Source organism: Moorella naiadis (nom. illeg.) (genome assembly GCF_051020825.1).
GTDB classification, from domain to species: Bacteria; Bacillota; DSM-521; order Neomoorellales; family Neomoorellaceae; genus Neomoorella; species Neomoorella naiadis.
On the sequence record NZ_JAXGFQ010000013.1, the window covers coordinates 57,672 to 102,506 of the forward strand.

Consider the following 44,835-nt stretch of genomic DNA (forward strand, 5'->3'; position numbering starts at 1 on the left):
TCCAGGGCAGCGAGTTCCATGTTCTGACACCTCAATACCCCTGCCGACCAGGAGTAGGGGGCCAGGAGTTCTTTCAAGATTATACCCTCAGCCAGGGCCTCCTGGAGTTCTTCCTGGCTGGCCGGCATATACGCCCGGGTGCGGCGGTAGATAATATAGACTTCCTCGACGCCGGGGACCCGCCGGGCCGCCCGGGCGGCGTCTATGGCGGTGTTGCCGCCGCCGATGACGGCCACCTTTTTACCCAGGTGCACCGCCTGCGGGTCGACTTTAAAACGCGACAGGAATTCCACGGCGCCGGTGACCCGTTCCCCGCCACCCTTTAGTTGCAAGGTTTGGGTTTTCCCGGCCCCCGGGGCCAGGAAGACGTATTTAAAGCCTTTTTCCCAGAGCTGGGCCACGGTCAGGTTGGGGCTGGCACCCAGCTGGAATTTGACACCCGTAGCCTGTACCAGTTCCAGGTCCCTGGCGATGGCCTCACCGGAAATGCGGAAATCCGGGATCACATAAGCCACCGTACCGCCCGGTTTTTCCCTTTCATCAAAGATGGTAACCCCCAGGCCGGCCCGGGCCAAGAAGTAACCGGCCGCCAGGCCCGCCGGTCCCGCCCCGATCACGGCCACGCGAACAGTGGTTCGTTGCGTTTCCGGCCCAGCCTCGACCTTAACCGGGTAACCCTCTTCATCCGCCACCTTCTTCATCGACCGGATAAGCACCGGTTCATCGTAATCCAGGCGGGTGCATTTGGCGGCGCAGTGCTGGGTGCAGATGCTGCCGGTGATAAAGGGCAGGGGATTCTTAGTGGTTATCAGCTCAAAGGCCTCGTGGTACCGCTTCTCCCCCACCAGCCGGATGTATTCCGGTACATCCTGGCCAATGGGACAACCGACGGTACAGGGCGCGACAAAACAGTCCGTCAGGGGCAGTTTCCGGTTTAACTTGCGGCTAGGGACGGCCCTTTTCTCCTTGCGGAAGTTAGGGTCCTGCACGGCCCCGGCCGCCAGCCCGGCCAGCCTGGTGACATCTACACCGTCAACATCCTCCAGCCGTGCGGCCAGTTCCGCGGCTATTTGCTGCAAGCGCAGGTAGCCGCCCGGCTTTAGTAGGGTTGTAGCTACGGTGATGGGCCAGATGCCCGTTGCGAAGATACCAGGGATGTTCCAGGCGTCACCCCCGCCGGCGTAGGAGATCTTCAAGCGGCCATTAAACTCCCGGGCCAGCAGAGCGGCCAGGTTGATGGTCAAGGCATAAAGGGCCCGGCCCGACATATACATCTCCTCACCGGGGAGCTCGCCCCGGGTGATTTGTGCCGGCAGGGTGTTGGAGAGTTTAACGCCAAAGCCCCGGCCTTGCTCCCGGGCGAACTCCTGCAACCTCTGCACCAGGGCCAGGCCGTCGGCGTACTGCAGGTCGTGGCTGAAGGATGCCTCTTTTAACTGGATATAGCCATAGCCCATTTTGTCCAAGGTTTCTCTGACAAAATCATAGCCCAAGAGGGTGGGATTCAGTTTGACAAAGGTATGAAGCTGCTTCTCAGCCAGGAGATAACGGCAGATGGTCTCGATCTCCGCCGGCGGGCAGCCGTGCATGGTGGAAAGGGTGACGGAACTGCAGATGTGGGGTGAGATGCCATCGATAAAAGCGGCATCCACAGCTGTGAAGCGGTCAACCTCCTCCTTAAGTACCGTCCGGCACTCCTGGAAGATGGCGGTAGACGAGGCGTCCTTAAGACCCTCGATAAAGCCGTCGACCTTGGGGGATTTAATACCCTGCAGATCGTAACCCACACTCATGTTGAACATAAAGCCGCGCCTGTCGCTGCCCCAGAGTTCCTTTTGTAAAACGTGCAGCAGGAACCAGGCCTTGACATACTCGTTAAAGGCTTCTTCGATGGCTAGCTCCGTTGACCATTCAACGTTATAACACTCATCGGTCGCATTGATGCAAGGTTTGGGGAGTTCCAGCCGATCCAGGATTTGGACCGTCTTCAGCTCAAAGAAGCGGCCGCCGGCCAGGTAGGCAGCGACGATATTCTGGGCCAGCTGGGTATGGGGACCGGCCGCCGGCCCGATAACATTCTCCAAATATTCCCCAAATAATTGCCGGTAAATACCTTTTTCCGCCTGGAAGAATTTCTCCCGGGGTATACCAAAGATGCTGTGGAACTTCCGGTTTTCTTCCAGAACCCAGTTTAATAGTTTTCTAAAGGGTAGCGGTCGCATCGCGTCACCCATGCCTCTTTCCCCCCGTAAATGAGATGTGCGGCAGCGCAACGGGCGAGATGCGGGCGGCCTTCCTGGTGACCTCGACCCGCACCTACCCATCTTGCCAAAGCCGTCCCGCTAGTATGCCTGCCAACTAACTTTTACATATATTAATTCGACCTCAATTTATTTAATCCTGCTTACCCGGGAGTAAATTTTAACGGTTTAAAGGCCTAATATGGCCTTTGCCCTGATCTCTTTACTTATGCAAGGGGCGTTACCCGACTCATAAACCAGTCCACTAAAGTCACTAGCGAAGCCCTGCCACTTCTGGCTACCTTTCCTCCCGATCGTAGGGGATGGACAGTGCCCCCGGCGCGCCCACATGCTTGACCATGGTCTGGCGGGTAGCGATGATGAGGACGATTACCGTCAGGATATAGGGCAGCATCTTTAAGAAGAAGGAAGGGATGGCGATCTTCGTCGCCGCCTGGAGGGTGTAGGAGAGGGCGTCGACGCCCCCGAAGAGGTAAGAGCCCAGCAAAGCCTTGACCGGGTCCCAGACGGCGAAGATGACCAGGGCCACGGCAATCCAGCCGCGGCCGGCGGTCATGTTCTCCAGCCAGCTGGGAGCGTAGGCCAGGGATAGGAAGGCGCCCCCGGCCCCGGCCAGCATGCCGCCGATGATCACGTAGATATAGCGCAGGGCAAAGACATTGACCCCCAGGGCATCGGCCGCCGCCGGGTTCTCCCCTACTGCCCGCAGGTTCAATCCCGGCCGGGTGCGGTAGAAATAGTACCAAAGGATGGGGATCAAGATATAGCTCAAGTATACCAGGGCGTCGTGACGGAAGAAAATCGGGCCCAAGATCGGGATCTGGGAAAGGATGGGGATAGCCACCGGCTTAAAACTCATGGGCAGGGGAATCCCCACAAAAGGTTTCCCCAGGAAACCGCTCAAGCCGGTGCCAAAGATGGTCAGGGCCAGGCCGGTGACTACCTGGTTGGCCCGCAGGGTGATGGTTAAAAAGGCGAAGATCAAAGCCGTCGCCCCGGCGGCTATCAGGGCCACCAGGAACCCCAGCCAGGGGTTAGCGGTCTTGACGGCGACCATAAAGCCCGTCACCGCCCCCACGAGCATCATCCCCTCCACCCCCAGGTTGAGGATACCGGCCCGTTCGGCGATAATCTCCCCCAGGGCGGCAAAGAGGATAGGCGTACCGGCGGTAATGGCCGCCGCCAGGGTGGCAATCCAGACCGAGTTTTCCATAATATTTATTTACCCTCCTTGCTGCCGAAATGCAGCCGGTAGTGGGTCAAGATCTCGCCCCCCAGGACGAAGAAGAGAATGGCCCCCTGGAGCATGGAGACCGTCGCCGCCGGCACCCCGGAGGTCTGAACGCTGTAACCGCCGACAATCAGACCGCCGAAGAGGATGGAGACCAGGATGATGGTCGCCGGATGGAGCTTGGCCAGCCAGGCGACGATAATGGCTGTATAGCCGTACCCCGGGGAAATGCCGTGCTGCAGGCGGTGGGTAATGCCGGCCACCTCGCTCATGCCGGCCAGCCCGGCCAGGGCGCCGCTCAGGAGCATGACCAGGATAATATTGCGCTCAATATTCATACCAGCGTAGCGGGCGGCCCGGGGGCTCTCGCCGATAACCCGGATCTCATAGCCCCACCTGGTACGCCAGAGGATAATGGCCAGGATTACGGCTGCCACCAGGGCGAAGATCAGGCCCAGGTGCACCCGGGTACCGGCAAGGGTCGGCAGCGCAGCAGCATCACTAAAGGGAGCAGTCAGGGGAAAATTGAATCCCTTGGGGTCTTTCCAGGGGCCGTAAACCAGGTAATCCACCCAAAGGATGGCCACATAGTTCAGCATCAGGGTAGTGATTACCTCATTGACACCCCATTTCGCCCGGGGCAGGGCCGGGAGCAAGGCCCACAGGGCGCCCATCAGGCATCCAGCCAGGAACATGGCCGGCAGCATGATATAGGCCGGTAAATGGGGAAAGGTCAGGGCCACCCAGCTGGCGCCAAAGGCACCCATATAAAACTGGCCCTCAGCGCCGATGTTCCAGAGGAGCATGCGGAAGGCCACGGAAACTCCTAAGCCCGCCAGCATCAAAGGGATGGCCTTGACGATGGTCTCCGAAATGCCGTACTTAGAACCAATAGCCCCGTTGAGCATGCTCTGGTAGACTTTCATTGGTTGAAAGCCGGTGGCCGCCAGGAAGATGGCGCCCACGGCCAGGGCCAGGATCACCGAGATAATGGGAACCACTAGAGCCATGAAGCGCGAGGGCTCCAGGCGCTTCTCCCAGGTAATGAAAGGCCTGGCAGTGGCCCCTGAACCCCGGCCGGTAGTATCAGGTTTGGGTGCAGGTGTAGCTGGCATCAGGCTCCGACCTCCATTCTTTTCGCCCCGGCCATCATCAGGCCCAGTTCCTCGGTACTGGCTGCACCGGTGGCCACCAGGCCCATAATCTGGCCCTCGTACATGACGGCGATCCGGTCGGCCAGGCGGAAGAGCTCTTCCAGGTCTTCAGAGACCAGAAGGATGGCTGTACCGGCAGCCCGTTGCTCCAGGAGCAGGCGGTGGACAGCCTCGGTAGCGCCCACATCCAGGCCCCGGGCCGGGTAGACGGCCACCAGCAGGCGCGGCCGCGAGGAGATCTCCCGGGCCAGGAGCAGCCGCTGCAGGTTGCCGCCGGACATCATCTTTACCGGGGCCTCCAGGCCGGCCATCTTGACTTTAAAGTGCTCCACCAGTTCGTTGGCCCACAGGCGCGCCGCCCGGCGGTTCATCAGGGTCCGGCCCCAGCGGGGATGGCGATACTCCTTCAGGAGCAGGTTATCTACGGCGCCCAGGTTGGGTATCAGCCCCGTACCCAGGCGGTCCTCAGGTATATAACCAACCCCGGCCTTGATGACCCGGCAGGGGTCGCACTGGCCGAGTTCCTGCCCGGCGACGGTGATGGTACCCCCGCGGCAGGGCCGTAAGCCGGCGATGACCTCCGCCAGCTCCCGCTGGCCGTTTCCAGCCACCCCGGCAATGCCTAGGATTTCCCCGGCGTAGACCTCCAGGTTGATACCCCGCAGGGCCGGCAGGCCCTTATCGTTTAAGGCCTTTAAATCCTTAATCTCCAGGACCTTCGCGCCCTTTGGGGCGGCGGGCTTATCTCCCTGCCAGGCGATCTCCCGGCCGACCATCATCCGTGCCAGTTCTTTTTCACTGGTTTCCGCTTTGGGCACCGTGGCCACTGTTTTACCACCCCGGAGGATGGTGATAGTGTCGGCCGCATCCATGACTTCTTGCAGTTTATGGGTAATAAAGATCACGGCGCAACCCTGGCTGGCCATCTTTTTCAAGGTCTGGTAGAGGTCCCGGGCCTCCTGGGGGGTCAAGACGGCTGTTGGTTCATCCAGGATCAAGACCCGCGCTTTCCGGTAGAGGAGCTTGATAATCTCTACCCGCTGTTGCTCCCCTACTGAGAGCTGCCAGACCCGGGCCTGGGGGTCCACCTGGAGGCCGTACTCCCTGGAAAGTTCGGCTATCTCCCCGCCCAGCCGGTTCAAGTTAAGCTTAAGGCCTCCCTTGAGCCCCAGGGCGACATTCTCCGTCACCGTAAAGGGCGCCACCAGGCGAAAGTGCTGGTGGACCATACCGATACCCGCCGCAATGGCGTCCCTGGGGGAGCGAAAGTTGACCCGCTGCCCGTCCAGGTAGATCGCGCCGCCGTCCGGCCGGTACAGACCTGTCAGGACGCTCATGAGGGTACTCTTGCCAGCCCCATTCTCCCCCAGCAGGGCGTGAATCTCCCCGGCGTGGACGGCCAGGTTAACGCCGTCATTGGCCACCACCCCTGGGAAAACCTTGGTGATCCCCCGCATCTCAACCAGCGGTACTGTCATGCCCGTATTCCTCCTTGAGAGGTAAACATAGCCATGCCGTCATATCCCCTATGAGGCTGCACGGCTAATGTTAAAATTCTCTGATCCACTTACAGCCTTCCGGGTTATCCCCACGGGGTAAGACCAGGCGCTGTCTTCTATGACATTTCATTAAGTCAATTCGCTACAGCCAGTGCAGATTCCTGCCGGTCGCAGTTATTTATCATTAAATTTTTGAGTAATTATTATTATAGTACTTAACCCGTCAGTTATGATAAGGGCCGTGGAAGTAAATCCCACGGCCCCGCTTCTAAAAGAGACCTCTATTTAGGGATTTCGCCCTCGACACCTTCAACGAACCAGTTAAAGCCGAGGATATCATCGTGGCTCATCTTTTGGCCTTCCTGGACCCGGACCTTGCCGCTCTGGTCTTTGATGGGGCCCTGGAAGACGAAGAATTTACCGTTAATAATCTCTTGCTTCTTCTTTTCTACCAGGTCACGGACATCCTGGGGCACCATCTTGTTGAAGGGCGCCAGGCCGATGATCCCGTCCTTCATGGTGCCATAGTACTGGTCGGGTTTCCAGGTGCCGTTTTTCACGGCTTCCACCGTCTTCACATAGTAGGGACCCCAGTTCCAGATGGGCGAAGTCAGGGTGGCGTTGGGGGCGAACTGGCTCATATCGCTGTCATAGCCGATACCATAGGCCCCCTTCTCTTGGGCCGCCTGCTGCGGTCCCGGGGTGTCCTGATGCTGGGCGATGACATCGCACCCGGCGTCCAACAGGCTCAGGGCCGCCTGCTTTTCCGCCGCCGGATCGTACCAGGTATTGGTCCAAACTACCTTCACCTTAACATTGGGGTTAACGGAACGCGCCCCCAGGGTAAAGGCATTGATGCCACGGATAACCTCGGGGATGGGATGGGCGGCGACAAAGCCCAGGACATTTTTCTTGGTCATCTTGCCGGCCACAATACCCGATAGGTAACGGGCCTCTTCCATGGCACCGAAGTAGGTGCCCACGTTAGCCGCCGTCTTGTACCCGGAGCAGTGCATGAAGACGACATTGGGGTATTTCTTGGCAACGTTGATTACGTAATCCATATAACCGAAGCTAGTGGCAAAGATAATCTTGTTGCCTTTTTCGGCCAGCTCGGTAAGGACGCGCTCGCAATCGGCCCCTTCAGGAACATTCTCCATGTAGCTGGTTTCCACCCAGGGCAGTTTTTGTTCCAGGTACTTGCGGCCCTGGTCATGCTCCCAGCTCCAGCCGGCGTCACCCACCGGACCCACATAAACAAAAGCCACCTTCATCTTTTGGTTCTGGTCCTGGCCGCCGCCAGCCGCCTGGCCGCCACCCTTGCTATTGTCTGTAGCCGCTTTCTGACCGCCGCCGCAACCGGCGCCAGCCACCGCTACCACCAGGGCCAGCAACAGGACTACCAGCATTCGTAAACCTTTCCTCATCTACTCCCGTAGCTTATCTGCTACGGTTTACACCTCCTTGATTTTAAATTGCTTTAATGCTAACCTTACTCTCCTCCTACCCGGCCGGCTACTATCCTCGCTTGCGCACCCATCACCTCCTTAAAAAGCTGTTGCAACTTTTATACAGCCTCCTTAACAAACGAAAAACCAGGTATACCGCCTGCTACAATAGGGAATTACCCTTCGTAGCCAAGGTGCTTCCGGTCACCTGGTAGAAACCCCCGGACCAATCTCCGGGATTATACGAAGACTCCTCGGGAAGAAGACCTCCACTTTTAATAATTAAGTTCGCCGTCGAGGCGCAAAATCCTGCTCGGTTTTCTAAAAAATGACCGGGTAAAGGAGACTATTTTAAATGTATACTGTATTAAAGTTTTCTTTTTTAAAGGAGATCACATGCCGGCGTCGAATATAAGTGATAATAAAGTTGTACTTAATTTTTGGAGGGATTCTTGATGGCCAAATGGAACGTCTATGTTACCCGCCTGGTGCCCCAGCCGGCCCTGGATCTCCTGGCCGAACACTGTGACCTGGAGATCAACCCCGAAGACCGGGTCCTGACCAAGGCTGAACTCCTGGATAAGGTCCGGGGCCGCGATGCCGTCCTCTGCCTCCTGACGGATACTTTGGATGACGAGGTGTTTACCGCCGCCAAAGGGGCCACAATCTTTGCCAACGTAGCCGTCGGCTTTAACAATGTCGATCTGAAGGCGGCTACCCGTCACGGCATCATGATCAGCAATACCCCGGGCGTCCTGACGGAAGCTACGGCTGACATGGCCTGGGCCCTGCTCTTCGCCGTCGCCCGGCGAGTAGTGGAGGGTGACAAATTCACCCGCGCCGGTAAATACAAAGGCTGGGGTCCCCTGCTGATGCTCGGCCAAGAGATCACCGGTAAAACCCTGGGGGTTATCGGCGGCGGCCGTATCGGTACTGCCTTTGCCCGTAAAGCTAAGGGCTTCGATATGCGGGTCCTTTACCATGACGTCCAGCCGAATAAGGCCTTCGAAGAGGCCACCGGCGGCACCTTCGTCGACAAGGAAACCCTACTCAAGGAAGCCGATTTCATTTCCCTGCATGTACCGTTAATGCCCTCCACCACCCATTTGATCAGCACGCCGGAATTGCAACTGATGAAGAAATCGGCCATTCTGATTAACACCTCCCGCGGTCCTGTCATTGACGAGCAGGCCCTGGTCCAGGCCCTCCAGGAAAAGGAGATCTGGGGCGCCGGCCTGGATGTCTTCGAGAACGAGCCACACCTGGCCCCGGGCCTGGCCGACCTGGATAACGTGGTCCTCTGCCCCCACATCGCCAGCGCCACCTGGGAAACCCGCACCAATATGGCCCTGATGGCCGCCCGCAACCTGCTGGCCGCCCTCCAGGGCGAACTGCCGCCCCAGTGCCTGAACCCGGAGGTTTACTATAATAGAAGTGGGAAGTGAGAAGTGCACCTCCCACTACGCCCATCTCATTTCAAGGAGGAGAAACCCGTGTTTGAAAACATTCTTGCCGATAAAATGGCCAATCTGGGGACGGAAACCGCCTTCATGGTCCTGGCCAAGGCCAAAGCCCTGGAGGCCCAGGGTAAAGAGATCATCCACCTAGAGATTGGTGAACCCGACTTCAACACGCCGCGCAACATCATTGACGCCGGCATCCGCGCCCTTAACGAGGGTTACACCCACTACACCCCGGCCCCCGGCCTGCCCGAGGTCCGGGCGACCATTGCCGAGTATGCCACCCGGCAGAAGGGGGTCCATTACGACCCGGAAGAGGTCGTCATTGTTCCCGGTGGTAAGCCCATCATGTTTTTTACCATCCTGTCCCTAGTTAACCCTGGCGATGAAGTCATTTACCCCAACCCCGGCTTCCCCATCTATGAATCGGTTATCAATTTCGTCGGCGGCAAGGCAGTTCCCATCCCCATCCGCGAAGAGAATGACTTCCGCCTGGACGTCGATGAGCTGGCGAGCCTGATTACCCCCAGGACTAAACTCCTGATTATCAACTCACCCGCCAACCCCACCGGCGGTGTCCTCACGGCTGCAGATATCAGCCGCATTGCCGACCTAGTCCGGGGTAAGAATATTATTGTCCTGGCCGATGAAATTTACGACCGCATTGTTTACGACGGCGCCCAGCCGGTATCCATCGCCGCCCAGTCGGGGATGAAAGACTGGACCATTATCCTGGACGGTTTTTCCAAGACCTACGCCATGACCGGTTGGCGGATCGGCTACGGCCTCATGCACCGGGAACTGGCCGAGCGTATCGCCCAGCTGATGGTCAACTCCAACTCCTGTACCGCCGCCTTTACCCAGAAGGCTGCCCAGGAAGCCCTGATCGGGCCCCAGGACGCCGCTGCAGCCATGGTGGCCGAGTTCAAGCAGCGGCGAGACATTATCGTCGACGGTCTGAACAACATTCCCGGCATTACCTGCAAACGGCCCCTGGGTTCCTTCTACGTTTTCCCCAACATCAAGGGTCTGGGACTTTCCAGCCAGGAGCTGGAAACCTTTTTGATGGAAAAAGCCGGCGTAGCCGCCTTGAGCGGTACGGCCTTCGGCAAGTATGGGGAAGGCTACCTGCGCCTCTCCTATGCCAACTCCGTGGAGAACATCGAAAAGGCCCTGGCGAAGATTACCGCTGCTGTTAACGAACTATAGGTTTTATGCCGGAACAGATCCCGCAGGTACAGGGTCAGGGGTTGGTACTTCCACCCCTGGCCCTTTTTTACCTTGGTCGAGCCGGAGGTAAAGTTATGGGTTCCGGTGTTTACTGGCTAGCCGACTTGGTCCTCAGCCCTGCACCCTGCTTCTCCAAGGCGGAAAAAAGCGCCTACCTCTAGGGCTCCCTTACCCCAAGGTAGACGCCTTTGCCTGCCATAAAAAGTTATTAACTGGTATTTTTCTTCACAAAGTAACTATTCGCCATAAATCGCGGTTTTCCTGCTGGTTGCCTGGAAAAAAGCTTCACTTAAGGCCCGTTTCACCAGGACCGAGGTCATCTCCTTGCGGTAGGTGCTGGAACCCCTGAGGAGGCTGTCCCGGGGCCGGGCCGCGGCACTGGCGGCTGCAGCCGCCCGGGCGATGACATCGGCATCCGGCTCCCGGCCTACCAGTACGGTCGCAGCCTCCTCGCAAAGGAGGGGCTGCTGCGCCACCGGGGCGACGCAGATGCGCGCTCGGGTGCACCGGCCGCCCTCTGCCTGGACCCGCACGGCCACATTGAGCAGGGGCAGGGACAGGGCGCGGCGGGGTGACAGGCGGGCAAAGGCCGAAGCCTCACCCTCTCCCCAGAGGTCAACGGTGAACCTGGTGATCATTTCACGGCCAGGGTTTACCCGGGAGCGACCAACTCCCGCATAGAGTTCGGCCACCGGCACCCGGCGTTCCCCCTCCGGACCCAGGATGATAGCCACTGCTCCCAGGGCCACCAGGGCGACAGCAGTGTCGGCCGCCGGCTGGGCGTTAACGACATTACCGGCCAGGGTGCCGACATTGCGCACCTGAGGGGAGCCGACGGCGGCGGCCGCGGCGGCCAGGGCCGGGAGTTTCTCCCGGATAAGGGGTGAAGTGGCGGCCATGGTGTGGGTGACCGCCGCGCCCAGGATAACCTGGCCCCCGGTCGCACTGATTGTTTTTAATTCAGGAATGCGGGTGATATCTACCAGGGTATTCACCTGGCGTTTCTCTTCCTTGAGGTCAATGACCAGGTCGGTGCCGCCGGCAATGAGGCGCGCCCCCGGGTTGGCGGCCAGCATAGCCAGGCCTTCGGCCGTTGAGGTGGCGAAAAGGTACTGCCGGGGCATGCTATCCCCCTCCTCTAAAATCTCTCCCAAACTTTTACTGCCAGTTCCCGCGCTTTAGCGGCGATGGCCCCTTCGTCCAGGTGCTGGAGCTGCCGCCCCCGCATGAGGACCCGGCCGCCGATGATGGTAGTATCCACTAGGCCGCCGTTGAAGCCGAAAAGGAGATGGCCGAACCAGTTGGCCGCCGTCAGGGGTGTCGGCGCCTGGTAGTCGACCAGGATCACGTCGGCGTAGGCCCCGGGTTCCAGGCGGCCCAGGGGCCGGCGGAAGAACCGAGAGAGGATGCGCCGGTTATTATCAAAGGCCAGGGCCGGCACCTCCGCCCAGCCGGCACCGGGGTCGCCGGAAACAAACTTGCGCAACACATTGGCTGTCTTCAGGGATTCGAACATATCGCTGGTATAGCCGTCCGTTCCCAGGCCGACGGTGACGCCGGCAGCCAGGAGGTCGCCCACCGGGGCGCAGCCCACGGCGTTACCCATATTGGATTCCGGATTGTGAACTACCAGTGCCCCTGTTTCTTTAAGGATGGCAATTTCCCTTTCGGTGACATGGACACAATGGGCGGCAATGGTGTCCGGACCCAGGATACCACTGGCAGCCAGGCGTTCAACTACCCGTTTGCCGGCTTTGGCCAGGGAGTCCTCCACGTCCTGGATGCCCTCGGCCACGTGGATATGAAAGCCGCTCCCCACCTCGCCGGCGGCCTCCCGGCAGGCGGCCAGGGTGGCGTCGGACAGGGTCAAGGAGGCATGGAGGCCGAAGGTGGCCGAAAGCAAATCATCCCGGCCGCGATACTTCTTGATGGCAGCAACGTTTTCGGCGATCCCCTGGCGCATAATCTCTTCGCCGTCGCGGTCGGAGACTTCATAGGCCAGGCAGGTCCGCACTCCTGTTTCCCGGGCGGCCCTGGCGATGGCCTCCAGGCTGCCGGTAACGGCATGGGGGCTGGCGTGGTGATCCAGGATAGTGGTGGTACCGCTCTTGATACAGTCAATCATGGGGAGCAGGGCGCTGTAATAGACGTCCTCCAAGGTCAAAGCCTTATCCAGGCGCCACCACAGGCGCTGGAGGATCTCCAGGAAGTTAGTCGGCGGTTGGTCCTTTAAGGCCATACCCCGGGCGAAGGTACTATAGAGGTGCATGTGGGTGTTGGTCATGCCGGGCATAATAACCATACCCCGGGCATCCAGCCAATCGGCCTTGGGGTAGCGTTCTTGGAGTTCAGCTGTGGTCCCGGTGGCGACAATCCGGTCGCCATCAACGGCCACCGCCCCGTCTTCCTGGTAGGGTTTTTCCGGCACCAGGGAAAGCAGGCGTCCGTTACCGATTAGCAGCACAGGGTCCCCCTCCTTCTTATTCCTTTAGGGCCTTCTCTACGGCCTTAATGATGTTCTGGTAGCCGGTGCAGCGACATAAGTGGCCGGAGAGTTCCCGTTTAATCTCTTCCCGCGTATACTTTTTACCGCTGTTGGCCATGGCCGTGGCCGTCATAATATAGCCCGGCGTGCAGAAGCCGCACTGGACGGCTCCCTCTTCAATAAAGGCCAGCTGTACCTTGGATAGCTCGCCGTTTTTAGCTATACCCTCGACGGTTATTACCTCTTTACCGTCGGCCCACACGGCCAGGTAGATGCAGGAATCAATAGGGGTGCCGTCGATGAGGACGGTACAAGCACCGCACTCACCCACGCCGCAGCCCTTTTTGACCCCGGTATAGCCCAGGCGGTTGCGTAGCACTTCCAGCAGGGATTCCCGCACGTCTACTTCCAGGGTTACCGGCGAACCGTTGACCGTCAAAGAAATCTTTTTAAGCAATCCCTTCACCCCCCGCTCTGCTAATGGCCGCCCGCAGGGCGCGCCGGGTCAGCTCCGCCACCAGGTGCTCCCGGTATTCTTTCGAGGCCCGCCAGGAAGTCCGGGCCCGGGTCGACTTAACGGCCAGCCGGCCGATGGTCTTCATGGTTTCCGGCGTGACAGCCTTGCCCCGGGCGTAAGCTTCGGCCTCCGGGCAGCGGCGAGGCGTCGGCCCGGCCACCCCCAGGCCGATCCTGACATCAGCCAAAATGTTGCCTTCCCTTAGCCGGCATAACACCGCCACGCCCAAGGTGGCGATGTCCATGGCCTTACGCATGGAGAATTTAATATAACGGCCGCCGTAACCCTGGTAATCCGCCGGAACAATGGTAATGGCCGTTAAGAGTTCACCGGGTTTTAAATCCACTTTACCCGGCCCCAGGTAAAACTCCTGGATGGGAACCACCCGTTCGCCCTGCCGGGACTGTAACTTCAGCCGGGCATTAAGGGCCAAGAGGGTCGGGGCGCTGTCGGCGGAGGTGGCGCCGTTGCAGATATTACCGCCGATAGTAGCTACATTACGGATCTGGGGCCCACCCATGGAGGCGGCGGCTTCCGCTAAGACAGGTATCTGCCCCTGGATTACCGGGTCATTGATTACCTGGGTAAAGGTCGTCAGGGGCCCGATGAGAATAGTGCCGTCCTCCAGTTGCTGGATACCCTGGAGGGATTGGATGCCCCTGATGCTCAACAAGCTGGCCTTTGCCAGTTGGCCGTGGTGCATTTTAATCAGGACGTCAGTACCGCCGGCAATGACGGTTAAGTCGGGATGATCCACCAGCAGGTCCAGGGCTTCGGCTACGGTAGCAGCCTCAAAGTATTCCTCAAAGTTATACATTAATCCTCACCGCCTTCCTGGATTAACCCGGTTTCCTTGAATTTCTCGAAGACTAATTGGGGGTTCAAGGGTAACCGGTTAAAGGCTACCCCCGTAGCGTCCAGAACAGCGTTGCGAATGGCCGGGGCGACGGGTATGGTCGGCGGCTCGCCCAGGGATTTGCAGCCGAAGGGGTGGGTGGGCTCAAAGGTCTCCACAAAATCTACTCCGATCTCTGGGACATCCATAATCGTCGGCAGTTTGTAGTCCAGGAGGTTGTTGTTGAGGGGCCGCCCCGTTTGTTCGTCAAACAGCATCTGCTCGGATAAGGCGTAGCCCAGGCCCATGCTGACACCGCCGTGGACCTGACCCGCAGCCAGCAGGGGGTTGACAATCTTGCCGGAGTCGTGGACGTTATAGATCTCCAGGACCTCGATTTTGCCGGTCTGCAGGTCCACTTCCACCTCGGCAAAAGTGACGCCGAAGACGAAGGCGTTGACCCGGGCGTTGTTGGTGGTATCGCTGGTTATCGGTTCGGCCAGGACCAAATCGTAATAACTCTGGAGGGCGACTTCGGCCAGGGGCATGACTATTTCCCCTGAATGTTTGTAAACGATGTTTTGCTCTTTGATATCTAGGGCGTGGGTGGGGATATCGGTCATCTTCTGGACGAAATCCAGGATCTTCTTTTTGACCTCGGCTGCTGCTTTGGCTACGGCCATGCCGGTGACGTAGGTCTGCCGGGAGGCGTAGGCTCCGGTATCAAAGGGGGAGATATCTGTATCCTGGGTGGAGACTACGTGCACCATGTCAACCGGCAGGCCCAAGGTTTCAGCCACCATCTGGGCGAAGATGGTGTCGGCTCCCTGGCCGATCTCCGTAGCCCCCAGCTGCAACTGCACGGAACCGTCCTGGTTCAGTACAATCCGGGCGCCACCAATCTCCAACCCCACGGGGTAAGTGCCGGAACCGTAGCTGAAGCAGGCCATGCCCAGGCCGTGGCGCTTGTCGCCGGTCTGGTTTTTATACCGCTCTTTCTTCGCATCCCATTTGATAAGCTCCTTACCTTTGGCGATGCACTCGCGGATGCCGCAGCTCCGCACCTTGTTGCCGTTCAGGGGATCGGTATAGCCCTCGGTAACCAGGTTCTTCAGGCGGAACTCAATGGGGTCCAGGTGGAGTTTACGGGCGATATCGTCAAAGTGGCTCTCCACGGCAAAGGTGATCTGGGGCGAGCCGTAGGCCCGCATGGCCCCGGCCACCGGCAGGTTGGTATACACGGTCCGGGGCTCGTATTTGAGGGCCGGCATAGGGTAAAGGATCCGGAACTTGGAACCCCCGGCCATGGCAATGGAATGGCCGTGGGAGGCATAGGCCCCGGTGTTAGAGACGGCTTGGATGTGCATGCCAATCAGCTTGCCATCTTTAGAAACACCCGTCTTCAGTTTAAATTTAAAGGCGTGGCGGGTGCGGGTATCAATCATGCATTCTTCCCGGGATAGCTCCAGCTTGACCGGCCGGCCCCCCACGGCCAGGGTCATGGCCGCAGCTAAAGGTTCTAGACAGGCATCCTGTTTGCTGCCGAAGCCGCCGCCGATATAGGGTTTAATCACCCGTACCCGGCCCCAGGGAATTCCTAAAGCCTGGCCGACGATCCGCCGCACGATATGGGGGATCTGGGTGGAGGTGATAATGACGATGCGGCCGTCGCTGTCGACGTAGGCGATGGAGATATGGTTCTCCAGCTGGCAGTGCTGGACAATACTCGTCTCCAGTTCGTCCTCAAAGATATAATCCGCTTCCTGGAAGGCCGCTTCGACATCGCCGATGGTATAACCGTTGGCGCTGAGGATATTCCGGGGAGCGTCTTCGTGGATTAAAGGCGCGCCTTCTGCCATAGCCGCTTCCGGAGTGAGAAGGGGTTCCAGTTCTTCATACTCGACCTTAATCAACTGCAGGGCTTCTGCTGCTACCAGCTCGTCCCTGGCTACCACAGCGGCTACGGCGTCCCCGACAAAACGGGCTTTATCGGTCAGTATCGTCCGGTCGGCTTTATCCCTGTGCCGCGGGTCCAGGGCATAGGGGTGCCCGGCAGTGGGAAACTTGTTACACGGCACATCGCGATAGGTTAAGACTGCTTCGACGCCGGGCAAAGCCCTGGCTTGGCCGGTGTCAATATTTTTGATGAGGGCGTGGGCGTAAGGGCTCCTCAGTATCTTGCCTACCAGTATGTCCCTGAAACTAAAGTCGCCGGTATATTTGGCCTGGCCAGTAACCTTGGCCGCTGCGTCAACCCTGCTTACGCTCTTCCCTACTACGGCTCCCATACTGTCCCCTCCATTTCTAGCCTGAAAATAGCGTTCTTGCGAATCAGTATGCTACTGTACTGGGGGTGGGGCAGGTCCCCTCCAGGCGCTGGTTGCGCCCTTATACTTGAACGAGCTCCGCAGGCCTCGGGCGCGGCCAAACTCGGCCCTTCGGGCCTCGGACAGGTGGCCGCGCTGTTTCCTCGGCCTGCTCCGCTCTTTGAACTAAGGCTGCAAATGCACCCTCCGGGAACCTGCCCCACCCCTCACCCTCACCCAATATTACAATTTTCATCCTTCTGCTGGTGCCGCCGCGGCGGAATGGGCGTCTAGCTTGGCCCTTTCTTTGCTCCTGCTATAACAGCCGCTGCTTTTTCTACAGCCGTAATAATTTTAGCATAGCCGGTACAGCGGCACAAATTGCCCGCCAGGGCAACCTTGATTGCCTCCCGGTCGGGGTGAGGATTGCTGTCCAGGAGAACCTTGGCGCTCAGGATCATCCCCGGGGTGCAGAAGCCGCACTGGACGGCCCCTTCGGTTATAAAGGCCTCCTGGATAGGGTCCAGTTTGCCGTCTGGTGCGGCCAGGCCCTCGATGGTCAGGACCTCGGCACCCTCCGCCTTAGCGGCCGGTATCAGGCAGGAATTAACTGCCTGGCCGTCCAGGAGCACGGTACAGGCGCCGCACTCTCCCTTACCGCACCCTTCTTTGGTACCGGTAAGGCCCAGATACTCACGCAGTAGTTCCAACAGGGTGATATCCGCCGGGGCTTCGACCCGGTATTCCTGGCCGTTGACCTTCAAGTTGAACAGGCGCATGATTGCTCCCCCCATATAAAGAAACCAGCTGACCGCCCTCCTCGTAGCTGGGTGATTCCGGTCACCTGGTAGAAACCCCCGATCCCATTACCGGGGATATACGAGTCTGTTTATATAATTCGCCGTTGGCTCATTTAATCCTGCTAACTATTCTACTTTTTTATTCAGTAACTTTGTAGTTTGAGCGCCGAACAGACCTGATGTAGGTAAAACTGGATTTGGATTTAACCCGGTACTAGCCGATGCCGCCCCTTTTCTGGCAGGATGCTAACATTCCCGTTCCAGGGTGACGACCACCCGGCTCTTAGCGTCGGGGCAGGCGATAGTCATCCGGCCGTTTTCTTCCCAGGGGAACTTGCCTTCATAAGCCATGGTCATGGCTGCCGGTATGATGGCGTGAATTAGTTCCAGGCAGACGCCGCTAGCCCCTTCCAGCACCAGGCAGGGGTCATTATTGACATAGAAAGTATCCCCGGCCTTAAGGCCACCCGAGCAGGGTTCGGCAACCGTAGCAACAGTAACTTTGATACGTCTCATAGGAATCCCTCTTTTTTAATTTTAAATTTTAAATCTGATGATCTCTGATGGGACCGGCCTCGTCCAGGCCGAGTGCCGCCCTTTTCGTTGCCCAGGCCTCCCGGCCCAAGGTGGTGACCATGGTAGCCTCTGCCACTGCCCGGCCCAGGCCCCGAACGGTACCCATGCCGACTTCATCCTCTGCTGCACCCTTGGCCAGGCCGTCCCGGGTCCAGACCTTGCCGCCGGAATAACAGCCGCCGGTACCGCCGCAGACCAGCATCTCGTGCATGAGGAAGAAATCGATGATGGAGATGAGGGCCGTTTCCTGGCCGCCGTGACGGGTGCCGCCCAGGGTAATGGCGCCGGCGGCCTTGTTACGCAAGGCGCCGGGGTGGACCAGGAAGATGGGTCGCAGGCGGTTAAAACAGGCTGTCAGTTGGGCGGTGATATTCATGTCATAGACCGGGGAGCCGACGATAAAGCCATCCGCCTCCAGGACCAGCTGTTCCAGCTCTTTGACGTCGTCTTCTTTGTAACACATTCTTTTCTCGCGGATACAGCGGTCGCAGTGGGTGCAAAACTGGATTTTTTTCGCCCGCACCGTCCAAAAACGTGTCGTGATACCGGGTATCTCCGCGGCGGCTTTAAGGGCCTCCTGGACGGCGTACTCCGTGGCCCCTTTACGGGGGCTGCCGCTGATACCTAAAATTACCGGCATATTATTTCCCTCCTTCAGAAATGGTGCCCCTAAGGCAGCTTCCCCAGGGCGGCCAGGATCTTTTCCGGCGTAACCGGCAGGTCGTTAAACTCCAAACCCAGGGCGTCGGCCACGGCGTTGACCACCGCCGGCGCCACGGCCACCGTGGCCGCCTCACCGATGCTCTTGGCCCCGAAGGGGCCGTATTCCTCACCCTTTTCCACCAGGATGACCTCTATCGGCGGCATATCAGCCGCCTTAAAAAGGCGGTATTTCTTTAAGGATGGGTTCACGACCCGCCCAGTTGCGGGATCAACCACCAGTTCCTCGCTCAGGCCGTAGCCCAGGCCCATCTGGATGCCGCCTTCAATCTGCCCTTCCACCAAGAGGGGATTGATGGCCCGGCCGACATCGTGGGCGGCCACAAACTTCAACACCCGCACTTTGCCCGTTTCCGTATCTACTTCCACTTCAGCGAAATCTGCCGTGTAGGAACCAGGGCCAAAGACAGAGTGGTAGCTTTCGTAGGCCTTAATCTCCCGCTGGTTCGGACCCTGCTGGGCGGCAATAACGATCTCGCCCAGGCTGACCCTCTTCGCCGGGTTGTCTTTTACATAGACGTAGCCGCCGCCTATATCCAGACCACCGGCCGGTTCCTCCAGCAGGCGCGCCCCTTCTTCCAGAAGTTGCTCCTTGACCTTCTCGGCGGCTTTCTTGGCAGCGTTGCCACCCACCCACGTCACCCGGCTGGCATACGTGCCGACATCCCAGGAAGTCAGCTCGGTATCAGCCTCGACGACTTCAATCTGGTCGAGCTCCAGGCCCAAAACCTCTGCTGCAATCATGCTTAATACCGTGCTGCTGCCCTGGCCGAGATCCTGATTGCCGGTCAGCAAGGTACAGCTGCCGTCCTCATTCATTTTTAAGGCCACCGTCGTCATGTCTACATGGACGCCGTATACGCCGGTGCCGTGAATGCCGGAGGCCACCCCAATCCCCAGGCGGTAACGAGCTGCATAATCCTTCGGCCTGCGTCTCTTCTCCTCCCAGCCGAAACGCGCCGCCCCTTCCTCCAGACAGTCCAGGGGCCGGCAATTGCCCAGGGTCTTGTTAAAGCGGGGGTTTATATCCCCCGGCCGCACCAGGTTCTGGCGGCGGAAATCTACCGGGTCGCGCCCTAATGCCCGGGCGATATGGTCGAGATGGATCTCCCTGGCCGCCATAAGCTGGGGCGAACCGTAACCGCGCATGGCCCCGCCGATAGGGTTGTTGGTGTAGACCGGCAGGGAGGTAATCCGCAGGTTCGGCACCCGGTACAGCTTGAAGGCTTTATCGTTCATCGCCGAGGGTACATTAAGAACACTGGTGGCATAGGCGCCTTTGTCCATAACGGCCTTGATTTCTTGAGCCACCATGGTGCCGTCCTTTTTTAATCCGGTCTTCAGGTAAAAGACGGCAGCATAACGGGTGCGGGTAGAGATCATAACCTCCCTGCGGCTGAGTTCCATACGCACCGGCCGGCCGGTTTTCAGGGCTAACAGGGCCACTACCGGTTCCAAAACCGCTTCCAGCTTGCCGCCGAAGGCTCCGCCTACGGGCGGTTTGATAACCCGCACTTTATTAAGGGGCAATCCCAGAACCTCAGATAAAATAAGACGGGTGGCGAAGATATTCTGGTTGGATGTCCAAACAGTTAATTTACCGTTATTATAGTCGGCCAGAGATGTGTGGGGCTCAATGGCAGCGTGGCTGACCCGGGGCGTAGTAATCCGGTCGGTAAATACCAAGTCGGCAGCGGCCATAGCCCCATCCACATCACCGGCTTCCGCCTTGACGGTAGCCGCCAGGTTGCCGCCGGCATGGATTTCCGGGGCGCCGGGTTGCAGGGCCGCTTCTGGGTCAAAGACGGCTGGCAGTTCTTCATATTCGACCTTGATAAGCTTCAAAGCCCTGGCCGCCGTTTCCTCATCGTCAGCGGCTACGGCCGCCACGCGGTCGCCGACAAAGCGGACCTTCGCGTCAAAGATATACTCATTACGCGGTATATTGTGGCCGGCATAACGCAAAGCACTGTTATAGGGTACCCGGGGAGAGTTTTTATAAGTTACCACGGCCCGCACCCCGGGCAAGGCCTCGGCAGCACCGGTGTCAATGCTTTTAATCCGGGCGTGGGGCACCGGGCTAAAGAGGATCTTGCCGTGAAGCATGTGGGGTAACTCCATGTCCCCCACATAAACCAGACGGCCGGTGGCTTTAGCGACGGCATCGATAACGGGAGTCGGCCTGCCCACCTGCCGCAGGTCGGCTCCGCCATCAGGCAACCTTAATGATCCCACCTGTTGCCATTCGCCGGCAGTACCGCCAGGCTGTACCGTCACCGTCGCGTCCTGTACCCCTTCCCTTGGTACTAACGGTGACGGCGGGTTCTCGCCCCTTAACCGGGCAGCGGCCAGCTGGATGGCCGCGACGATCTTCACATAACCGGTGCAGCGGCAGAGGTTATTATCCAGGGCGGCCCGGATTTCCGCCTCAGTAGGATCGGGGTGGCGATCCAGCAGGGCTTTGGCCGTGATAATCATCCCCGGGGTGCAAAAGCCGCACTGGATAGCACCGGCCTCAACAAAGGCTTGCTGAATGGGATGCAGCTCCCCGCCCTGGCTCAAGCCTTCGATAGTGGTAATCTTTTTACCTACAGCGTTGCGGGCCAGGACACTGCAGGAGTTTACGGCCGCACCGTCAAGGAGCACCTTGCAGGCGCCGCAGTCGCCGGTGACGCAGCCGCATTTGGTCCCCTTCAATTTTAAAACGTCCCGGATAACCCGGAGTAAAGTCCAGTTGGGTTTAACGTCAACCCTATAACTGGCTCCGTTGACATCCAAGGTAATTTCAGGCATTTTCCCACCTCCGGTGAAATCCGTGCTAATTTCAAGGTCATACAATTAAATGTCACTTAAATTTCTTATTCGCTAAAAAGGGTTAAACTCCTGCCACTAAAATTAAAGGGCAGGAAATATTCCTGCCCAAATATAAAAACTGCTGTTATCATAGGTTAACACCGGGTGCTATTTTATAGACCAGCGCGGCGGCACACTCTGGCCACGGCTTTTTTTACTTCTTTACGAACCTCCCAAGCATCAATAGTCTTCAATTCGCCCTTCTCCATGACGATTTTACCGTCAACCATGGTCAGGGTGACGTCTGAGCCTTTAGCCTGGTAGACCAGCTGGGTGTAGACGTTGACGCCATCTGCCGGCTGGGTGTGCAGGCCCTCCAGGGAGACCAGGGCCAGGTCGGCCTTCTTCCCTACCTCCAGGCTGCCGATTTCCTGCTCCAGGCCCATAGCCCGGGCGCCGCCCAGGGTGGCCAGCTCAAAGACCAGGGGCGCCGGCATGGATGTCGGCCCGTGGCGGGGTTTCTGGATCAGGGCCGCCAGGCGCATCTCCATAAAGGCGTCCAGGTTGTTGGCGTTGGGGGCGCCGTCGGCGGCCAGGGAGACTACCGTCCCCCGCTCCAGGAGCTCCGGTACCGGGCAGATGCCGGAGGCCAGCTTTAAATTGGAGGAGGGGCAATGGACGACCCTGGTACCGGTGCGGGCCAGGACCTCCTGCTCTGCTTCGTTAAGCCAGATGCAGTGGACCAGGATGAGGTCCGGCCCGGTGAGGCCGATGTCGTCCAGGTAAAGGACGTTGCGCCGGCCGTGGAGTTTCTCCACCAGTTCGCACTCCCCCCGGTTTTCCGAGGCGTGGGTATGGACCTTGACGCCGTACCGGCGGGCCAGGTCCCGGACCTCCTGCAATAACTCTTCCGTGCAGGAGACTACGAAGCGGGGTTCAAAGGCGTACTGGATGCGGCCGTGGTCATAGCCGTGCCATTTCGCCAGCAGGTCGACGCTCTCTTTTAACGAGGCTGCCGTGGTTTCCTTGAGGCTGGCCGGGACGTCGTCGCCATAGTCCATCATCACCTTGCCGGTCAGGGCGCGGATGCCGCTTTGGGCGATGGCCTCGATGGCGGCGCCGGTATGGTGGACGCTCTCCATGTCGACGATGGTGGTGGTGCCGCTAAGGAAGAGCTCGCCGATGCCCAGGAGGGCGGAGTAATAAATCGATTCGGCGTCGTGGGCGCCCTCCAGGGGCCAGATGCGCAGGCGCAGCCAGTCCAGGAGCTCCAGGTCGTCGGCGCGGCCGCGGAAGAGGGACTGGCAGAGGTGGATATGGGGCTGGATGAGGCCGGGGATCACCAGCTGGCCCCTGGCGTCGATGACCCGGTCGGCGGTGGCTGGTGCCCGGCCGATAGCGGTGATGCGGTCGTTTTCAATGTAGATGTCACCCTGAAGTACCTCCCGCTGGGGGTTCATGGTCACCAGGGTGCCGTTTTTGATGAGGATGCTCATTTTCCCGCTTCCTCCGTTTTACGGTAAGCCTTTAAATATTTGCGACAATAGGGATCACGGCCCAACAGGGCTTCACAGGCGGCAATTGTTACCATCATATATTGATCCAAAGGATCCAGGATAGCGGCATCCAACCCAGCACTAAGTGACATCGCCAGAAACGCCCTGTTAATTATTTGCCGTCCGGGAAGGCCGAAGGAGATATTACTGAGGCCGCAAATGGTGTTTATACCTGGATACTTATCCTTTATCCGGTGAATGGTTTCCAGGGCCATGGCCCCGGCATTATTAGCCGCCCCGATGGCCAGGATCAGGGGATCGATAAAAATCCTTTCCAGGGAGATGCTGTTATCTACCAGATAACAGATTAATAAGTCGGCAATCTCCAGTCGCCGGGCGGTGCTCTCCGGTATACCGGCATCATCCAGGCAAAGGGCCACAATCTTTACCGGGTAGGAGCGGAGAACCGGCAGGAGGGCCTTCCTCTTTTTCTCTTCCAACGAAATCGAATTGATTATCGCTGATCCGTCATAATCCTTCAATATATCCTCCAGAATGTCAGGATTGGCACTATCAAAACAAAGGGGGATTTGAAAATTACTAACGAGGAGATCGCGAAGCCACCTTAAAGCCGGGCCTTCTTCCTCCGCCAAGTGACCGGTGTTGAGGTCCAGGTAATCGGCCCCGGCTTCTATTTGTCGCCTGGCCAGGTTTAAAACAAAATCAACGTCCCGATTAAGAACGGCATTATAAAAGGTTTTTCCCGCAGTATTCATTCTCTCGCCAATTACTAACATCGGCCACCCTCCTGGTGAAAATAAAGGGGTAACCCCCTTGTGCTACCCCTTCCCCGTTTCCGAAAGTTTAGAGACTAAAACATAGGTAACCCCAGGATACGTAGCTCTTTCTTCGTTCCTTCATATAGTTCCACCAGCTCCGGCCGGGGCTCGACGGTAACGGGGTCATAAACCTCGGCAAAGGGCTTGCCCATATTGGGATTTTCCAGGGTTTGTTCATAAACTGGTAGGAGCTTGAGGATAATTTCATTGGCTTCTGGCCGGGACATGCCGACGGCCGCATAGGCGGCTTCGCCCATAAAGCGAGAATCCATACCACAGTAATGGTCGGTGAGGGTCCCCCCGGTACAGCCCGCTCCCTGGATATGCATACCACAGACAGTTCCAACCACAGCGCCTGCGGCCACCTCATAGAATAACTCCCTGGTTCCGGGACCGGAAACGCAGTAGATATCATTGACGGCCAGTATTTGTGCATTCCGGGCTAGAGCCTGGGCGACGACGGCCTGGATCCAGAGACCCCAGCGATCAGTATTATTGCGATAGCGGATGTGGGTGTGGCTGAAGAAGTGATAAGTAGCATCATAGCACACTACCCCTAGCAAGTGGGTGGCAATCGATAAGATGGCTGTGCCCTCCGGCCCGCCGCCGATACCGCCGATCAAGGGACACATCAGATTGACGATATAGGAACCGTAATCATGCAGGTGTTCCACCCTGGCTAACTGATCATAATTAGTTTTTAATTCATTCATCTGGGAAACCAGGCGGCCATCGGAGGGCCTTAAGCCCGTACCGGGATCGCTGGCCGCCATTTTACCGGCACAGGTTAAGGGAGTAGCGGCATCGTTGATATGCATTAGCGGCCGGCTCGCCCGGCGGGCGGCGTCCCTGGCTACGATAGCATCACGCTTGGCCGCCTGCAACTCCAGGGGTGAACCGGGAATTACTTCTTTACCGTCAACGGTAGCTACCGACCCGCCACCCAGGAAGTCGACCACCGGTTCCCGGGCATAACTTAAAAGTATGGCCGGGTAATACTTTTCGCTGCAAGGTGTACCCGTTGGCCCACTGGTAATGGTGGGTCTCTCCGTGTCTTCCACTTTTCTGGCTTGCATGATGCCGGCATCACGCCCCATTCCTAAAACTACTTTCTTGGGAGCGCAACGGACGGCCTGCTCCACCTCGGCGGGGCTAAATTTAATTACCCGGCCGGTATCCATCTGGTAGACGCCCGCCGCTAAAAAGAGTTCCAGCCCGGCTTCCCACAACCTATCCGCCAGGTGATCATCATCGGGAATAATTACTTCTTTACTAAAAACGATATTATACTTCCGGGCCAGGTCCTTGCAGGTTTGGAAGATCAGCCTGTCATAATCGCTTTCTTTCATATAAGGACCGGTCTGGGAGCGTTCCACAAGTTCCGGTAAACGGTTGCGGTTAAAGAGCATCGTTTTCACCCCTTTTTAGCTTAATAAGCGCTGCAGTAATTCCGGCGTTTGCGCAGCATCTTCAACGTAACCGTCGGCGCCGATTTGTAAAGCCCAGTCGGAATTGATACAGCCGCCGCCAACAATTACTTTATATTTGGAGCGTAAATTCATCTCCGTCAAAAGCCTTATGGTATTGCGCGTCACAGGCCGGGTGGTAGTCATAAGCGAGGACATGGCAATAACGGCAGCATTACTTTTTTCCGCTTCCTCAATAAATTTAATGGGCTTCACATCGCGGCCGAGATCAATTACTTTGTAACCAGCAGCGCTAAGAATCGTACCAACAATATTTTTACCAATATCGTGGATATCGCCTTCAACTGTACCTAAAATAACAACCTTTTGGTTATTGCTGCTTCCACCACTACTGGCAATTTTTTCGCTGAGCAAATCAGAGACAGCTTTAGCAGCATCGCCGGCAGCCACCAGTTCCGGCAGGAAGATCTCCATGGTCTGATATTGAGAGCCGACGGTATGCAAAGCCGGTACCAGGACTTCATTAATTATATTTAATGGATTATTACCCTCCGCCAGACCACTACCGGCGGCCGCGACAGCATCCTCCTTTTCACCAGCGATGATAGCTTCGGTGAGTTGTTCAACCCAACTGCCCATTTTGCTCCCTCCAAAGTACTATTTGGGTATATTGCCTGCCACATTATCAACAAACCAGTTCATATTTAGAATTTCCTCGTCGGTAGCTACTTGTCCCTCCTTGAGCTTTAATTGACCAGTGTTGTCTTTCAAAGGACCAGCAAAGATCTTCATCTGGCCATTAATAATCTGCTGGCGTTTTTCTTTAACTAAAGACTGTATCTCGGGGGGCACCAGGTCACTCATAGGACCAATATCAATTACGCCATCCTTAATGCCTCCCCAGAAGTTACTGGTCTGCCACTTATTATCATGTAAAGCCTTTACTTGTTCGACGTAGTAAGGGCCCCAGTTCCAGACTGGTGAAGTAAGATTGGCGCGGGGGGCAAACTGGCGCATATCGTTATTAAAGCCAATCCCATAAACACCATGAGCCTCTGCTGCCTGCTGGGCCGCCGGGCTGTCCTGGTGCTGGGCGATAACATCGCAGCCGACATCGATTAGCGATTCTGCGGCCTGCTTTTCCGCTGCCGGATCATACCAGGTATTCGTCCAGACGACCTTGACCGTAGCTTTAGGATTAACAGCTTTCGCCCCTAGGGCAAGGCCGTTAATGCAGTAAATCATTTCCGATATAGGGTGGGCGGCTACAAAGCCTATTTTGTTGCTCTTGGTCATTTTTCCGGCAATCAGGCCGGTGAGGTAGCTGGCTTCGTATTCGCGACCAAAATAGGTCGCTAAATTGTCCGCCTGTTTTATGCCGGAACAATGCAAAAACTTTATTTTTGGGTACTTGCTCGCCACATTTAGGGCAGCATCCATGTAACCGAAACTGGTAGCAACGATCATTTGATAACCCTTTTCCGCGTACTCCGTCATTACCCGTTCAGCGTCGGCACCCTCCGGGACATTCTCAACAAAGGCTGTTTCTACATATGGTAGTTGTTTCTCCAGATACTTTCTCCCCTGATCCTGGGCAAAATTCCACCCGGCATCACCCACCGGTCCTGTATAAAGGAAACCAACCTTAACCTTTTGTTCCGCATTTTGCTCTGTCTGCTGTTGGTTACTGGTTGCACCCTGTTTTTCCTGGGGCTTCGTCCCACAACCCGCCACAATTAGCACGAGGATTCCCATCAGCACTACCAGAAACAATTTCCGCATTATTTTTTCACCTCCATTTAATTTTTCTCACCTTCCCTTCAGGAAATATATTACCTGCAAGTTCATTCCCTGGAAATGTCTACAGTTGACAAATTAATCACCGGTATTTATCTCTTTTAGACATAGCCAAAATCGTAGTAGCTATATGGATGTTCAAACGTAGTCTGGCATTTGTTAAACAATCCGGGCCAAGAATCTCTCTTATTTTATTGATTCGGTATTTGATGGTGTTGGGGTGCAAAAAAAGGGCCGGGGCGGTTTTTTTGAGGTTACAGTTATGGTCCAGGTAAATTTTTAAAGTAGATAGTAAATCGGTATGATTCTTCCGGTCATAATCTATTAGGTCCTTTAGTAGTAGTTCAGCTACCGTCAAAAAAGAACCCTGACCATTTTCTTCAGTTAAACGGCATGTTAAGGCCACCTGGCGGTAATCATTTACAAATCCAGGTGTAAATAATCTTTCTCCGATCTCCAGGGCTGCTATTGCTTCCTGATAGCTCAGGGATATCTCTGCCAGCCTTTTATAAACCGGACCTATTCCTGCTGCAAAAATGAAGCCAGGATATTTTTGTGAAACCCTTTCTTTTAAGGAAGTGATTAGCTTTCTTGCCCGGGCAATACTTTCGGTTGTCGACCCTTCTGCTTCTTCCCTTATTATCATAACGATACGTTTTTTCAAGGTTGTAATAAAGTCTTCCCGGGGGATTATGGTTTCAATATGCCTGGCGACATACTCTAAACTGTTTGTTGTATTGCTACCACTATCGACCTTTATTACTATAACTATTCCTCTGCGTGGAACAGAAAGTTGTAATTCACCTTCCCTAACCTGCAGCTCATGTTCCGTGATACTTCCCGTTAATATGTTTTTAAAAATTTCTTGTCTGATCCTGGCACCCTTTTCATAAACGTTTTTATCTTTAAGCATATGAAACGAAATGGCTCTGGCAGCGTAGGACATGGTTATGCGATCTAAATCATCGGGTTGACAGTTATGATAAAGGGCTATTAAATAGCCGAAACACTCACCAGCCATCTTTACGGGCGATAATAAAATTGTTGCTTCTGGATGCTCCGTTACGTAAAGATGGGGGGCCGCCCGTCTTTCGCTATCTTTTAAAGGTAAAAAGACCGGCGTCGATCGGCTGATTATATCTACCAGGGATATACCATTCAGTGCCGGGAGTTGTCCCAGAGTCTCATCTTCTTTGCTTAAATATATAATTGGATGCTTGAGCATCTTTTCCAAAATCCTGATCACATTTCTGGGCTCTCCATCATGCAATACTATCCTGGTAAGCTGCTCGTTAATCTGAAGGGCCTGTTTTAATAAAGTATTCTGCCGGTTGATTATTTTCTCCAGCAATGTATAAATAATACTTGCGTACTCCAACCTCTGGGGAAAGACGAAAATGGGAAAATTCAATTCCCGGGCCACATCGATAACCTTGCTCTGCAAGGGAAAGTGAGGCCTAAAGCCGGGGTGAATACCTAAAGCGGTTACCTTCAAAGCATGAAGCTGTTTGATAAGGTTAATTTGCGCCTCGGGTTGATCATAAATAGTATTTAATGTTGACAATAATAGTTCATTGCCCTTAATCCAGATAATCGAATTTAGCAGTTCCTGAACGCAAACAGTTTCAATAACCTTGTTCCTGCCGGTTTCCGTAATGGCAACTAGCTCGACCCCCCTGGGGTGTAATAATTCATAAGCTTCCTGAATGGTAATACCCATGGTATTCCCCCTCCTGATAATGTGGAGAACCTTTAATTGATTACAATTATATACCATCCTGCAGGCTTTTTAGCTTCCTCTTATTAAGCCTCCTAACCTAAATTTTAACGCCGAAAAGAAGCCACCCACTTCTTTGTTAGTGAATGGCTTCTTTACCGGGTGAGCATCATTGCTAGACGCCCGTACTACCAGTAAGTAAGCCAGGGTGATACCCAAAACCGCAGCAATACTGCGAATAGCAGATCCGAGTTCTGAGCTCAACGCAGAGCGCAGGGTTCAGGCAAGCATGTTGTCAATTAATCCGTTCGGTGGTAAAATGTACTAAAGGGAGGAGGAGAAAGGGGTGGCTAGCGTGCCGGAAGAAATAATTCAACAGGAAATAAAAAAAGGGAAAAAAGAAGTCGCCGCCGGGGAAGATAAAGTCGTTGACTTCGGGTCATACTTACTCTTAGAAAAAATAAGCGACTTACAAAGCAACCTGCAAAAGCAGGTAATTGAAGTCAAAGAAAGCCTCCGCCAGGAAATAAAGCAAGAAATCGGCGGCCTGCGCCAGGAGATGAAGCAGGAAATCGGCGTCCTGCACCAGGAAATCGGTGGCTTGCGCCAGGAGATGAAGCAGGAAGTCGGCGGCCTGCACCAGGAAATCGGTGGCTTGCGCCAGGAGATGAAGCAGGAAGTCGGCGGCCTGCGCCAGGAAATGAAAGAAGAAATCAGGCACCTTGATGGAAAATTAAATAATACTATCCTGGCGGCGATAGGCGTGTTTTTCGCGGTGCTGCTTGGTTCAGCCAGTATAGTTTGGACTATATACCATGCAATTCACTGAAGGCCCGTCCTCGAAAACAGGACGGGCCTTACTTTTAGTCGCTTTTAAAGCGAAAGATGTTTAGCAAGAAAAGATGAGGTATTGAGGCATATTTATAACCGTGACAGTGGTACTACAGCGCGCTGTAGTAGTAGTTAACGTAGTGTAAGCCTCGCCTGAAACTGGCGCAGCAAATCCCTATCATCGCTTCTTTCTTACTTACTTACTTGTCGAGCTAGATGTAGTAGAAGTCTTCAACCCAAGGCTGCCACCGCCAAGGACGCCAACAGGCCAGCGCCGATGGGGAGGCAGTCTTCGTTGATGTTAAACTGCGGGTGGTGCCAGGGGTGGGGTTCCACATCCGGGATGGCCGCCCCCAGGTTAAAGTAGACCGCCGGGAGCTTTTCGGCGTAACGGGCGAAATCTTCGGCCCCCAGGGAAGGGTTAGCCAGCTCCAGGACCTTATCCGGCCCCAGGACCGCCCCGGCCACCCGGCGAAAGAGAGTGGTAAGTTTCTCATCGTTGATTAAGGGCGGGTAGCCCCACAGGTAATCCAGGTCGATCGCCGTCCCGCTCGCAGCCGCCACCCCGGCCAGGACCTGGCGCATACCGGCCTCCAGTTGCTTGCGGATAACATTATTCAGGGCGCGCGTGGTCCCGGTCATGGTCACCTGGCCAGCGACGATGTTTTCCTTTTCCCCGCCATGGATGGTGCCTACCGTGAGGACGGCGGGCTGCACCGGGTCCAGGCGCCGGGCGACGATGGTTTGTAAAGCCAGGATGGCCTGGGCGGCGGCGACAATGGCATCAACCCCCAGGTGGGGGGAAGCGCCATGAACGGTGCGGCCCTTGATCTTGATGGTAAAGTTATCGGCCGAAGCCATGATCGCCCCCCGGCGGACGCCTACCGTGCCCACCGGCAGGTAAGAGGTGACATGCAGGCCGAAAATGGCTTTAACCGGCGGGTTATCCAGAACCCCGGCTGCAAGCATGAGGCGGGCGCCGCCGGGGGGCATCTCCTCGCCGGGCTGAAAGATAAAGACCACCGGTCCCGGGAGTTCCTGGCGCCGGGCGGCCAGGAGGGCCGCCGCCCCCAGGACTACAGCCATATGGGCGTCGTGGCCGCAACCGTGCATCCGGCCGGGGTAGCGGGAGGCGAACTCCACCGCGGTATCCTCCTGGAGGGGCAGGGCATCCATATCGGCGCGCAGGGCGACGGCAGGTCCGTCTTTAGCCCCTGCCAGGACGCCCACCACCCCGGTGCCGCCGATACCCATGCGGACCTGTAGTCCCAGTTCAGTCAGGACACCGGCTACCAGGGCAGCCGTCTCCTTTTCCTCAAAACCTAGTTCCGGACACTGATGCAGCTGCCGCCGCCAGGCTACCAGCCGGGGCCGGAGGGCCTCAGCGGCGGCCCTGAAAGATACCGCATTCACCAATAAAGGCCACCTTAACCCTTGAAATTACCTGCCGGAATGATTAACTAACCTTCATTCTTACTAATACCTGCAGGCTGAACCCGGCAGGATCACCTTTTTGCCTATAATCTTACGCTAAAGTTACCTCCGGGACAAGATTTTCCCAGAGAAAAACCCGGGATTTAACCCGGGCGGGATCGCTAAAGCTCCAGTTGAGCCGGGATACGGATGGCAGCCGGCGTAATTCCGGATTAAGGACTTCCCCTTGCGCAGGGTGCCATCCGGCCAGACGGCGATGAAGGTGGCTGGCGACGATAAGGCTTGCGCCGAACTAATAGTTATGGGCCGAACCGGGTTTGTTTAAAGGTGCGGTCTGGCTGGTTGCCTCTTCCCGCTTTTTACCAGAGAGGAGCTGGACCCAGACCCTTACCGAGTCGGCAATAATGGCAATGACCATCAGCAACATTACGATGGAGATTACCGCCAGCAGGTAGTTATGAGTCGGCAGATAGTTAATAAAGATGTTTTCATAACCGGCGGCAATGGTTGTCACCGTTAAAAAAATCATGGGAATAAAGGTGGTCCAGGCATAACGGGCCTTACCCATCTTGATGAGCATGGTGGTGCCGATGGCCAGGGCCATACTCCCCAGCAGCTGGTTATTGACCCCGAAGAGGGGCCAGATAGTGGAGATAGAGCCGCCAAAGAGCAGGTAACCCCAGGCGACGGTGAAGATACCGCTGGTCAGGATAATGCCAGGCCACCACTCGGTATTTTTCAGGGGTTTATAAACTACGCCACCGATTTCCTGGAGCAGGTAGCGCCCGACCCTGGTCCCGGCGTCAATTAGCGTCAGGATAAACAGGGCTTCAAACATAATGGCGAAGTGGTACCAGTAGCCCATCAGGTGCTTCAGACCGTCGATACTGGAGAAGATGTGGGCCATGCCGGCCGCAAGGGAGACAGCACCGCCCGGCCTGCCGGCCAGGTCCTCACCCACCATGGCGGAGATTGCCGTCAGATCCTGGATATGCATACCCAGTTTGGCAAAGACTTCCGGGGTACTGTTAATGGCGAAGTAGTCGGCCGGCGCCAGGACGGTAGCGGCAATCAGGGCCATCAGGGCTACAAAGCCCTCCACCAGCATGGCCCCGTAACCGATGGGCAGGATATCGGCCTCACTGGTAACCATCTTGGGTGTGGTACCGCTGGAGACCATGGCGTGGAAACCGGAGAGGGCGCCACAAGCAATGGTGATAAACATATAGGGCCAGACCTTACCGGGGATTACCGGGCCGCCGCCGGCAGCGAACCTGGTAACCGCCGGCATCTGCAAGACGGGGTTGACGATAATCACCCCGGCAGCCAGCAAAAGAATGGTTCCGATCTTCATATAAGTGCTCAGGTAGTCCCGGGGTACCAGCAGAAGCCAGACCGGTAACACCGCCGCCAGGAAACCATAGGCCGCAATCATCAGGGAAAGCTGCTGCTTATTAAAGGTCAGCAGCGGTGCCAGGGCCGAGTGCTGGATGGAGGGTCCCACAACTACCCCGGCAACGATCAACGCCACGCCGATAACGGTGGCCTCACCGATACGCCCCGGGCGGAGCCATTTGAGGTAAGCACCGATGAAAATGGCGATGGGAATGGTCACACCCACGGTAAAGGTCCCCCAGGGGCTCTGGAATAGGGCATTAACTACTGAGACGCTGGCGCCGGCCAGGACGATGATTAAGAGAAAAAGGAGGGCTATCGAGGCCATCCAGTAGGAAAAGGTGTCCACTTCCCGATGGGCGATTTCCGCCAGGGACTGGCCGTCGTTCCTTACGGAAGCGAAAAGAATGACCATATCATGGACGGCACCGGCGACGACTGCACCAATCAGGATCCACAGGAAGCCAGGCAGGTAACCGAACTGGGCCGCCAGGACCGGGCCGATTAAAGGGCCGGCACCGGCGATGGCTGCAAAGTGGTGGCCGAAGACCAGCCAGCGATTGGTCGGTACATAGTCCCGGCCGTCGTTATGGGCCAGGGCCGGGGTCCGGCGTCCCGGGTCCAGGGCCAGGACTTTCGCGGCCATAAAAGCGCCGTAGTAGCGGTAAGCCAGGACAAACACCAGGGCAGTTACAATCACCAGGGGCAGTGCTTTCATAGCTCCCGTCTCTCCTTTGTCATTTAAAACCGGCCGGTTTTGCTTTTATTATAAAACCACCTTCTAAAACAAGTAACAATAATTACATGAACAGAATAAATCAGTGGCTTAACGGAAATATAGGCCATCAAAAATACCCCCTCTGATAGGGGGTATCCGTGGGGGCTAACTCTCCTGCCACGATGCCTGAAAGTGTAGGCTGGCTGGGGGGCTGGAGGTACAACTCCGGGCTCCGGTGGTTCGCGGCTAGCAAACTTGGCGCTCAGACTTCCTCGACGGCGGGGGTGGCTGGACTCGGTCCTTTTGATCAATCATAACGGGACATGCTACTTCTCGTTCCTGAAGCCACGTTGCGATCCCCATCCCGTTCACCGCCGCCTCGCCGCGGCTTCACTGAGTTTGCTGACTCCTCGAACCAAGTCGCCCTCTGTCTGTAACCTCCAGCCCCCCAGGTAACCAATATTCGGAGAAGCTGCACCAGGCAGGTTAGCTTAACCCCAAAAGACTTTTCAACTCCTTCACCTGGCCCTTGCCGACGGGGATCTGGGTTTGCCGGCGGTCGCCCATGATCAACCAGTAGGTCCCCTTAAACCATGGTAATACCCCTGCTACGCGCTTCAGGTTAACCAGGTAGCTCTTGTGCACCCGGAAAAAGCCCTCCCGGTTCAACCGTTTCTCCAGGTCGACCATGGTACCACCAAAGGTGTAATAGTCGCCGGCCGTAAAAACCTCTACCGCACCGTGCTTGGCCCGGCCGTAAACAATCTCGCCGTAGTCCAGGAGTTTGATTTCCCCGTTCTTCTCCACCGGTAGTTTTTTAACCTCCTGCCGGTGGTTACCTTCCAGTAACCGGGCCACGCTGGCCACGGCCTCCTGCCAGTCTTCTTCCCTCTCTTTGAGGTTTTTAATACGGGCGATGGTCCTGGCCAGGCGCTCCGCCTCAAAGGGTTTCAACAGGTAATCCACAGCCCCTAGTTCAAAGGCGGCAACGGCGTATTCATTGTAGGCGGTAGCGAAAACAACCAGAGGCGGCCGGGGGGAGGCGAGCATCCGCCGGGCGGCATCGTAACCGGACATACCCCGCATCTCGATATCCAGGAAGACTACATCCGGGTGCAACCGCGCCACCAGTAGCAGGGCTCCCTCGGCGTCCTCGGCTTCACCGACAACCCGGCAATCCTCGTGGGCCGCAAGCAGGTATTTCAGTTCATCCCGGGCCAGGGGTTCGTCGTCAACCACAACAGCGGTAAAGCTCATCTTTCTCCTGCACCCCCACGGGTCCAACTTTCTCGACCTGCTTTAACTCTTTGGGAAAACGCAGGATCACCTCGGTGCCCCGATCAGGCGCGCTGTTGACCTGTACCGCATATTCCGGCCCATAGAGGGCCTTCAGGCGCTCATTAACAATAGCGAGTCCCAGGCCATGGCCGTGGCCGTAACCGGGCAGGAGGATTTGAGACATCTCATCTGCAGGGATGCCCACCCCGTCATCTGCCACTGTGACCACGACTTCCCCACCCCGGTCCCTGGCGGTCAATACTAACCTGCCCCCCTGGCTGCGTGGCTGCAAGCCGTGTTTAATAGCGTTCTCCACCAGCGGCTGTAGGGTAAAGGCCGGCACCGGGCAACCCAGGGTGGCGGGCTCAACCCGGCGGATAACCTCCAGCTTGTTACCGAAGCGCGCTTCCTCGATGGCCAGGTAAGCATCCACATGGGCCAACTCTTCTTCCAGGGGAATGGGGTTATCATCCCTCTTTAAGCTATAGCGAAAGAAGCTGGCCAGCTTGATCAGGAGCTCCCGGGCCTTTTCCGGCCGGGTACGAATCAGGGAAATAATAGTATTCAGGGCATTAAAAAGAAAATGTGGTTGCACCTGGGCCTGCAGGGCTTTGAGCTCCGCCTGGGAGCGCAGCCGGGCCTGGTACTCCACCTCGGCCAGCTCCAGCTGGGTGGAAAAGAGGTGGGCCAGCCCCCGGGCCAGTTCCAGGTCCACCGGCGTAATACTATTCTCCCGGTCGCGGTAGAGTTTCAGGGCGCCGATGGTCGCCTCCCGCCGTTTCAGGGGTACCACCACCGCCGAGGCCAGACGGCAGTGCCGGTCCCGGCAGCCGATCTCCCCCCTGGTTTGGGCCAGCTGCAACTCCCCCCTGGCAATGGCCTGCAGGGTGGCGCTGGTCAAAATGGGGTTGCCCGGGTGATGGTGGTCGCTGCCCATGCCTACATGGGCCAGGATTTCCTGCCTGTCGGTAAGGGATACGGCAGCCACTTTAATGGAATTAAAGATAATCCCTGCTGCCGCCTCCGCCGATTCCCGGTTCAAACCACGGCGTAAAAAGGGCAGGGTCTGGTTGGCTATATCCAAAGCCCGCTGGGCCTGACAGGCGGCAATGTGCTCCTGCTGCTCGGCAGCCGTTTTAACAATTACCATAAAAATGGCTACACCAATGGAATTAACGATAATCATCGGCGGGCCGATAATCTTCACCAGGGCCAAGGCCTCGCTGAAGGGCCGGGCCGTCAGGAGAATGATGGCCATCTGCATGGCTTCCCCCACCAGGCCTGTAGCCAGGGCTATCGACCAGGATACGGGTGAACGCCGGTAATAACGCTGAATGAGCCCCCCCAGGGTACCCTCGGCCACCGCCGCCAGGCCACAGGAGAAGGCCGTAAAACCACCAATATAATAGCGGTGGATACCAGCAATGAGACCGGCTCCCGTCCCTACCAGGGGACCGCCCAGTAAGCCCGCCACCATAATTCCCACTACCCGGGAGTTGGCCAGGGCACCGTGGATGGGGATACCGGCGTAAGTACCCATGATACCCATGGTCCCCAGAACCAGGATTAGCAGCATCCTGTCCTTGGTAGTCAGCTGGCGGGACAAAATACGACCCAAGGTCGGTGTCCGGGATAGGATAAAAGCCGCAGTGGCTACCATACTCAGTCTTTCGGCTAGATCTAGGGCCATGGACCAGGTCATAACCGCGCCCTCCTCCTCCTTACTATACTCAAAGTATAGCACACCGGCCGCGATTAATCATTAACCGCAATCTGGTATGGCCGGTGCCAGCAGGCCCTCCTTTACCGGGCTTTATTTAATCTCCTTGATGGTCCCTCCAGCGGAAAAAGGGACCGATGTATACACAACTTGTTTACCAGTTGCAGGCAATAAAGACAGCTATTTACTTAACAAGCCAAAATATCAGGAGTATAATGGGGTCTAACAAGGGGTGACGACTCTTGTCGTATCGAGTTGGTATTCCGCGGGGACTAGCTTACTATTATCTTTTCCCCTTCATGCAAGCTTTCCTGCAGGCCCTGGGGGTGGAGGTCGTGGTATCACCACCGACGGATGCCCTAACCATGGCAGCGATGAGCTCCTGCCCCACCGACGAGCCCTGCGTCTCCGTCAAGCTCTTCTATGCCCATGCGCAAAGGCTGGTGAATAGCGGGGTCGATTGCCTTTTCGTCCCGGCCCTGTCCAGCGTCGACAGGGACAACTACTGTTGTCCCAAGCTTATCGGTGCTGCGGCCATGATCCGTAACGGCCTAGACCTGGAGGCTGAACAGGTGCTGGCCCCGGAGTGGAACGAGCGCGAAAAGCCGGGTCGCTGGCAGGACAACCTCCGGGAGGTGGCCGCCCGCCTGGATGTTGGACCGGCAGATGCCGAGCGGGCCATCCAGGCCGGTTTCGCGGCCCAGGCTGCTGCCGAAGAATTGGCCCACCGGGGGTTGACCATCCCGGAGGTCTACCACCGCCTCTGCAGCCAGGAAAAGCCCCACCGGCAGCACTTGGACCCGGCGGCCGAGTATGACCGCCAGGAGGTTATCGCTGTCCTGGGCCATCCCTACCTCCTGTACGACCGGGTCGGCCACCGGGTCGTCGAGCGCCTGGCCGAATACGCCCGGGTCATCACCCCGGAGATGATCCCGGCCGCAGACTATTGGCCCGAAGTGGCCGCCATCTATGAAGGAAACAGGCTCTGGGCCTATGAAGCCCGCATCCTGGGGGCCGGCCTCTCCCTCCTGCACCAGGGTAAAATCACGAAAATGGTGCTGGTGGAGGCCTTTGAGTGTGGCCCGGCGTCGGTAATCGAAACCTTCCTGGCGACCGAGGCCGAGCGTTATGATATCCCTTTCCTTTTATTGACGGTGGACGAGCATACCGGTGAGGCCGGCCTGGTAACCCGCCTGGAAGCCTTCGTCGATACCAGCGGCGGCCGCCAAAGGGGCCGATCCCCGGTGAAGGGCAGCACCACCCCACCACCGCGCCGGCAGGCGCTACGGGTCGGTGCCCCGGGCATGGGCCTCCTGGACGTAGCCCTGACGACAGTGCTCCGGGAATGCCGGGTGAAGATGATCCCGACACCGCCGGTAACCAAGCACACGGTGGAACTGGGCAAGGAGCTGGCGCCGGAGTTTATCTGTTACCCCCTGGTTACCACCCTGGGCCAGATCCGGGAGCTGCTAAAGCAGGGAGCCAACACCATCGTCATGGTGGGCGGCAAGGGCCGTTGCCGCCTGGGTTGGTACGCCCAGATCCAGGAGCTCTTATTAAAACGCCTGGGCCTTGATTTCCGCCTGGTGATTATCGACTCGCCCCTGCCCCTGCGGCAACGCTGGCCCGCCTTCCGCCGGGCCCTGGCGGAGATCACCGCCAATGCCCCGCTGTGGCGGATCATCCGGGGGATCTACCGCGGATACCAAAAAATGATGGTCCTCGATCAGGCCGAAGCCCTGGTCCGACGCAAACGCGCCTATGAAAGCCGGCACGGCGCCGCGGATAAACTCTGGCAGGATTTTGTCCGGCAGGTAAAAAGGGCCAACGGAGCCAGTCAGGTGCAGGGCCTCTATCAGGGATTCACCGCGGCCCTCCGGGCTATCCCCGAGGAGGACAGCCAGCCCCTACGGGTGAAAATCGTGGGGGAGATCTATACCGTCCTGGAGGAGTTCGTCAACCAGGAGATTGAGCGCTTCCTGGCCTCCCGCCCGGAACCCCGGGTGGAGGTGGTACGGGAGACCTCGGCCAGCCAGTGGTTTAATCTCAATGTCCTGCACCGGCGTCAAGAAGTAGAACGCTACCGGGCGGTGCTGGCGGCGGCGGCCCCCTACCTCAACGTCTGCGTGGGGGGCCACGGCCAGGAGAGTGTCGGCGAGACGGTCCTGGCCGCCCGGGAGGGGTATGACGGGGTCATCCAGCTATTGCCCTTCACCTGTATGCCGGAGATCGTGGCCCAGAATATCCTGGTACCCTTAAGTGAAAAGCTGGATATCCCCTTCCTTTCCCTGATTGTCAATGAGCAGAGCGGCACCGCCGGCTGGGAAACGCGCCTGGAGGCCTTCCTGGAAGTACTGGCGGAACGGCGGGAAAAAATGGCCATTTCTGGGGGTGAAGGTTATGGATTGCTTCCTGGGTATTGATGTCGGCAGCGTCAGCGCCAAGATTGTCGCCCTGGACCCGGAGAAAAGGATGCTCTTTGAAACCTACCTGCGCACCCACGGCAACCCCATCGAGGCCCTGCAGGAGGGCTTTCAGCAACTGGAGAAAGATTTGCCGGATTTACAGGTCCTGGCCGTAGGCAGCACCGGTTCGGGCCGCCACCTGGCGGCCGCCATGGTGGGGGCCGACACAGTCAAAAACGAGATTACCGCCCACGCCGTAGCCGCCCGGGAGATCCATCCCAATGTGCAGACGGTCATCGACATCGGCGGGCAGGACTCGAAAATTATCTTCCTGAAGAACGGCGTCTCCAACGGCTTTAATATGAACAGCGTCTGCGCCGCCGGTACCGGCTCCTTTCTGGACCACCAGGCCAGCCGCCTCAATGTGCCCATTGAACAATTCGGCGAACTGGCCCTGCGCTCGCAAAGCCCGGTGCGTATTGCCGGGCGCTGCGGCGTCTTTGCCGAATCCGATCTGATCAGCAAACAGCAGATGGGTTACAGTAAAGAGGATTTAATTGCCGGCCTCTGCCTGGCCCTGGCCCGCAACTACCTAACCAACGTCGCCCGGGGGAAGGAAATCCGGCCGGTAGTCCTCTTCCAGGGCGGCGTGGCGGCTAACGTGGGCCTGCGGGCCGCCTTCGAAACCCTGCTGCATCTCCCCATCATCGTGCCCCCTTACTATCGCGTTATGGGAGCCATGGGTGCGGCCCTCCTGGCCCGGGAGCGATGGCACAAAACAAAGAAACCCAGCACCTTCCGGGGAATCAAGGCCATCGCTTCTTTCCAGTGCGCGCCCCGTAGCTTCATTTGCAACGACTGCGCCAACAGCTGCGAGATCAGCGAACTCTACATCTGCGGCGAGATCGTCGGTCGCTGGGGCAGCCGCTGCGGCAAGTGGGCCAACCTGCGCCTTTCCTCGGCCGGCCGTGAGGATCAGCGGGAAAAATTAAGCCTCATCCGCCTGGGGGCCTAGGGCCGGTCCCCCTTAGATCGCCGCCGCACCCCGTTCGCCGGTACGAATCCGGACGGCGTCTTCCAGCCGGTAAATAAAAATCTTACCGTCGCCGATATTGCCGGTACGGGCCTGGCTGGTAACGATCGCCACGACATCGTCGATATACCGGTCTTCCAGGACGATTTCCACCTTGACCTTGGGCAACAGGTCAATGTTATAGGTGGCGCCACGGTAAACCTCGGTTTTACCCTTTTGCTGGCCGCAACCGACGACGTGGGTGACGGTCAGGCCGTGAATGCCGAAGCGACCCAGGGCCTCCTTGACGCTTTCAAACTTTTCTGGCCGGATGATGGCTTCAATTTTATACATAATTCCCACCCTCCATCATTGCAGGTAAGTTATATGCCTATTTTACTTTGTGTGGCCGGGACCGTCAAAGATAATATGCCACCATTCTAAAACTCCTTGACGGTTGCATGGATCCTGGGATAGAATAGTAATTACAATAAACTTGATCCGGGGTTGCGAGGATGTAACCTTTGGGTCGCCAAAGAAGGCACCGGAGATATGTATCTCCAGGTGTCTTCTTTTATTTCGACCAAAGGAGGTATGCAAGGCAATGAAGCGTAAACGGTTGGACGTTCATGTCGCCAGGTTGACACCGGAGGAGAATAAAAGGGATGTTGAACAGGCTGTGCCCTTTTCTTGCTGCCAACCCCTTACCTTACCTGGCTATACCCGGGTTGGTTTACTACTGGTATTATTCTTACTGCTGGGAGCCGTCCTGGCGCGGCCGGCGGCAGCGGCCACCCCGGCTACGGTGGATGCCGGCGACACGGCCTTCATCCTGGTGGCCAGCGCCCTGGTGATGCTCATGACCCCCGGCCTGGCCCTCTTTTATGGCGGTATGGTCCGCCAGAAGAATGTCCTGAGTATAATCGTGCAATGCCTGGTCATCGTAGCCCTGATTTCCGTCCAGTGGGTCCTGTGGGGTTACTCCCTGGCCTTTGGCCCTGATCACGGCCACCTGATCGGCGATTTAAGCTGGCTGGGTTTCCGGGGTGTGGGTCTGGAACCCAACGCCGCTTATGCCGCCACCATCCCCCACCAGGTCTTTGCCATGTTCCAGCTCATGTTTGCCATTATTACCCCGGCCCTGATTACTGGATCCTTTGCCGAGCGGATGCGTTTTCCGGCCTTTTTGTTTTTCATTGTCGCCTGGGCGACCCTGGTCTATGATCCCCTGGCCCACTGGGTCTGGGGCACGGGTGGCTGGTTGCGGGAGCTGGGTGCCTTGGATTTTGCCGGGGGTACTGTAGTGCATATCAGCGCCGGGGTGGCCGGATTGGTTTGCGCCCTGGTCCTAGGACGCCGGCGGGATTACAGGCGCCGGCCCCTGCCGCCCCATAACCTCCCCATGACTGTCCTGGGAGCGGCCCTGTTATGGTTCGGCTGGTTCGGTTTTAATGCCGGTAGTGCCTTGGGGGCCAACGGCCTGGCCGGCAACGCCTTCGTCACCACCAATACGGCCGCCGGGGCCGCCACCCTGGGATGGTTGGCGGTGGAATGGCTTCGCCATGGCAAGCCCACGGCCCTGGGGGCGGCCAGCGGTGCCGTGGCCGGCCTGGTGGCCATTACCCCGGCGGCGGGTTTTGTCACCCCCCTGGCGGCCCTGGTCATTGGCAGCATCGGTGGTGCCCTTTGCTGTCTGTCGGTCTCTGTGGCCAAGGCTAAACTGGGGTATGATGATTCCCTGGACGCCTTTGGCTGCCATGGTGTCGGCGGCACCTGGGGGGCCATCGCCACTGGTATCTTTGCTACCACGGCCGTTAACTCTGCCGGCGCCAGCGGCCTGCTTTACGGTAATCCCCGCCAGCTGGCAGTCCAGGTCCTGGGTGTCGTAGCGGCCTGGGCCTTTACTGCCGTTGTAACTTATGGCATTCTAAAGGCCATTAGCCTGCTGACACCTTTACGGGTAACAGCCGCAGAGGAAGAAGCCGGCCTCGATCTCACCCAGCACGGTGAGAGCGCCTACTCTGATACCAGCCTGGCGGCCCTGGATATTGAACCGGCCCCGGCCGGCCAGGGTATGGCAACCCGCAGGGAACTGGCAGTCAACTAGATTAAAAGCGGCCGGCCGCTACCTGACCTTAAACTGCGACCGGCCGAACTTATAAGTCTTCCTTCCTCCAGTGAAAACCCATCGCCCTTCCCCACCCTGTCCACAAGTTCAGGCTAAAATTCCAGGGGGAAAAGGGTGGCCTTTTTATTTCGCAACAGTTCGGGCATTGCCCCCAGCTCCCAACCGGCAGCCGTAGTCTCCGCATAATAGTACCGCTGGCCGTTGTAATCAAAACTAAAAAGGTTCCTGTCCGCCGGCAGCTCATCTTTGTTGAAGGCAACGGCTACAGCTTCATGCCCGATACTGTTGGCAAACTCCTCGGGCGGGAACTCCAGCAAGATTACCTGATAGCCGAGGTGGTGCAGGAGGGAAGCCAGAAGGATGGATTTACTTTTACAATCACCGCCGTTAAAAAGTGTTTCGGCAGCTAGGCGGGGCAAGGGGGTATAGACGTAGGGCAAAGATTGGACAAAGCTCAAGATAAATTCCGCCTTTTGAAAACGGTCGTAGCCCTCCGTCCTGGCCTTCCGGTCCAATTCCCCGGCCAATGCCCCCGTGTAATCCAGGTTTATTTTTTCTTCGACCCAGGGCCGAAAATCGCCCTCTGAAGCGTTAAAAACGGCATCTAAGAATTCGTTCCCTTCGGCAGGCAGACCCTGGCGGGCCATGGTCTGGCCGTAAAAATCAAGGTTATTCCAGTCGGCTAGAGTTTTTTCCAGGCGCTGGTTATAAGCAACTAGAAACGAGGGTTCACTGATCTGCCATTGATATTTTTGTTTGTCATAAACCCACTGAAAATCCTTCTTTAACCCCTGGTCGAGAGGGACCTGCGGGGCTGTATTCTGCCCCTCATCCTCGCTGGCGCTAGAAGTAATATAGACCGCCTGCTTCTGTTCATCCCAGCTGACTGTATACCCCAGGGCCTCTGCCACATAGCGGGCCGGCAGATAAACGCGCCCTTTTATTAATACAGGAGCCACATCCATGGGCACCGTTTTAGCAACCACGACCTGGACATCATGGCCCTCATCCTGGTTGATTACCGTTAAGGCCTGGTTGTTGAGGGCCAGGTTGATGTATATTGCCCTGGACCCGACTACTTTCACCAAAGTAACTGTCCCGGTAGCTTCGTTCCAGAAGATGTTGTCCGTGGCAACACCCAGGGCCCTGGCCAGGTAACGAATGGGAACATAAGCCCGGTTGTTTAAGAGCAGTGGCGCGGCGTCGGCGGGTATTTCCAGGCCATTCACCGTATAGTTATACTGATCAATGGTAAATGAAGCGTAAGTACCTCCTGCGGCATAAATAGGTGGGGCTGGTGTTAGGAAAAGGGTTATTATTAATAGTAGAGAGAGGGCCGTCTTACGCACAGCAATTACCACCCTGTTTAGTAGTACTTATAAAAGTGGACGAACTAGTAAATATATTCGTCAGGTACTAATAAAGTTTGAGGGTGATATTTGGGGCCCCCTGTTTGATCCCCCTATACTGGAGTTAAATAACCCTGGAAGATTCTTGTACTCAAGGGCGAGCGCCTACCCGTTATATCCCGGGTGTTCCACCTGCCAGTACTCACAAAATAAAAGTGTCGCTACTCTGGCCGGGCCGGAACCCCCGGTCCCGAAAGGGAAGTTCAGCGCTTACCTGGCGGCCTCCCTGGTGGTGGCAGAAATGGAGAGCCGCAAGCTGCGCCATGATCCCGCCGAACTTTTTACCCGGGCGGTCCAGCCGGCCCTGTGGCTGTTGGTATTCTGCGGGGTTACCTGCTGGTAAGGACATGCCCCGGGCGGACCACGACTGGTTAGTCCTCCTGGGGGTTACAGTGATCATTCGGGTTATCGCCGCCAGGCTGTACCCGCGGATTGTAACTTAACAAAAGAGGGGCTTAAATCTTAATTTATTTTCAGGTTTCCCTGCCGGCCAATCGCTATAATAATTGGCGGAAGGAGTTGAAGGCTGATGGGGAAACCACATATCGGCGAGGTTGATTACCTGCGGGTTTTCGGCCTGATAACCATTGTTTTCATCCACGCCTGGGGGTTCTACCTGCTGATGCCGGTGGGCAGCCTCTACAGCCGGATTATCCAGGAGCTGGGCATTAACCTGATGCGCTTCGGCCGCCAGGTCTTCATGTTTATCACCGGCCTGGTCCTCTTTTATAATTACAGCGGCCGTCAGGTAAATATCAAGCGCTTCTTCACCCGCCGCCTGCAAAATCTCGTCATACCTTATATCATCTGGACGGCTGTCTACCTGCTTATGCAACACTCGTCCCACATGATCACCTGGTCCGGTCTGGGCGGCTTTATCGTTTTATGGTGGCACAACGTCCTCAACGGCAACGGCTACAGCCATCTCTATTATATTTTGGTAGCCATCCAGTTCTACCTGTTTTTTCCCTGGCTGGTCGCCCGCTTTCAACCCCGACGGCCGGCTATAACGGCAGAAATCATTACCGGGCTGGGCCTGGTCCTCTATGCTCTCTATTACTACCTGTTCGAAGTCCGGCAGGATCTGGTTATGGCCGCCGTGACCGGTACGCCCCTGGCCGGGATTACCGGTTGGTTCTTGCTTTATAAAGACCGCCTGCTCTTTTCTTATTTTCCCTACTACCTTCTGGGGGCCCTGGCCGGCCTGCACCTGGAAGCCTGGCGGCAATGGCTGCAAAGCCACCGGGAAGCTGTCCTGGTCCTCTTAGTTTTGGCCACCAGCCTGGTAACCGGCCAGTATTTTTATCGCTACCGTTACCAGGGCCAGGCCTGGGCCCTAACCATCAGCGTGTTTAAACCCAGCATCTACCTGTACAGCCTAGCCGTCATCGCCTACGGGTTCCAATTAGCCTTTGACCTGGAACGCCATGGTTACCTGCGCTGGTTGGTTGCCCCCCTAGCGGCTAATTCCCTAGGGATTTACCTCCTTCACCCGGCGATCCTCTTTATCATCAACAGCTATTTCTGGCAGTACCTGCGCCTGCCCGGTTTCCTGCTGGTCATTCTGGAACCTGCGGCTGCCATTATCATCTCGGGGGCCATCAGCGCCCTGCTGGGGAGTAACCGTTACACCCGCTTTATCATCGGCGAGGCTGGTAACTTGAGGTACAATTTTCCCTGGCCTAAGCTGCGGGCACATAAGGAGGCTCTCCCGGATTATGGCCAGAAAACGTTATAATACAATAGTTATGGCAATTCTGGTTGATTCTTAGTAAATTTTAAGGTTTTCTATCCCCGCAGATGCTATAATAAACGTGGCTGTGTTGTAATATATATAATGATTCTGGTGCAAGAACCCCAAAATAACTAACTCATGCCAGGTACGCAATCGCTCTTTGACATCAAAAATGGCAT

34 protein-coding genes and 2 riboswitches (1 of these 36 cut by a window edge) are annotated in these 44,835 nt (G+C 57.0%); of the genes, 8 read left to right on the plus strand and 26 right to left on the minus strand.

All coding sequences use genetic code 11. The features are described from left to right. From ygfK to SDD30_RS09970, 5 genes are all read right to left on the minus strand, one after another. On the minus strand, positions 1-2,234 hold the 5' portion of the coding sequence (ygfK, locus tag SDD30_RS09950; protein ID WP_434074768.1) for a putative selenate reductase subunit YgfK. Its footprint begins 808 nt before the window's first position; only the first 2,234 of its 3,042 coding nucleotides appear in the window; the start codon lies at positions 2,232-2,234; the stop codon falls past the left edge of the window. A gap of 304 nt (positions 2,235-2,538) precedes the next feature. Continuing rightward, a complete protein-coding gene (locus SDD30_RS09955; RefSeq protein ID WP_434074769.1) occupies positions 2,539-3,474 on the minus strand; it encodes an ABC transporter permease in 936 nt (311 codons plus the stop codon). Between the two features lie 5 nt (positions 3,475-3,479). Then, a complete protein-coding gene (locus tag SDD30_RS09960) occupies positions 3,480-4,607 on the minus strand; it encodes an ABC transporter permease (protein ID WP_434074770.1) in 1,128 nt (375 codons plus the stop codon). Continuing rightward, on the minus strand, positions 4,607-6,124 hold the full coding sequence (locus tag SDD30_RS09965) for an ABC transporter ATP-binding protein (protein ID WP_434074771.1): 1,518 nt from the start codon (positions 6,122-6,124) through the stop codon (positions 4,607-4,609). Before SDD30_RS09965 ends, SDD30_RS09960 begins: the two co-directional genes overlap by 1 nt. 302 nt (positions 6,125-6,426) lie before the next feature. Further along, on the minus strand, positions 6,427-7,572 hold the full coding sequence (locus SDD30_RS09970; protein WP_434074772.1) for a BMP family ABC transporter substrate-binding protein: 1,146 nt from the start codon (positions 7,570-7,572) through the stop codon (positions 6,427-6,429). 187 nt (positions 7,573-7,759) lie between these two features. After that, a riboswitch (purine riboswitch) is annotated at positions 7,760-7,860 on the minus strand. 188 nt (positions 7,861-8,048) lie between these two features. Between SDD30_RS09970 and SDD30_RS09975 the strand changes: the two genes are divergently transcribed. Together SDD30_RS09975 and SDD30_RS09980 are read left to right on the plus strand one after the other, a co-directional pair. Then, positions 8,049-9,038 (plus strand): 2-hydroxyacid dehydrogenase, encoded by a 990-nt coding sequence (locus SDD30_RS09975; RefSeq protein WP_434074773.1) that lies wholly within the window; start codon positions 8,049-8,051, stop codon positions 9,036-9,038. Between the two features lie 75 nt (positions 9,039-9,113). Further along, positions 9,114-10,262: a pyridoxal phosphate-dependent aminotransferase gene (locus SDD30_RS09980; RefSeq protein ID WP_434074800.1), complete on the plus strand. Its 1,149-nt coding sequence runs from the start codon at positions 9,114-9,116 to the stop codon at positions 10,260-10,262. A gap of 257 nt (positions 10,263-10,519) precedes the next feature. Here SDD30_RS09980 and SDD30_RS09985 read toward each other — a convergent pair whose 3' ends face one another. The 15 genes from SDD30_RS09985 to SDD30_RS10055 all read right to left on the minus strand — a co-directional run bounded on the left by SDD30_RS09985 (position 10,520) and on the right by SDD30_RS10055 (position 28,594). Beyond that, positions 10,520-11,407: an FAD binding domain-containing protein gene (locus SDD30_RS09985; protein WP_434074774.1), complete on the minus strand. Its 888-nt coding sequence runs from the start codon at positions 11,405-11,407 to the stop codon at positions 10,520-10,522. 14 nt (positions 11,408-11,421) lie between these two features. Further along, a complete protein-coding gene (ssnA, locus tag SDD30_RS09990; RefSeq protein WP_434074775.1) occupies positions 11,422-12,747 on the minus strand; it encodes a putative aminohydrolase SsnA in 1,326 nt (441 codons plus the stop codon). A 16-nt stretch (positions 12,748-12,763) separates the two neighbouring features. Then, positions 12,764-13,225 (minus strand): xanthine dehydrogenase subunit XdhC, encoded by a 462-nt coding sequence (xdhC, locus tag SDD30_RS09995; RefSeq protein WP_434074776.1) that lies wholly within the window; start codon positions 13,223-13,225, stop codon positions 12,764-12,766. Beyond that, positions 13,218-14,102, minus strand: coding sequence for a xanthine dehydrogenase FAD-binding subunit XdhB (gene xdhB / locus SDD30_RS10000; protein ID WP_434074777.1), 885 nt, complete (start codon positions 14,100-14,102; stop codon positions 13,218-13,220). Before xdhB ends, xdhC begins: the two co-directional genes overlap by 8 nt. Beyond that, the gene (gene xdhA, locus SDD30_RS10005; protein ID WP_434074778.1) at positions 14,102-16,408 is read right to left on the minus strand and encodes a xanthine dehydrogenase molybdenum-binding subunit XdhA; all 2,307 of its coding nucleotides are present in this window, start codon (positions 16,406-16,408) and stop codon (positions 14,102-14,104) included. The genes xdhB and xdhA overlap by 1 nt, the downstream gene beginning before the upstream one ends. A gap of 308 nt (positions 16,409-16,716) precedes the next feature. Continuing rightward, the gene (locus SDD30_RS10010) at positions 16,717-17,205 is read right to left on the minus strand and encodes a (2Fe-2S)-binding protein (protein WP_434074779.1); all 489 of its coding nucleotides are present in this window, start codon (positions 17,203-17,205) and stop codon (positions 16,717-16,719) included. 24 nt (positions 17,206-17,229) lie between these two features. Further along, positions 17,230-17,329, minus strand: a riboswitch (purine riboswitch). Between the two features lie 143 nt (positions 17,330-17,472). Further along, positions 17,473-17,742 (minus strand): TIGR04076 family protein, encoded by a 270-nt coding sequence (locus tag SDD30_RS10015; protein ID WP_434074780.1) that lies wholly within the window; start codon positions 17,740-17,742, stop codon positions 17,473-17,475. Between the two features lie 28 nt (positions 17,743-17,770). After that, entirely contained in the window at positions 17,771-18,442 is a 672-nt protein-coding gene (locus tag SDD30_RS10020) for a flavodoxin family protein (protein ID WP_434074781.1), read from the minus strand. Between the two features lie 29 nt (positions 18,443-18,471). Beyond that, entirely contained in the window at positions 18,472-21,315 is a 2,844-nt protein-coding gene (locus SDD30_RS10025) for a molybdopterin-dependent oxidoreductase (protein WP_434074782.1), read from the minus strand. Between the two features lie 173 nt (positions 21,316-21,488). After that, positions 21,489-22,811 carry a 5'-deoxyadenosine deaminase gene (locus tag SDD30_RS10030; protein WP_434074783.1) on the minus strand — a complete coding sequence of 441 codons (1,323 nt, stop codon included), beginning with the start codon at positions 22,809-22,811 and terminating at the stop codon, positions 21,489-21,491. Next, complete coding sequence (locus SDD30_RS10035; RefSeq protein WP_434074784.1) at positions 22,808-23,608, minus strand: dihydropteroate synthase; 801 nt, start codon at positions 23,606-23,608, stop codon at positions 22,808-22,810. Before SDD30_RS10035 ends, SDD30_RS10030 begins: the two co-directional genes overlap by 4 nt. 74 nt (positions 23,609-23,682) lie before the next feature. After that, positions 23,683-25,059: a monomethylamine:corrinoid methyltransferase gene (locus SDD30_RS10040; protein ID WP_434074785.1), complete on the minus strand. Its 1,377-nt coding sequence runs from the start codon at positions 25,057-25,059 to the stop codon at positions 23,683-23,685. A gap of 15 nt (positions 25,060-25,074) precedes the next feature. Next, on the minus strand, positions 25,075-25,716 hold the full coding sequence (locus tag SDD30_RS10045) for a cobalamin B12-binding domain-containing protein (RefSeq protein ID WP_434074786.1): 642 nt from the start codon (positions 25,714-25,716) through the stop codon (positions 25,075-25,077). An 18-nt stretch (positions 25,717-25,734) separates the two neighbouring features. Next, on the minus strand, positions 25,735-26,859 hold the full coding sequence (locus SDD30_RS10050; RefSeq protein ID WP_434074787.1) for a BMP family ABC transporter substrate-binding protein: 1,125 nt from the start codon (positions 26,857-26,859) through the stop codon (positions 25,735-25,737). A gap of 97 nt (positions 26,860-26,956) precedes the next feature. After that, the gene (locus SDD30_RS10055) at positions 26,957-28,594 is read right to left on the minus strand and encodes a PucR family transcriptional regulator (RefSeq protein ID WP_434074788.1); all 1,638 of its coding nucleotides are present in this window, start codon (positions 28,592-28,594) and stop codon (positions 26,957-26,959) included. 343 nt (positions 28,595-28,937) lie between these two features. Between SDD30_RS10055 and SDD30_RS10060 the strand changes: the two genes are divergently transcribed. Continuing rightward, the gene (locus SDD30_RS10060; RefSeq protein ID WP_434074789.1) at positions 28,938-29,420 is read left to right on the plus strand and encodes a hypothetical protein; all 483 of its coding nucleotides are present in this window, start codon (positions 28,938-28,940) and stop codon (positions 29,418-29,420) included. Positions 29,421-29,653: 233 nt separating this feature from the next. On the opposite strand, the gene SDD30_RS10065 is transcribed toward SDD30_RS10060, so the two are convergent. The 4 genes from SDD30_RS10065 to SDD30_RS10080 form a co-directional block, all read right to left on the minus strand. Beyond that, complete coding sequence (locus SDD30_RS10065) at positions 29,654-30,835, minus strand: M20 metallopeptidase family protein (RefSeq protein WP_434074790.1); 1,182 nt, start codon at positions 30,833-30,835, stop codon at positions 29,654-29,656. Between the two features lie 313 nt (positions 30,836-31,148). Continuing rightward, positions 31,149-32,969, minus strand: coding sequence for a carbon starvation CstA family protein (locus tag SDD30_RS10070; protein ID WP_434074791.1), 1,821 nt, complete (start codon positions 32,967-32,969; stop codon positions 31,149-31,151). A 486-nt stretch (positions 32,970-33,455) separates the two neighbouring features. After that, a complete protein-coding gene (locus tag SDD30_RS10075; protein WP_434074792.1) occupies positions 33,456-34,226 on the minus strand; it encodes a LytR/AlgR family response regulator transcription factor in 771 nt (256 codons plus the stop codon). Then, complete coding sequence (locus tag SDD30_RS10080; protein WP_434074793.1) at positions 34,201-35,949, minus strand: LytS/YhcK type 5TM receptor domain-containing protein; 1,749 nt, start codon at positions 35,947-35,949, stop codon at positions 34,201-34,203. The genes SDD30_RS10075 and SDD30_RS10080 overlap by 26 nt, the downstream gene beginning before the upstream one ends. A 260-nt stretch (positions 35,950-36,209) precedes the next feature. Here SDD30_RS10080 and SDD30_RS10085 point away from each other — a divergent pair, with 260 nt between their 5' ends. Continuing rightward, a complete protein-coding gene (locus SDD30_RS10085; RefSeq protein ID WP_434074794.1) occupies positions 36,210-38,390 on the plus strand; it encodes an acyl-CoA dehydratase activase-related protein in 2,181 nt (726 codons plus the stop codon). Then, positions 38,368-39,387 carry an acyl-CoA dehydratase activase gene (locus SDD30_RS10090; protein ID WP_434074795.1) on the plus strand — a complete coding sequence of 340 codons (1,020 nt, stop codon included), beginning with the start codon at positions 38,368-38,370 and terminating at the stop codon, positions 39,385-39,387. Before SDD30_RS10085 ends, SDD30_RS10090 begins: the two co-directional genes overlap by 23 nt. 12 nt (positions 39,388-39,399) lie before the next feature. On the opposite strand, the gene SDD30_RS10095 is transcribed toward SDD30_RS10090, so the two are convergent. Further along, complete coding sequence (locus SDD30_RS10095) at positions 39,400-39,738, minus strand: P-II family nitrogen regulator (protein WP_434074796.1); 339 nt, start codon at positions 39,736-39,738, stop codon at positions 39,400-39,402. Positions 39,739-39,988: 250 nt separating this feature from the next. Between SDD30_RS10095 and SDD30_RS10100 the strand changes: the two genes are divergently transcribed. Then, complete coding sequence (locus SDD30_RS10100; RefSeq protein ID WP_434074797.1) at positions 39,989-41,491, plus strand: ammonium transporter; 1,503 nt, start codon at positions 39,989-39,991, stop codon at positions 41,489-41,491. A 113-nt stretch (positions 41,492-41,604) separates the two neighbouring features. Here the strand turns inward: SDD30_RS10100 and SDD30_RS10105 are convergent, their stop codons facing one another. Beyond that, positions 41,605-42,861: a copper amine oxidase N-terminal domain-containing protein gene (locus SDD30_RS10105; protein WP_434074798.1), complete on the minus strand. Its 1,257-nt coding sequence runs from the start codon at positions 42,859-42,861 to the stop codon at positions 41,605-41,607. A gap of 145 nt (positions 42,862-43,006) precedes the next feature. Between SDD30_RS10105 and SDD30_RS10110 the strand changes: the two genes are divergently transcribed. Further along, positions 43,007-43,264 (plus strand): hypothetical protein, encoded by a 258-nt coding sequence (locus SDD30_RS10110; RefSeq protein ID WP_434074801.1) that lies wholly within the window; start codon positions 43,007-43,009, stop codon positions 43,262-43,264. Positions 43,265-43,450: 186 nt separating this feature from the next. Beyond that, positions 43,451-44,659 (plus strand): acyltransferase, encoded by a 1,209-nt coding sequence (locus SDD30_RS10115; protein ID WP_434074799.1) that lies wholly within the window; start codon positions 43,451-43,453, stop codon positions 44,657-44,659. Positions 44,660-44,835 lie beyond the last annotated feature (176 nt).

What these genes read in the sequence shown, in the direction of transcription:
- SDD30_RS09955 (WP_434074769.1), bottom strand. Translation starts at nt 3,474, where the DNA reads ATGGAAAACTCGGTCTGGATTGCCACCCTGGCGGCGGCCATTACCGCC.
- SDD30_RS09960 (WP_434074770.1), bottom strand. Translation starts at nt 4,607, where the DNA reads ATGCCAGCTACACCTGCACCCAAACCTGATACTACCGGCCGGGGTTCA.
- SDD30_RS09965 (WP_434074771.1), bottom strand. Translation starts at nt 6,124, where the DNA reads ATGACAGTACCGCTGGTTGAGATGCGGGGGATCACCAAGGTTTTCCCA.
- SDD30_RS09970 (WP_434074772.1), bottom strand. Translation starts at nt 7,572, where the DNA reads ATGAGGAAAGGTTTACGAATGCTGGTAGTCCTGTTGCTGGCCCTGGTG.
- SDD30_RS09975 (WP_434074773.1), top strand. Translation starts at nt 8,049, where the DNA reads ATGGCCAAATGGAACGTCTATGTTACCCGCCTGGTGCCCCAGCCGGCC.
- SDD30_RS09980 (WP_434074800.1), top strand. Translation starts at nt 9,114, where the DNA reads ATGGCCAATCTGGGGACGGAAACCGCCTTCATGGTCCTGGCCAAGGCC.
- SDD30_RS09985 (WP_434074774.1), bottom strand. Translation starts at nt 11,407, where the DNA reads ATGCCCCGGCAGTACCTTTTCGCCACCTCAACGGCCGAAGGCCTGGCT.
- xdhB (WP_434074777.1), bottom strand. Translation starts at nt 14,102, where the DNA reads ATGTATAACTTTGAGGAATACTTTGAGGCTGCTACCGTAGCCGAAGCC.
- xdhA (WP_434074778.1), bottom strand. Translation starts at nt 16,408, where the DNA reads ATGGGAGCCGTAGTAGGGAAGAGCGTAAGCAGGGTTGACGCAGCGGCC.
- SDD30_RS10010 (WP_434074779.1), bottom strand. Translation starts at nt 17,205, where the DNA reads ATGCGCCTGTTCAACTTGAAGGTCAACGGCCAGGAATACCGGGTCGAA.
- SDD30_RS10015 (WP_434074780.1), bottom strand. Translation starts at nt 17,742, where the DNA reads ATGAGACGTATCAAAGTTACTGTTGCTACGGTTGCCGAACCCTGCTCG.
- SDD30_RS10020 (WP_434074781.1), bottom strand. Translation starts at nt 18,442, where the DNA reads ATGCCGGTAATTTTAGGTATCAGCGGCAGCCCCCGTAAAGGGGCCACG.
- SDD30_RS10025 (WP_434074782.1), bottom strand. Translation starts at nt 21,315, where the DNA reads ATGCCTGAAATTACCTTGGATGTCAACGGAGCCAGTTATAGGGTTGAC.
- SDD30_RS10030 (WP_434074783.1), bottom strand. Translation starts at nt 22,811, where the DNA reads ATGAGCATCCTCATCAAAAACGGCACCCTGGTGACCATGAACCCCCAG.
- SDD30_RS10035 (WP_434074784.1), bottom strand. Translation starts at nt 23,608, where the DNA reads ATGTTAGTAATTGGCGAGAGAATGAATACTGCGGGAAAAACCTTTTAT.
- SDD30_RS10040 (WP_434074785.1), bottom strand. Translation starts at nt 25,059, where the DNA reads ATGCTCTTTAACCGCAACCGTTTACCGGAACTTGTGGAACGCTCCCAG.
- SDD30_RS10045 (WP_434074786.1), bottom strand. Translation starts at nt 25,716, where the DNA reads ATGGGCAGTTGGGTTGAACAACTCACCGAAGCTATCATCGCTGGTGAA.
- SDD30_RS10050 (WP_434074787.1), bottom strand. Translation starts at nt 26,859, where the DNA reads ATGCGGAAATTGTTTCTGGTAGTGCTGATGGGAATCCTCGTGCTAATT.
- SDD30_RS10055 (WP_434074788.1), bottom strand. Translation starts at nt 28,594, where the DNA reads ATGGGTATTACCATTCAGGAAGCTTATGAATTATTACACCCCAGGGGG.
- SDD30_RS10070 (WP_434074791.1), bottom strand. Translation starts at nt 32,969, where the DNA reads ATGAAAGCACTGCCCCTGGTGATTGTAACTGCCCTGGTGTTTGTCCTG.
- SDD30_RS10075 (WP_434074792.1), bottom strand. Translation starts at nt 34,226, where the DNA reads ATGAGCTTTACCGCTGTTGTGGTTGACGACGAACCCCTGGCCCGGGAT.
- SDD30_RS10080 (WP_434074793.1), bottom strand. Translation starts at nt 35,949, where the DNA reads ATGACCTGGTCCATGGCCCTAGATCTAGCCGAAAGACTGAGTATGGTA.
- SDD30_RS10090 (WP_434074795.1), top strand. Translation starts at nt 38,368, where the DNA reads ATGGATTGCTTCCTGGGTATTGATGTCGGCAGCGTCAGCGCCAAGATT.
- SDD30_RS10095 (WP_434074796.1), bottom strand. Translation starts at nt 39,738, where the DNA reads ATGTATAAAATTGAAGCCATCATCCGGCCAGAAAAGTTTGAAAGCGTC.
- SDD30_RS10100 (WP_434074797.1), top strand. Translation starts at nt 39,989, where the DNA reads ATGAAGCGTAAACGGTTGGACGTTCATGTCGCCAGGTTGACACCGGAG.
- SDD30_RS10115 (WP_434074799.1), top strand. Translation starts at nt 43,451, where the DNA reads ATGGGGAAACCACATATCGGCGAGGTTGATTACCTGCGGGTTTTCGGC.